The sequence below is a fragment of the Pseudomonas sp. NFX15 genome (genome assembly GCF_049132105.1).
Taxonomy (GTDB): domain Bacteria; phylum Pseudomonadota; class Gammaproteobacteria; order Pseudomonadales; family Pseudomonadaceae; genus Aquipseudomonas.
Genome location: NZ_JAFMPV010000005.1, coordinates 230,433 through 287,153 on the forward strand (window position 1 = coordinate 230,433; position 56,721 = coordinate 287,153).

59 protein-coding genes (2 of these 59 running past the window's edge) are annotated in these 56,721 nt (G+C 58.4%); 11 read left to right on the forward strand and 48 right to left on the reverse strand.

Features of this window, described 5'->3' with window-relative positions:
- The 4 genes from J1D76_RS08085 to J1D76_RS08100 all read left to right on the forward strand — a co-directional run.
- Positions 1–166 carry the end of an ABC transporter ATP-binding protein gene (locus tag J1D76_RS08085; protein ID WP_223499976.1) on the forward strand. 545 nt of this gene lie to the left of the window's left edge, so the window shows 166 of its 711 coding nt (coding positions 546–711); the start codon falls outside the window, past its left edge; the stop codon is at positions 164–166.
- Position 167: 1 nt separating this feature from the next.
- Positions 168–1,433 (forward strand): ABC transporter permease, encoded by a 1,266-nt coding sequence (locus tag J1D76_RS08090; RefSeq protein ID WP_421137826.1) that lies wholly within the window; start codon positions 168–170, stop codon positions 1,431–1,433.
- An 11-nt stretch (positions 1,434–1,444) separates the two neighbouring features.
- Positions 1,445–1,963: a DUF3299 domain-containing protein gene (locus tag J1D76_RS08095; protein WP_421137827.1), complete on the forward strand. Its 519-nt coding sequence runs from the start codon at positions 1,445–1,447 to the stop codon at positions 1,961–1,963.
- Between the two features lie 221 nt (positions 1,964–2,184).
- Positions 2,185–2,883 (forward strand): OmpW/AlkL family protein, encoded by a 699-nt coding sequence (locus J1D76_RS08100; protein ID WP_421137828.1) that lies wholly within the window; start codon positions 2,185–2,187, stop codon positions 2,881–2,883.
- Positions 2,884–3,009: 126 nt separating this feature from the next.
- On the opposite strand, the gene J1D76_RS08105 is transcribed toward J1D76_RS08100, so the two are convergent.
- Both J1D76_RS08105 and J1D76_RS08110 read right to left on the reverse strand, forming a co-directional pair.
- Positions 3,010–3,939, reverse strand: a complete 930-nt coding sequence (locus J1D76_RS08105; RefSeq protein WP_421137829.1) for an NAD-dependent epimerase/dehydratase family protein — start codon at positions 3,937–3,939, stop codon at positions 3,010–3,012.
- On the reverse strand, positions 3,932–4,816 hold the full coding sequence (locus J1D76_RS08110; RefSeq protein ID WP_421137830.1) for a sugar nucleotide-binding protein: 885 nt from the start codon (positions 4,814–4,816) through the stop codon (positions 3,932–3,934). The genes J1D76_RS08105 and J1D76_RS08110 overlap by 8 nt, the downstream gene beginning before the upstream one ends.
- A 323-nt stretch (positions 4,817–5,139) precedes the next feature.
- On the opposite strand from J1D76_RS08110, the gene J1D76_RS08115 reads away from it, so the two are divergent.
- Positions 5,140–9,456 (forward strand): Lhr family helicase, encoded by a 4,317-nt coding sequence (locus J1D76_RS08115; protein ID WP_421137831.1) that lies wholly within the window; start codon positions 5,140–5,142, stop codon positions 9,454–9,456.
- Between the two features lie 315 nt (positions 9,457–9,771).
- Here the strand turns inward: J1D76_RS08115 and J1D76_RS08120 are convergent, their stop codons facing one another.
- A complete protein-coding gene (locus J1D76_RS08120) occupies positions 9,772–11,895 on the reverse strand; it encodes a mechanosensitive ion channel family protein (RefSeq protein ID WP_421137832.1) in 2,124 nt (707 codons plus the stop codon).
- Positions 11,896–12,465: 570 nt separating this feature from the next.
- Between J1D76_RS08120 and J1D76_RS08125 the strand changes: the two genes are divergently transcribed.
- From J1D76_RS08125 to J1D76_RS08140, 4 genes are read left to right on the forward strand one after another with little or no spacing between them, the layout of a single operon-like run.
- Positions 12,466–13,392 carry a DUF72 domain-containing protein gene (locus tag J1D76_RS08125; RefSeq protein WP_421137833.1) on the forward strand — a complete coding sequence of 309 codons (927 nt, stop codon included), beginning with the start codon at positions 12,466–12,468 and terminating at the stop codon, positions 13,390–13,392.
- Positions 13,389–14,186 carry an endonuclease/exonuclease/phosphatase family protein gene (locus J1D76_RS08130; RefSeq protein ID WP_421137834.1) on the forward strand — a complete coding sequence of 266 codons (798 nt, stop codon included), beginning with the start codon at positions 13,389–13,391 and terminating at the stop codon, positions 14,184–14,186. Before J1D76_RS08125 ends, J1D76_RS08130 begins: the two co-directional genes overlap by 4 nt.
- Complete coding sequence (clsB, locus tag J1D76_RS08135) at positions 14,183–15,475, forward strand: cardiolipin synthase ClsB (protein ID WP_421137835.1); 1,293 nt, start codon at positions 14,183–14,185, stop codon at positions 15,473–15,475. Before J1D76_RS08130 ends, clsB begins: the two co-directional genes overlap by 4 nt.
- Entirely contained in the window at positions 15,462–16,448 is a 987-nt protein-coding gene (locus J1D76_RS08140) for a lysylphosphatidylglycerol synthase domain-containing protein (RefSeq protein WP_421137836.1), read from the forward strand. Before clsB ends, J1D76_RS08140 begins: the two co-directional genes overlap by 14 nt.
- A gap of 45 nt (positions 16,449–16,493) precedes the next feature.
- Here J1D76_RS08140 and J1D76_RS08145 read toward each other — a convergent pair whose 3' ends face one another.
- From J1D76_RS08145 to J1D76_RS08155, 3 genes are all read right to left on the reverse strand, one after another.
- On the reverse strand, positions 16,494–17,249 hold the full coding sequence (locus J1D76_RS08145; RefSeq protein ID WP_421137837.1) for an alpha/beta hydrolase family protein: 756 nt from the start codon (positions 17,247–17,249) through the stop codon (positions 16,494–16,496).
- On the reverse strand, positions 17,239–18,348 hold the full coding sequence (locus J1D76_RS08150) for a DUF3182 family protein (protein ID WP_421137838.1): 1,110 nt from the start codon (positions 18,346–18,348) through the stop codon (positions 17,239–17,241). Before J1D76_RS08150 ends, J1D76_RS08145 begins: the two co-directional genes overlap by 11 nt.
- A gap of 280 nt (positions 18,349–18,628) precedes the next feature.
- Positions 18,629–19,621, reverse strand: a complete 993-nt coding sequence (locus tag J1D76_RS08155; RefSeq protein WP_421137839.1) for a GlxA family transcriptional regulator — start codon at positions 19,619–19,621, stop codon at positions 18,629–18,631.
- Positions 19,622–19,724: 103 nt separating this feature from the next.
- Between J1D76_RS08155 and J1D76_RS08160 the strand changes: the two genes are divergently transcribed.
- A complete protein-coding gene (locus tag J1D76_RS08160) occupies positions 19,725–20,273 on the forward strand; it encodes a cysteine hydrolase family protein (RefSeq protein ID WP_421137840.1) in 549 nt (182 codons plus the stop codon).
- A gap of 91 nt (positions 20,274–20,364) precedes the next feature.
- On the opposite strand, the gene J1D76_RS08165 is transcribed toward J1D76_RS08160, so the two are convergent.
- Complete coding sequence (locus tag J1D76_RS08165) at positions 20,365–20,883, reverse strand: single-stranded DNA-binding protein (RefSeq protein ID WP_007984430.1); 519 nt, start codon at positions 20,881–20,883, stop codon at positions 20,365–20,367.
- A gap of 9 nt (positions 20,884–20,892) precedes the next feature.
- Positions 20,893–22,290, reverse strand: coding sequence for an MFS transporter (locus J1D76_RS08170; protein ID WP_421137841.1), 1,398 nt, complete (start codon positions 22,288–22,290; stop codon positions 20,893–20,895).
- 191 nt (positions 22,291–22,481) lie between these two features.
- Between J1D76_RS08170 and uvrA the strand changes: the two genes are divergently transcribed.
- Positions 22,482–25,316, forward strand: coding sequence for an excinuclease ABC subunit UvrA (uvrA, locus tag J1D76_RS08175; protein WP_421137842.1), 2,835 nt, complete (start codon positions 22,482–22,484; stop codon positions 25,314–25,316).
- Positions 25,317–25,486: 170 nt separating this feature from the next.
- Here the strand turns inward: uvrA and bfr are convergent, their stop codons facing one another.
- From bfr to rplK, 40 genes are all read right to left on the reverse strand, one after another.
- Positions 25,487–25,951 (reverse strand): bacterioferritin, encoded by a 465-nt coding sequence (gene bfr / locus J1D76_RS08180; protein WP_150726869.1) that lies wholly within the window; start codon positions 25,949–25,951, stop codon positions 25,487–25,489.
- A gap of 148 nt (positions 25,952–26,099) precedes the next feature.
- A complete protein-coding gene (locus J1D76_RS08185; protein WP_421137843.1) occupies positions 26,100–27,554 on the reverse strand; it encodes a catalase in 1,455 nt (484 codons plus the stop codon).
- A gap of 239 nt (positions 27,555–27,793) precedes the next feature.
- Positions 27,794–28,180: a 50S ribosomal protein L17 gene (rplQ, locus tag J1D76_RS08190; protein WP_007970429.1), complete on the reverse strand. Its 387-nt coding sequence runs from the start codon at positions 28,178–28,180 to the stop codon at positions 27,794–27,796.
- A 42-nt stretch (positions 28,181–28,222) separates the two neighbouring features.
- The gene (locus tag J1D76_RS08195; protein ID WP_007970428.1) at positions 28,223–29,224 is read right to left on the reverse strand and encodes a DNA-directed RNA polymerase subunit alpha; all 1,002 of its coding nucleotides are present in this window, start codon (positions 29,222–29,224) and stop codon (positions 28,223–28,225) included.
- Between the two features lie 22 nt (positions 29,225–29,246).
- Entirely contained in the window at positions 29,247–29,867 is a 621-nt protein-coding gene (gene rpsD / locus J1D76_RS08200) for a 30S ribosomal protein S4 (RefSeq protein ID WP_003176404.1), read from the reverse strand.
- 18 nt (positions 29,868–29,885) lie between these two features.
- Positions 29,886–30,275, reverse strand: coding sequence for a 30S ribosomal protein S11 (gene rpsK, locus J1D76_RS08205; protein WP_002555466.1), 390 nt, complete (start codon positions 30,273–30,275; stop codon positions 29,886–29,888).
- 30 nt (positions 30,276–30,305) lie between these two features.
- Positions 30,306–30,662 carry a 30S ribosomal protein S13 gene (gene rpsM, locus J1D76_RS08210; RefSeq protein WP_009045849.1) on the reverse strand — a complete coding sequence of 119 codons (357 nt, stop codon included), beginning with the start codon at positions 30,660–30,662 and terminating at the stop codon, positions 30,306–30,308.
- 130 nt (positions 30,663–30,792) lie between these two features.
- Positions 30,793–30,909, reverse strand: coding sequence for a 50S ribosomal protein L36 (rpmJ, locus tag J1D76_RS08215; protein WP_002555468.1), 117 nt, complete (start codon positions 30,907–30,909; stop codon positions 30,793–30,795).
- Between the two features lie 24 nt (positions 30,910–30,933).
- Entirely contained in the window at positions 30,934–32,262 is a 1,329-nt protein-coding gene (gene secY, locus J1D76_RS08220; RefSeq protein WP_003228718.1) for a preprotein translocase subunit SecY, read from the reverse strand.
- A complete protein-coding gene (gene rplO, locus J1D76_RS08225; RefSeq protein ID WP_003228720.1) occupies positions 32,263–32,700 on the reverse strand; it encodes a 50S ribosomal protein L15 in 438 nt (145 codons plus the stop codon).
- Positions 32,701–32,703: 3 nt separating this feature from the next.
- Positions 32,704–32,880 carry a 50S ribosomal protein L30 gene (rpmD, locus tag J1D76_RS08230; RefSeq protein ID WP_003176408.1) on the reverse strand — a complete coding sequence of 59 codons (177 nt, stop codon included), beginning with the start codon at positions 32,878–32,880 and terminating at the stop codon, positions 32,704–32,706.
- Positions 32,881–32,882: 2 nt separating this feature from the next.
- On the reverse strand, positions 32,883–33,383 hold the full coding sequence (gene rpsE / locus J1D76_RS08235) for a 30S ribosomal protein S5 (protein ID WP_003186035.1): 501 nt from the start codon (positions 33,381–33,383) through the stop codon (positions 32,883–32,885).
- Positions 33,384–33,386: 3 nt separating this feature from the next.
- Positions 33,387–33,737, reverse strand: a complete 351-nt coding sequence (gene rplR / locus J1D76_RS08240; RefSeq protein WP_003186037.1) for a 50S ribosomal protein L18 — start codon at positions 33,735–33,737, stop codon at positions 33,387–33,389.
- A gap of 10 nt (positions 33,738–33,747) precedes the next feature.
- Positions 33,748–34,281, reverse strand: coding sequence for a 50S ribosomal protein L6 (rplF, locus tag J1D76_RS08245; RefSeq protein WP_003176412.1), 534 nt, complete (start codon positions 34,279–34,281; stop codon positions 33,748–33,750).
- Positions 34,282–34,293: 12 nt separating this feature from the next.
- The gene (gene rpsH / locus J1D76_RS08250) at positions 34,294–34,686 is read right to left on the reverse strand and encodes a 30S ribosomal protein S8 (protein ID WP_003186040.1); all 393 of its coding nucleotides are present in this window, start codon (positions 34,684–34,686) and stop codon (positions 34,294–34,296) included.
- A gap of 208 nt (positions 34,687–34,894) precedes the next feature.
- Complete coding sequence (rpsN, locus tag J1D76_RS08255) at positions 34,895–35,200, reverse strand: 30S ribosomal protein S14 (RefSeq protein WP_003176414.1); 306 nt, start codon at positions 35,198–35,200, stop codon at positions 34,895–34,897.
- Between the two features lie 13 nt (positions 35,201–35,213).
- Positions 35,214–35,753: a 50S ribosomal protein L5 gene (rplE, locus tag J1D76_RS08260; protein WP_003210069.1), complete on the reverse strand. Its 540-nt coding sequence runs from the start codon at positions 35,751–35,753 to the stop codon at positions 35,214–35,216.
- A gap of 22 nt (positions 35,754–35,775) precedes the next feature.
- Positions 35,776–36,090, reverse strand: a complete 315-nt coding sequence (rplX, locus tag J1D76_RS08265) for a 50S ribosomal protein L24 (protein WP_095059509.1) — start codon at positions 36,088–36,090, stop codon at positions 35,776–35,778.
- Positions 36,091–36,101: 11 nt separating this feature from the next.
- Entirely contained in the window at positions 36,102–36,470 is a 369-nt protein-coding gene (gene rplN / locus J1D76_RS08270; protein WP_002555479.1) for a 50S ribosomal protein L14, read from the reverse strand.
- A gap of 23 nt (positions 36,471–36,493) precedes the next feature.
- Positions 36,494–36,760, reverse strand: coding sequence for a 30S ribosomal protein S17 (rpsQ, locus tag J1D76_RS08275; RefSeq protein WP_003176419.1), 267 nt, complete (start codon positions 36,758–36,760; stop codon positions 36,494–36,496).
- Between the two features lie 2 nt (positions 36,761–36,762).
- Positions 36,763–36,954: a 50S ribosomal protein L29 gene (gene rpmC / locus J1D76_RS08280; protein WP_002555481.1), complete on the reverse strand. Its 192-nt coding sequence runs from the start codon at positions 36,952–36,954 to the stop codon at positions 36,763–36,765.
- Complete coding sequence (rplP, locus tag J1D76_RS08285; RefSeq protein WP_003176421.1) at positions 36,954–37,367, reverse strand: 50S ribosomal protein L16; 414 nt, start codon at positions 37,365–37,367, stop codon at positions 36,954–36,956. Before rplP ends, rpmC begins: the two co-directional genes overlap by 1 nt.
- A 12-nt stretch (positions 37,368–37,379) precedes the next feature.
- On the reverse strand, positions 37,380–38,066 hold the full coding sequence (gene rpsC, locus J1D76_RS08290; RefSeq protein ID WP_007970424.1) for a 30S ribosomal protein S3: 687 nt from the start codon (positions 38,064–38,066) through the stop codon (positions 37,380–37,382).
- A gap of 13 nt (positions 38,067–38,079) precedes the next feature.
- Positions 38,080–38,412: a 50S ribosomal protein L22 gene (gene rplV, locus J1D76_RS08295; protein ID WP_003103908.1), complete on the reverse strand. Its 333-nt coding sequence runs from the start codon at positions 38,410–38,412 to the stop codon at positions 38,080–38,082.
- An 11-nt stretch (positions 38,413–38,423) separates the two neighbouring features.
- Entirely contained in the window at positions 38,424–38,699 is a 276-nt protein-coding gene (rpsS, locus tag J1D76_RS08300) for a 30S ribosomal protein S19 (RefSeq protein ID WP_002555486.1), read from the reverse strand.
- A 16-nt stretch (positions 38,700–38,715) separates the two neighbouring features.
- On the reverse strand, positions 38,716–39,540 hold the full coding sequence (gene rplB, locus J1D76_RS08305; protein WP_008018194.1) for a 50S ribosomal protein L2: 825 nt from the start codon (positions 39,538–39,540) through the stop codon (positions 38,716–38,718).
- 14 nt (positions 39,541–39,554) lie between these two features.
- Positions 39,555–39,854, reverse strand: coding sequence for a 50S ribosomal protein L23 (gene rplW / locus J1D76_RS08310; protein ID WP_002555488.1), 300 nt, complete (start codon positions 39,852–39,854; stop codon positions 39,555–39,557).
- On the reverse strand, positions 39,851–40,453 hold the full coding sequence (rplD, locus tag J1D76_RS08315; protein WP_003228735.1) for a 50S ribosomal protein L4: 603 nt from the start codon (positions 40,451–40,453) through the stop codon (positions 39,851–39,853). The genes rplW and rplD overlap by 4 nt, the downstream gene beginning before the upstream one ends.
- 12 nt (positions 40,454–40,465) lie before the next feature.
- Positions 40,466–41,101, reverse strand: a complete 636-nt coding sequence (rplC, locus tag J1D76_RS08320) for a 50S ribosomal protein L3 (protein WP_003186059.1) — start codon at positions 41,099–41,101, stop codon at positions 40,466–40,468.
- A gap of 80 nt (positions 41,102–41,181) precedes the next feature.
- Positions 41,182–41,493: a 30S ribosomal protein S10 gene (rpsJ, locus tag J1D76_RS08325; RefSeq protein ID WP_003186070.1), complete on the reverse strand. Its 312-nt coding sequence runs from the start codon at positions 41,491–41,493 to the stop codon at positions 41,182–41,184.
- A gap of 158 nt (positions 41,494–41,651) precedes the next feature.
- Positions 41,652–42,845: an elongation factor Tu gene (gene tuf / locus J1D76_RS08330; protein ID WP_008053875.1), complete on the reverse strand. Its 1,194-nt coding sequence runs from the start codon at positions 42,843–42,845 to the stop codon at positions 41,652–41,654.
- Between the two features lie 30 nt (positions 42,846–42,875).
- A complete protein-coding gene (gene fusA, locus J1D76_RS08335) occupies positions 42,876–44,981 on the reverse strand; it encodes an elongation factor G (RefSeq protein ID WP_421137844.1) in 2,106 nt (701 codons plus the stop codon).
- Between the two features lie 30 nt (positions 44,982–45,011).
- Positions 45,012–45,485, reverse strand: coding sequence for a 30S ribosomal protein S7 (gene rpsG / locus J1D76_RS08340; protein ID WP_007970418.1), 474 nt, complete (start codon positions 45,483–45,485; stop codon positions 45,012–45,014).
- 108 nt (positions 45,486–45,593) lie between these two features.
- Complete coding sequence (gene rpsL, locus J1D76_RS08345; protein ID WP_003186084.1) at positions 45,594–45,965, reverse strand: 30S ribosomal protein S12; 372 nt, start codon at positions 45,963–45,965, stop codon at positions 45,594–45,596.
- A gap of 215 nt (positions 45,966–46,180) precedes the next feature.
- Positions 46,181–50,380: a DNA-directed RNA polymerase subunit beta' gene (rpoC, locus tag J1D76_RS08350; protein ID WP_421137845.1), complete on the reverse strand. Its 4,200-nt coding sequence runs from the start codon at positions 50,378–50,380 to the stop codon at positions 46,181–46,183.
- A gap of 64 nt (positions 50,381–50,444) precedes the next feature.
- Positions 50,445–54,518 carry a DNA-directed RNA polymerase subunit beta gene (gene rpoB / locus J1D76_RS08355; protein ID WP_053162836.1) on the reverse strand — a complete coding sequence of 1,358 codons (4,074 nt, stop codon included), beginning with the start codon at positions 54,516–54,518 and terminating at the stop codon, positions 50,445–50,447.
- 220 nt (positions 54,519–54,738) lie between these two features.
- Positions 54,739–55,104 carry a 50S ribosomal protein L7/L12 gene (gene rplL, locus J1D76_RS08360; RefSeq protein WP_095147407.1) on the reverse strand — a complete coding sequence of 122 codons (366 nt, stop codon included), beginning with the start codon at positions 55,102–55,104 and terminating at the stop codon, positions 54,739–54,741.
- Between the two features lie 75 nt (positions 55,105–55,179).
- Positions 55,180–55,680 (reverse strand): 50S ribosomal protein L10, encoded by a 501-nt coding sequence (gene rplJ / locus J1D76_RS08365; RefSeq protein ID WP_421137846.1) that lies wholly within the window; start codon positions 55,678–55,680, stop codon positions 55,180–55,182.
- Between the two features lie 198 nt (positions 55,681–55,878).
- Positions 55,879–56,574, reverse strand: coding sequence for a 50S ribosomal protein L1 (gene rplA / locus J1D76_RS08370; protein WP_003186095.1), 696 nt, complete (start codon positions 56,572–56,574; stop codon positions 55,879–55,881).
- Positions 56,574–56,721 carry the 3' end of a 50S ribosomal protein L11 gene (gene rplK / locus J1D76_RS08375; protein ID WP_007933726.1) on the reverse strand. 284 nt of this gene lie beyond the right edge of the window, so only the last 148 of its 432 coding nucleotides appear in the window; its start codon lies beyond the right edge, outside the window; the stop codon is at positions 56,574–56,576. The genes rplA and rplK overlap by 1 nt, the downstream gene beginning before the upstream one ends.

The window sequence follows — 56,721 nt, forward strand, 5'->3', positions numbered from 1 at the left end:
CGATTACGACGCGCGCGAGAATTTCATTCGCCTGCTGTTCGCCGAATGTCGCGAAGCCGGCTCAAGCCTGCTGTTCGTCAGCCATGACCAGAGCCTGGCGCCGCTGTTCGACCACAACCTGTCGCTGGCCGAACTCAATCGCGCCGCCACCCCGTCCGAGGTCTGAGATGTATTTGTTTCGTCTAGCCATGGCCAGTCTGGCTAACCGCCGCTTCACCGCGATCCTCACCGCGTTCGCCATCGCCCTGTCGGTGTGCCTGCTGTTGGCAGTGGAGCGCGTACGCACCGAAGCCAAGGCCAGTTTCGCCAGCACCATCAGCGGCACCGACCTGATCGTCGGTGCCCGCTCCGGTTCGGTAAACCTGTTGCTGTACTCGGTGTTTCGCATCGGCAATGCCACCAACAACATCCGCTGGGACAGCTTCGAGCACTTCGCCAACAACCCGAAAGTGAAGTGGGCGATCCCGATGTCCCTCGGCGATTCCCACCGCGGCTACCGCGTCATGGGCACCACCGAAGCCTACTTCGAGCACTACCAGTACGGCCGCCAGCAGCACCTGGAACTGGCCGATGGCCGGGCGTTTGCCACCGACCCATTCGAAGTGGTGCTCGGCGCCGAAGTGGCCAATGCGTTGCATTACAAGCTCGGCGACAAACTGGTGCTGGCCCACGGCGTGGCGGCGATCAGCCTGGTCAAGCACGACGACAAGCCGTTCACCGTGGTTGGCATTCTCAAGCGCACCGGCACCCCGGTGGACCGCACGTTGCACATCAGCCTCGGTGGCATGGAAGCGATTCACATCGACTGGCACAACGGCGTACCGGCCCGCGGCGAGGGCCGCATCAGCGCCGATCAGGCGCGCAACATGGACCTCACGCCGCAGGCGATTACCGCGTTCATGCTGGGCCTCAACAACAAGATTTCGACCTTTGCCCTGCAACGGGAAATCAACGAGTTCCGCGGCGAGCCAATGCTGGCGATCCTGCCCGGCGTGGCGCTGCAAGAGCTATGGAGCCTGATGGGCACCGCGGAAAAAGCCCTGTTCGTTGTCTCGTTGTTTGTGGTGTTGACCGGGTTGATCGGCATGCTCACGGCGATTCTCACCAGCCTTAACGAGCGCCGCCGGGAGATGGCGATCCTGCGTTCGGTAGGCGCTCGACCGTGGCACATCGCGACGCTGTTGGTGCTCGAAGCCTTTGCCCTGGCGCTGTCGGGGGTGATCGCCGGCGTGGCGTTGCTGTATGTGTGCATCGCCGCGGCCCAGGGTTATGTGCAAGCCAATTACGGCCTGTTCCTGCCTCTGTCCTGGCCAAGCGAGTATGAATGGACGCTGCTCGGTGGCATCCTGATCGCCGCGCTGCTGATGGGCAGCGTCCCGGCCTGGCGTGCCTATCGCCAATCGTTGGCCGATGGCTTGTCGATCCGTTTATGAGGACGTTGAAAATGCCCCGCGCTGTACTTGCGCTGTTGATGCTGGTCGCCCTGCCCCTGTGGGCCGCGCAGCCGCGAGATTTGACCTGGTCGGAGATGATCCCGCCGGACGCGCCCAAAGAAGTGCCGAACATGACGCCGCTGCACGACCTGTCGCAGATGAGCAATGCGCTGTCGGCAGAGTCGGCCCCGGCGGCCAAGCAGGACCTGCCCAATGCGCCAGTGGTGAACGCCCTCGATGGCCAGAACATTCGCCTGCCGGGTTACATCGTGCCGCTGGAAGTGAGCGAGGAAGGACGCACCACGGAGTTCCTGCTGGTGCCGTATTTCGGCGCCTGCATCCACGTGCCGCCACCGCCGTCGAACCAGATCGTGCACGTCAAGAGCGCGGTCGGCGTGAAGCTCGACGAACTGTACCAACCGTACTGGATCGAGGGCGCGTTGCAGGTCAAGGCGTCGACCAGCGAGTTGGCGGATGCCGGGTACCAGATGGAGGCGGAAAAGATTTACCTGTATGAATTGCCGGAGTGAACCCGGTAGTCATGTGTTGCTTGATAGTCAGTCATCGCGAGCAGGCTCGCTCCTACAGTTGAAATGCATTCCCCTGTGGGCGCGAGCCTGCTCGCGATGAGGTCACCAACGACATCGCAAAAACCATCACCTGCCACTTTCATTGAGCTGCATCAAAAGACCGAGCCGTTAGGCGCCTTACCATTGGACATCAAAAACTTTTAACGTCCTTTGGAGCCCCCATGAACAAGTCCTTGCTCAGCGCTTCGCTGGTTGCCCTCGCGCTCGCAGCCCCGCTCGCCCACGCCTACGAGGCCGGTGACATCATCCTTCGTGCGGGCGCCATCACCGTTAACCCGAAAGCCGACAGTTCCAGCGTTAAGGTCGACCAGGGTCCGCTGGCCGGTGCCGATCTGGGCGGCAAGGCGACCATGGACAGCGACACCCAACTGGGCCTGAACTTCGCCTACATGCTCAACAGCCACTGGGGGATCGAACTGCTTGCGGCCACCCCGTTCGAACATGATGTGAAGCTCAAGGGCACTGCGCTGCCAGCGGCAAACGGCAAACTCGGATCCCTGAAACACCTGCCGCCGACCCTGAGCGTGGTGTACTACCCGCTGGATTCGAAGTCCGCCTTCCAGCCGTACCTCGGCGCTGGCATCAACTACACCTGGATCTACGACGAAAACCTCAGCAGCGAGGCCAAGGCCGCCGGTTTCAGTAACTTCAAGGCACAGAACACCTGGGGTCTGGCGTGGCAGGTCGGTGCCGACTACATGCTGACCGAGCACGTCATGCTCAACGCCCAAGTGCGCTACATCGACATCGATACCCGTGCCACCGTTGAAAATAACTCGATCGCACCGGGCACTCGCGCCAAGGTCAACGTCGACGTCGATCCGTTTGTGTACATGGTAGGCCTGGGCTACAAGTTCTAAGGAACGTTCACGTGGTGGTGAATGAGGCTTGTGTAGCGAGGGGGGCTTGTCCGCTTTAACGAAAATTCCGGCCGTGAAAAAGGCGCCTGTAAAAAGGCGCCTTTTTCATGTCCGCAGAGCAGGCAACTAACGACCCAACAACCGCGCCAGTCCCACCCGCATCGGCGTTTGCGTGGAGGTGCTGAAGCGCTCCAACAACCGCTGGTTGTTCGCCCGCGAATGCCGGATGTCACCGGAGCGCGCCGGGCCGTAGCTCACCGGTGGCAGCTCGCCGACCACGGCTTCGAGGGCTTCGAGCATTTGCTTGAGGGTCGTCGCCTGATTCCAGCCCACGTTGACCGCACCGACTTCGACTTGCGGTTTCTCGATGGCCTGAACCAAGAGATCAACCAGGTCTTCGACGTAGACGAAATCCCGCGTCTGCTCGCCGTCACCGAACACGGTGATCGGCAGCCCTTTCTGCGCGCGTTCGCTGAAAATGCTGATGACCCCGGAGTACGGCGACGACGGATCCTGGCGCGGACCGAAGATGTTGAAGAAACGGAAAACCACCGGCTCCAGCCCATGCTGGCGGCGATAGAAATCAAAGTAGTGCTCGCCGGCCAGCTTGTCCGCCGCGTACGGCGTCAGTGGCGCCTTGGGCGTGTCTTCGTCGATCGACTCCCCTTCGCCATTGTTGCCGTACACCGCCGCGCTGGAGGCAAACAGCACACGCTTGACCCCGGCCTGGCGCATGGCTTCGCAGACGTTCAGCGTGCCGATGAAATTGCTCTGGTGAGTCTTCACCGGATCGTCCACCGAGGCCTGCACCGATGCGACGGCGGCCAGGTGCGCCACGGCGCTGCAACCGACCATCGCCCGGGCAACCAGCGCCGCATCGGCGACATCGCCGACAATCAGTTCGACCTTGGGGTTGTCCAGCGGCAGATTGCTGCGTTTGCCGGTGGACATATCATCGAGGATCCGCACCGCATGCCCCTTGGCAAGCAGCGCGTCGGTCAGGTGCGAACCAATGAAACCGGCACCACCGGTGATTAAAACGGGGCCGTCAGCCATGGCGGTAGAACCTGTCCAGTAAGCCGGGAAGTGCCGCACGCCAGGCGCGGGGTTTGATCCCGAAGGTGTGGAGAATTTTTTTGCAGGCCAGGACCGCGTGTTGCGGTTCTTCGCCCGCGTCCGGGCGCGCGGCGTGCGCCTGGGCGGTCGGGGCGTCGATGGCCAGCGGATGCAGGCTGCGAGCCTCGGTCAGTATCGCCTGCCCCAGCGCCAGCGGCGTGGTCGCCTCATGCCCGGCGTAGTGATAGGTGCCCCACAGCGGCGCGGCGCAATCGAGTTGCTTGAGCACCGAAATGATCACCCGCGCGGCGTCGTCGACCGGGGTCGGATTGCCCCGACGGTCGTCGGCCATCAACAGCTCTTCGGGGTTTTCCGCACGGGCGAGAAAGCGCCCGAGGGCGCCGTCCGGGCTGTCATCGAGCAACCAGCCAAAACGCAGCAGCACGTGCTGCGGGCAGGTGGCGCGAACGCTTTGTTCGATGCGCCACAAGGCCTGGCCCCGCAATCCCAGAGGCACGGGTTCGTCTTTTTCGCTGTAGGCGGTGGCGCGGGAGCCGTCGAACACGCGATAACTGGAAGGTTGCAGCAGGACGATGTTGTGGTGCTGGCACAATTCTGCCAGGCGCTCGATTGCACGTTCCTGGCTGGCCAGGCGTTGTTCGCTCACGGCCTCGGCCTGGAACCAGTCGAAATAGTAGGCGAGGTTGATCAACGCATCGGGACGGGTGTCGTCGAGCAGTTGCGTCAGGCTCGCGGCATCCCAGCCGTCTGCGGGCGGGCGGGGGGCGAGGAAACCGATGTCTTCCTCAGCACCGAGGCGAATCAGCGCCTGCCCAAGGGCATTTCCGCCGCCCAGTAACATAAGGCGCATTCGCATAGAGTCAGCAGGCCCAGTCTGATTGGAACGATGGCAGTATCGACACCGCCCGGGGCGATGTCGTTGGTAATTGCCGGAATCGTTGCATTTTGCGGGTTTAGTGCGCAACCGTCACCCGTAAAGTGTCGATGTCCGGGTTTTGTGCTGCGGCCACTGCCGCCATCGCGGGCAAGCCCGCTCCCACAGGGATTTTCTGTGAACATGTAATGTGTGAATCACACGGACACTGTGGGAGCTGGCTTGCCAGCGAAGAGGCCCAGAAGACCACCAGAGATCCCGAGCGGTACTTGCATCTTCAGCGCCCCACCCGCATAACTGGCCCCATGAACCTGCCCATTCCCGCAGACAGTGCCCTGAACGGTTTTCACCCCGCCGTCAGCGCCTGGTTCAATCACACCTTCCCAGCGGTCACCGCCGCCCAGGCCCGGGCGTGGCCGTTGATCCGCCAGCGATGCTCGACCCTGATCGCCGCGCCCACCGGTTCCGGCAAGACCCTCACCGCGTTTCTCGCGGTCATCGACGACCTGGTGCAGCGCGGCCTGGAATCCGCCGACGGCCTGCCCGACGCCACCCTGGTGGTCTACGTCTCGCCCCTCAAGGCGCTGTCCAACGACATCCAGATCAACCTGCAAAACCCGCTGGCCGGGATCACCGAACAACTGCGCGTGATGGGCTTGCCGGAGTTGCAGATCACCACCGCCGTGCGCACCGGCGACACCCCGCAAAAAGATCGCTCGGCGATGCGCAAGACGGCGCCGCACATCCTGGTGACCACACCAGAATCGCTCTATGTGCTGCTCGGTTCCGACTCCGGTCGACAGATGCTCGGCACCACGCAAACAGTGATCATCGACGAGATTCATGCCATGGCCGCCAGCAAACGCGGCAGCCACCTGGCCCTGAGCCTCGAACGCCTGCAAGCACTCTGTCCGCAGGCGCTACTGCGCATCGGCCTGTCGGCCACGCAAAAACCCATCGAAGCCGTCTCACGCTTTCTGGTGGGTCGCGACCGCGCTTGCGAGATCGTCGACATCGGCCACGCCCGCCCCCGCGACCTCGACATCGAAGTACCGCCGGTGCCGCTCTCGGCGGTGATGGCGAATGATGTCTGGGAACGGGTCTACGACCGCCTCGCCGCCCTCGTCCGGGAACACCGGACCACGCTGATTTTCGTCAACACCCGACGCCTGGCCGAACGCCTGAGCCGTCACTTGAGCGAACGCCTCGGCAAGCACGCCGTCGCCGCCCATCACGGCAGCCTGGCCAAGGAGTTTCGCCTGGACGCCGAACAGCGCCTCAAGCGTGGCGACCTGCAAGTGCTGATCGCCACGGCATCACTCGAACTGGGGATCGACATTGGCGACGTCGACCTCGTGTGCCAGATCGCCTCGCCGCGTTCGATTGCCGGGTTCCTGCAACGGGTCGGTCGTTCCGGGCACCAGGTCGGCGGCACGCCCAAGGGCCGTTTGTTCGCCACCACCCGCGACGATCTGATCGAATGTGCGGCTCTTCTCGATAGCGTGCGCCGCGGCGAACTCGACACCTTGCTGATGCCGCAGGCGCCGCTCGACGTGCTGGCGCAGCAGATCATCGCCGAGGTCAGCTGCCAGGAATGGTCGGAACCAGCGCTGCTGGACATGCTGCGCCGCGCCTCGCCCTATGCCGACCTTGACGACAAGCACTACCAGGCGCTGCTGCACCTGCTCGCCGAGGGTTACAACGGGCGTCAGGGCATCCGCAGCGCCTACCTGCACCGCGACGCCGTGAACCGCTCCCTGCGCGGCCGCCGTGGCGCGAAACTGACGGCCGTGACCAGTGGCGGGACGATTCCGGACAACGCCGACTACAGCGTGCTGCTGGAGCCTCAAGGGCTGAACATCGGCACCATCAACGAAGACTTCGCGGTGGAAAGCATTGCCGGCGATATCTTCCAGTTAGGCAATACCTCCTATCGCATCCTGCGCGTGGAAACCGGCAAGGTCCGGGTCGAGGATGCCCAAGGCCAGCCGCCGACCATCCCCTTCTGGCTCGGTGAAGCACCGGGGCGCAGTGCCGAGTTGTCCAGCGCGGTGGCCCGTCTGCAAGCGCACCTGGACGACTTGCTGGGGGCTGCCCCCGGCAACCTGCAGCCCGCACTTGACTGGCTGACCGGGACCCTCGGCCTGAACCTGGCCAGCGCCGAACAACTGGTAGAATACCTGGCCCGTGCCCGGCAAACGCTCGGCGCCCTGCCCTCGCAAGACACGCTGTTGATGGAGCGTTTTTTCGACGAGTCCGGCGGCACACAACTGGTGATTCACACGCCATTCGGCAGCCGCATCAACCGCGCCTGGGGCCTGGCCTTGCGCAAGCGTTTTTGCCGCACCTTCAACTTCGAATTGCAGGCCGCTGCCAGCGAAGACGCCATCGTGCTGTCGCTGTCCACCAGCCACAGTTTTGAATTGGACGACGTCTGGCGTTACCTGCACAGCAACAGCGCCGAGCACATCCTGATCCAGGCCGTGCTCGACGCGCCGCTGTTTGGCGTGCGCTGGCGCTGGAATGCCGGTGTGGCGCTGGCGCTGCCGCGCTACAGCGGCGGGCGCAAAGTGCCGCCGCAGATCCAGCGGATGAAAAGCGAAGACCTGATTGCCAGCGTGTTTCCCGACCAGATTGCCTGCGTCGAAAACCTTGCCGGTGAACGGGAAATTCCCGACCACCCGCTGGTGGAGCAAACCCTCGACGATTGCCTGCACGACGCCATGGACACGCAAGGCTGGCTGGCCCTGTTGCGGCGCATGGAGCGCGGCGAGATCCGCCTGATCAGCCGCGACTTGCCGGCACCCTCACCGCTGGCGGCAGAGATTCTCAGTGCCCGGCCCTACACCTTTCTCGACGATGCGCCGCTGGAAGAACGCCGCACCCAAGCCGTGCTCAACCGGCGCTGGAGCGATCCGCAATCAACCGACGACCTCGGTGCGCTGGACCCCGAGGCAATTGCCGCAGTGCGCGAGCAAGCCTGGCCTGCGCCCTCCGGTGTCGATGAAATGCACGAAGCGTTGATGAGCCTGGCGTGCATCACCGATGCCGAGGCTGGCGCCAACCCGTCGTGGCTCGACTGGCTGACCACCCTGGCCGACAGCGGACGCGCAAGCCGCTTGCAGATCAATGCCGGGCAATCGCTGTGGTTGGCGCTGGAACGCCTGACGTGCCTGCGGGCGATTTATCCACAGGCCCAATTGTCGCCAGCGCTGCAACCGTTGCCGGGTTTTGATGACGCTTGGGAGGTCGACGAAGCCATTGTCGAATTGATCCGCGCACGGCTCAGCGCGTTCGGGCCGTTGGCGCTCGAACGGATCGCCGAACCGCTGGGTTTGCCCGCCGCGCAAGTGAATCAAGCCCTGGCCCAACTGGAACGCGAAGGCTACGTGCTGCGCGGTCGCTTCACGCCCGGCAGCGCAGAAGAAGAATGGTGCGAGCGGCATTTGCTGGCGCGGATTCACCGCTACACGGTCAAGCGCCTGCGCCGGGAAATCGAACCGGTGGCGATGCAGGATTTCATGCGGTTCCTGTTCGACTGGCAGCATGTGTCGAGCGCAAGCCAGGGCCAGGGCTCGGCGATACTGCCCGCCGTCGTCGCGCAATTGGAAGGCTACCCTGCCGCCGCGTCCGCCTGGGACAGCGACATTCTGCCGGCGCGAATCAAGGACTACTCGGCGACCTGGCTGGATGATTTGTGTCGCAGCGGCAAACTGGTATGGACGCGCCTGACCGCGCCCAACAAAAGCGCCAGCACGGCGCTGCGCAGCACACCGATTGTCTTGCTGCCGCGTAACCGGGTCGGGCTCTGGAGCGACTTGACCGAACAGACGCCGGTCAGCGAACTGTCGCCGAAAACACAAAAGGTCCATGCCGCGCTCAGCCAACAGGGCGCGCTGTTTTTCGATGAGTTGATCCATGAGGCACATTTGCTGCGTTCGGAGCTGGAAATCGCCTTGCAGGAACTGGTGGGCGCGGGGCTGGTAAACGCCGACAGTTTTGCCGGATTGCGCGCCCTGATCACCCCGGCCAGCAAGCGCCAGCCGCGCAATGGTCGACGTGGACGCGGGGCGTTTATCGGCGGCATGGACGACGCCGGGCGCTGGGCGTTGCTGCGACGCGCACCTGCCGCGCCGGTGGCGGAAAACCAACGGCCCGCGCCGACGCCGGCCGAGACTCTGGAACATGTCGCCATGGCCTTGTTGCGCCGCTACGGGGTGGTGTTCTGGCGCTTGCTGGAACGGGAGGCGGATTGGCTGCCGAGCTGGCGCGAACTGCTGCGCACGTTCCATAGACTGGAAGCACGGGGCGACATACGTGGCGGGCGATTTGTCAGTGGCCTGGCGGGCGAGCAATTCGCCCTGCCCGAGGCGATTCCGTTATTGCGCGAAGTTCGCCGTCGCCCCCCTGACGGCAGCCTGGTCGCGGTGTGCGGCGTCGACCCGCTGAACCTCGCCGGCACGCTGTTGCCCGGGGCGAAAGTCCCGGCGCTGGCGAGCAATCGCTTGGTGTACCGCGACGGGTTGCCGGTGGCTGCTGAGATTGCCGGCAAGCAGCAGTTCTGGGGGGAACAGGATCAGCAACTCAGTGCCGAGGTGCGCCACAAACTGATCCGGCACTGATATCGCCCGACCTGACGCCTTCGCTGGCAAGCCAGCGCCTACAGGTTTCGTCGCCAATACCATGTGTGTGAACAACCACAATCCTTGTAGGAGCTGGCTTGCCAGCGAAGAGGCCATCGGCTCCAACATCAATGTTGCCTGACCCTGCGCCTTCGCTGGCAAGCCAGCGCCTACAGGTTTCGTCGCCAATACCATGTGTGTGAACAACCACAATCCTTGTAGGAGCTGGCTTGCCAGCGAAGAGGCCATCGGCTCCAACATCAGGGTCGGCTGACCCGGCGCCTTCGCTGGCAAGCCAACGCCTACAAAGGGGGGTTATTGGGGGCGTGGCCGATCCGGCATCAATACCGCCGCATGCTCCGGTTCCGCTTCTGGTGGCGCTTCGACCGGTTGCCGCGGCACCAGCGCCTGCTGTGGATAAGTTTGCGCGAAGTGCACCCACGGGCAGTTATCCACAAGCTTTTTCAAACGCTGGTTGAAGGCCCGGCTCACCGCATACTGGCCACCGGAAACCGTGCGGAATTGCGCGGTCAGCACTACGCCGTTGAGGTCCATCTTGTCGACGCCAAACACATCCAGCGGCCCTTGCAGGTTGTAGCGCAGGAACGGATCACTGCTGATGGAATGCCCGGCTTCACGAATCAATTCGATGGCCTTGTCGACGTCAGTGTCGTAGGTGAACTGCACCGAGAAAAACGCATAGGCGAATTGCCGGGATTGGTTGGTTACCGCCTTGATCTGCCCGAACGGTACCGAGTGCACAAAGCCCTTGCCATCGCGCAAGCGCAAGGTGCGAATGGTCAGGCCTTCGACAGTACCGGCGTGGCCGGAGTCGAGCACCACCCAGTCGCCGATGGACAGGGTGTCTTCGATGATGATGAACAGCCCGGTGATCACGTCCTGCACCAGTTGCTGGGAACCGAAACCGATCGCCAGCCCGATCACTCCGGCACCGGCCAGGAACGGCGCCACGTTGATCCCAAGATTGGCCATGGTGGTGATCGCGCAAATCACCACCAGGATGATTTTGATCGCGTTGCGCAGCAGCGGCAGGATGGTTTTCACTCGCGTGCTCGGCTGGCGGGCCGAGCGTTTGTTGGTCGGTGGTTTCAGGGCTTCCTGGATCGCCGTGTCGAGCACCACCCAGCCCATCCAGGTCACCAGGAAGATCAAGCCGATGTGGCTCAGCGAATCACTGATCGCCCGGCCCACGGCATTGCCCACCGCGAACTCGAACAGCGACACGCCCCAGATCCGCCCGAGAATATCGATAAACACAATGGCCATGCCGATGCGTAGCAAGGCGTGGGACAGGTTGAGGAAACGCTCCTTGTAGGCGCTGCTGCGACGCAGGTCGGCTTCGCTGCGGGCCTTGAACAGATGGTGCAGCGTGGTGCTGAGAAACACTGTCGCAATCAGCAATACCGTGGTGAACAATGCGCTGCGCAGCACGCGCTGATTGTCCGCGCCAGCACCGATCAGATTGATGATCGACACCAGCACCATCAACAGGATCGGCCAATACCAGAGCCCGGAAAATATCCGCAGGGTTTCCCGCAACGCCGGCTGCTTGAGACGCTGGGCCAGCGGCAGGATACGAATCACGTGAGCCACGGGGCGGCGCATGCGGATCACCAACAGGCCGAAGGAAATCGACGCGGCCAGCCCTGTGAACACCGCGATGCTGCTGGTCAGGTTGTTGCCCAGTTGATGGGCGATCTGCGGGCTGGTCAGCGCATCGCTCAAGGCCACCAGAAAGCCGATACCGAACAACGGACGCGGCGTTTGCTGGCGGATAATCTGCACCGCCCGCCGCTTGTGCCCGGCATTGAACACGACCACCAGCGACAGCACCAACGAGGCGGCAAAAATCCCTGCGCTGGTGGCATAGGCAAGACATAACGCCAGCGCACGACCGGCGGAAAACGGCAGGAACTGGCTGGCGTAAATCGTCAGCGGCAGGCTGACCAGCGCCGGCAAGGTATAGGGCAACACGTAGCCGAGCAACGCTTGGCCGCGTTCACGGCTGAGCATCAACCGATGTTCACACAGGCGTTGGGCCAACAACCGCCCGAGCAGCCAGAGCACGCCGAACACCGTCGCCCATACGCAGGTCAGGATCAGGAAATCGCTGGCAACGCTCCACGGCGAGCGCGCCGATGGCTGGTTGACCAGTTGATCCACTTCATCGGCGGCACGGTCGGCTCGCAGGCGCCAGGCGTCGACGATATTCTGGTTGAGATCGAGCCTGCTCTGCACCTCATCGATGCTGGAACTGATGGCCCCCAGCAGACCGCCCTGTACCAGCGGTTCGGGATGGGCCGGTGGCGTCGCGGCGGTCGATGCGGCGGGCAGCCCCGGTATCGCGGCGGCCTCCAGTTGCTCGCTGCCCAGCAACAACAGTGCTCCGAGCAGTATCGCGGTCTTGAGCCTGATCAAAGCACCCGCTCCTTTGGCTGTGACGGTAAGGAACTGATCGAGAAATGCCGGGCAAGTTCGGATATTGCCTGCTGATAGTGGGACAGCGATAGCTCCTGTGGTGAGGGGGCTTGCCCCCGTTGAGGTAAGAAGCGCCCCCAAAACCTTACTGTCGGATTCATCGGATACACCGCGGTCGAAGAGCTTGCGACTGCTGCGCAGCCGAACGGGGGCAAGCCCCCTCGCCACAGCCTAACACTCGCTTTCGCGATCTTTGCGCCTGGAGCAAATATCAAACGTCCTTCCCTGTATTTTTTTCCAAACCCTCGCCACCAGTCTAGTGCCGAAGGAAAATGCCGCCAGCGCGCTTGCCATGATGTTCGCGACCGGCATCGGCCAGCATTTTGGCTGGCGTGAAACCTTGTAGGAGCCGGCTTGCCGGCGAAGACGGATGCACATTAAACAAGGATGAGACCGACATACCGCTTTCGCCGGCAAGCCGACTCCTACAGGTACCGTCCGTATCAACGGCGAAACTTTCGCCGTTGCGCCGCAGTCATCCCAAGACAGGGTAGTCAGACCGGAGGCGACATGGCGGCGATTCATATCGGTATTTCAGGCTGGCGCTATACGCCTTGGCGGGGGGATTTCTACCCCGAGGGCCTGACCCAGAAGCGCGAATTGCAATTCGCTTCGCGGGCGGTCAACAGCATCGAAATCAATGGATCGTTCTACGCCCTGCAACGGCCCGAACGTTACGCCCAGTGGTACGACGAAACGCCTTTGGGCTTCGTGTTCAGCGTCAAGGCCCCGCGCTTCATCACGCATATCAAGCGCTTGCGAGACATCCACAAGCCGCTGGCGAATTTCTTTGCGTCCGGGGTGCTGGAACTGAAGGAAAAACTCGGCCCGATCCTCTGGCAATTCCCGCCCAACTTCAAATTCGATGCCGAGTTGTTCGAAACCTTTCTCGACCAACTTCCTCACAACACCGAACAGGCTGCCGCCCTCGCCCGCCAGCACGACGCCCACGTCAACGGCCACGCCAGCCTCAAGGCGTACAAAAAACAGCCCGTGCGCCATGCCGTGGAAGTCCGTAACGAAAGCTTTGTCGACCCGCAGTTCGTGCGCTTGCTCAAGCGCTACAACACGGCGCTGGTGATTGCCGACACCGCCGGCAAATGGCCGTACCGCGAAGACATCACCAGCGATTTTGTCTACCTGCGCCTGCACGGTGCCGAAGCGCTCTATGCCAGCGGCTACACCCCGCAGGCACTGAAGCGCTGGGGCGAACGCATCGAAGCCTGGCACCGCGGCCAACAACCGGCGGACCCGCAGTTGATCGCGCCCCGATTGAAGCCAAAGGCGCGCAAATCCCGGGAAGTGTTCTGCTATTTCGATAACGACATCAAAGTCCGCGCGCCCTTCGATGCCCGCCATTTGCTGGAGCGTCTGCACCTGGACCAAAACCTCGCTACCGTCCCCGGTGAGCCTGCCGCCGAGGGCGTATTGCCATGAGCATTCCAGAGCCGGTCGGCGTGACCGACGAACAGACGCCCATCAACGCGACCGTGCGCCGCTTCAAGGTGCTGACGGTGAATACCCATAAAGGCTTCACCGCCTTCAACCGGCGTTTCATCCTGCCGGAGTTGCGCCAGGCCGTGCGCAATGTGTCCGCCGACGTGGTGTTCTTGCAGGAAGTCCACGGCACCCACGAACACCACCCCAAGCGCTACATCAATTGGCCGGAAGTGCCGCAGTACGAATTCCTCGCCGACACCCTGTGGCCGCAGTTCGCCTACGGACGCAACGCGGTGTACCCGGCGGGTGATCACGGCAATGCGCTGTTGTCGAAATTCCAGATCATCCGTCACGACAACCTCGACGTTTCGATCAGCGGCCACGAGAACCGCGGCCTCCTGCATTGCGTATTGCGCCTGCCCGGCGACGGCCTCGAAGTGCATGCGATTTGCGTGCACCTGGGGCTGCGCGAAGCCCACCGCACCGCCCAACTGAAACTGCTTGCCCAGCGCCTGGAAGCCCTGCCCGCCGATGCCCCGGTGATCGTGGCCGGCGACTTCAACGACTGGCGCCAGCGCGCCGATGCCCTGCTCAAGCCCAGCGGATTGCATGAAGTCTTCGCCGCGCATCACGGCAAACCGGCGCGCAGCTTCCCCGCACGCTTGCCGGCCTTGCGCCTGGACCGCATCTACGTACGCAACCTCAAGGCCAGCGAACCGCAAGTGCTGACCTCGCGGCCCTGGTCGCACCTGTCCGATCACGCTCCACTGTCGGTGGAGATCGAGCTATGAGCAGCCAGTCGATGGAAAAAACCACCCTGGAGCAGATCCCGGCGCCACCGGTCCGCGAGCCGGCGGCGGTCGATGTCGAATACGGTTGGCAAGGCAGCAATCGGGTCGAGTTGCTGGAAAACGGCGAAGCATATTTTCCGCGGGTATTTGAAGCCCTGCGCGGGGCGCAGAGTGAAATCCTGCTGGAAACCTTCATCCTGTTCGAGGACAAGGTCGGCCATGAGCTGCAACAGATCCTCATTGACGCCGCACAGCGTGGCGTGCGCACGACCGTCAGCCTCGACGGTTTTGGCTGCGGCGAACTGAGCACCGGGTTTCTCACGGCCCTGACCGCGGCCGGCGTGCACCTGCAAATATTCGACCCGGCACCGAAACACCTGGGCATCCGCACCAACTGGTTCCGGCGCCTGCACCGCAAGATTGTGGTGGTCGACGGCCGCGTGGCCTTTCTCGGCGGGATCAACTTTTCCGCCGATCACCTGGCGGACTTCGGGCCGGAAGCCAAGCAGGACTACTCCGTGGAAGTCCAAGGCCCGGCCGTGGCCGACATCCATCACTTCGCCCTGCTGCAATGCGGTCGTCCGGTGCACGCCAAATACTGGTGGCAACGCCGTCGTGAGCGGCGATCGGAGCTGGCCTTCAGTAATCACGATGGTCAGGTGCGGCTGGTGTACCGCGATAACGGCGAGCACCCGACCGACATCGAAGAGGTTTACCGCCAGGTGTTGCGCCAGGCGCAACGTCGGGTGGTGATCGCCAACGCTTATTTCTTTCCCGGTTTCCGCCTGCTGCGCGAGATTCGCAACGCAGCGCGTCGGGGCGTGGATGTGCGGCTGATTCTGCAGGGGCAACCGGACATGCTGGTGGCCAAGCTCGCTGCGCGCATGACCTACGACTACCTGCTCAAGTCCGGGGTGAAGATCTACGAATATTGCGACCGCCCACTGCACGGCAAGGTGGCGCTGGTGGATGAAGACTGGAGCACCGTTGGCTCGAGCAATCTCGACCCGTTGAGCCTGTCGATGAACCTGGAAGCCAACGTGCTGATTCGCGACCGGGCCTTCAATCGCCATTTGTTCAATCGACTGGAAGACCTCAGCGATCACCATTGCAACGTCATGTCACCCGAGAACGCCCCCCGCGGGCGGGTCTGGCACATGACTGTCGGCTTCCTGGTATTTCACTTCCTGCGGCATTTCCCGGCTTGGGCCGGTTGGTTGCCGGCGCATAAACCGCGTCTCAAACCCTTCCCCTCGCCGAACGGGAGCACTGACCATGAACCGCGCTGAGAACCCCGCGACGGCCCAGGCCAACAGTTCGGGCAAGTCCCATTGGAGCCGCTGGAAGCGACCGCTGACGATGCTGTTTTTCCTGATGCTGATCGTGTTGTTCACGCTGCTCGCCCAGCGCATCGAATGGAACGAAGTGTTCGACACCCTGGCCGACTTCAAGGTCCGCACGCTGGTCATCGCGTCGGGACTGACCCTGGTGAGTTTTCTGGTGTACGCCTGCTTCGATTTGATCGGTCGCACCTACATCCGCCAGGACCTGACGTGGAAACAGATCTTGCCGGTGGGGATCATCAGCTATGCCTTCAACCTCAACTTGAGTGCCTGGGTCGGCGGCATCGCCATGCGCTACCGCTTGTATTCGCGGCTCGGCGTCAGCAAGGGCAACATCGCGAAAATCCTTGGCCTGAGCCTGGCGACCAACTGGTTCGGCTACATGGTGATTGCCGGCGCGGTGTTCAGCAGCGGCCTGGTGCGCATGCCGCCGGGCTGGAAACTCAGCAGCAGCGCGCTGCAAGCGGTGGGGGTTTTGCTGTTGCTGGTGAGCGCCGGGTATCTGCTGGCCTGCCGGTTTGCCAAGCGTCGGGAATGGTCGATTCGCGGCATTGAAATCGACTTGCCGTCACTGCGCATGGCGGTGCTGCAACTGGCCCTTGGCGCACTGAACTGGTCGCTGATGGCGGCGGTGATATTCACGTTGTTGCCGAGCAAACTGGACTATCCACTGGTGCTGGGGGTGTTGTTGATCAGCGCCATCGCCGGGGTCATCACGCACATTCCCGCCGGCCTCGGCGTGCTGGAGGCGGTGTTTGTGGCGCTGCTGCAACACGAGGTTTCGCGGGGTAGCCTGGTGGCGGGATTGCTGGCCTATCGGGCGATTTATTTCATCCTGCCGTTGTTGATTACGCTGGTGATGTATTTGTTGGTGGAGACCAAGGCCAAGTCGTTGCGGATTGCGAAGAAGCCCAAGTGATTATGTGCGGGTTGTGAGGACGCATTCGCCCAAACACCACCCCCCCTAAGACTGAATAATGCTCAACCGTTCCCCGACCACCATCTCGGTAATCCAGTCCACCAATATCGAGGTATACGCCTGCTGCGAGACCGGATCACTCAGCGCATGGTCGGCCCCGTCGATAATGCGGTGGGTCAGCGAATGCGTCTGCTGGCAGGCCGCCCGATAACTCATGATCGTCGCGTGGGGCACGTAGTCGTCGGTCTCGGATTGCACCAGCAGCACATCGCCCTTGAACGCTGAACAGGCATGCAACGCCCGATTGCTGTCGGCACGCACCAGGGTGCTGCGGTAATCGCGCAGATCGAGCTTGTCCAGTTCGCGTTTGGGCGTATGCCACTGTTCGTCGCGATACAGCGCCGGCACCCGCAGCGCCAGCCAGCGCACCGGCCGCAGCGAGGTCAGGATCGCGGCCAGGTAGCCGCCGTAACTGGTGCCGACCACGGCAATCGCCGAGGTATCGAGCGCCGGGTGCGCGAGCAAGCGGTCATAGGCCGCCAGCAGGTCGCGCAGGTTGTCTTCGCGGGTCACTCGGGACAAGGGAATGCCGGTACCGCCGGTGTGCCCGCGCAGGTCGAACGTCAGGCACACACAGCCCAAACCGGCGATACCTTTGGCGCGCTCCAGGTCCCGCTCCTGGCTACCGCCCCAGCCGTGCACGAAGAGCACGCCGGGGACTTTCGATTTGGGGCTGAGAAAGGTCCCGCTCATCTGTTCGTTGTCGATGTCGATCTGGATGGATTCGCTTCTAGCCGTCATAGGATTTAACCGTCACGTACTTGAGGAGAAATTCGCTGGCCTGCGCCGGTCCGCGGTACACCTCAATGGCGTCCGCCGGCAGCGGCTGGCCAATGTAGGTTTCTACCGAAGATACGCGAATCGCGCGCATCTGCGGGTCGTTGACAAAGCTCTGCAAGGCCGCCACTTCGGCGCTGCTGGCACCGCCTATGCGCCACGATTGCTCGAGCACGCCGCTGCGTGGCCGGCCGTCGCTGCCAACGCCTTGGGCGATATCGTAATTACGCCGCGAAGCATAAAAACCCGGATAGGCCTCATCTGCCGCGCTATCGAATACCTGGGCTTGATGGATCGCCAGACGTACATCATCCGGTAGATCCAGCTTCAACAATTCGTCATACCTTCCTGGCACCACCAACAGGTTGGAGCCGCCATAAACCGCTTCACCCTGAGGGTCTTCGGTCAGGTATTGATCACCGCAGTAACTGAGCCATTGGCCGCCGATAAAACTCTGGCCGACGCTGTGGGTGATGACCTGCCCCAGATCCTGTTCGAGCACCACGCCTTCGCTGAACATCGCCTCGGCCTCTGGCCGGGCCAGCACTTCGTCGAACGCATCGAGGCTGTCGATCACTTCCTGGCCACGTCCGGCACAGGCATGGATCGGCTTCAAGCGAATCGGCCCGGTGTACAACAGGTGCTCCGCCGCCGGGCGGGCATCCTTGAGCGCAAACACACTGAGGCCGTCGAGCACAACGCTGCGCACCCGTTCGGAGAACAGCGGCGACCAGCCTCGCGGGGCATGGGCCTGCCAGTTGAGCAATCCGTGGCTGATGGCTTTGGTGCAGATGAAATCGTGCTCGACGTAACCGCCCCACAAATCCTCCGGCCCCTTGACACCCAATTGCCGGGCAGCCGAAGCGCCCACCAGTGTCTGGGTCGGTAGCAGGTAGAGGTCGCGTCCGTCGTGAATCGGTGGGTCGTAGCTGCCGCCGTACTTGAGCCCCAATATCTGCGCCAGCCAGCGAGCCAGTGCGCGGTTGGTTTCGATTTCATGTAACGGCGCATCAGGAAGCACCGAATGGGCGACTACCAGTTTCTTGCGGTTTGTTGGGGTCATGCATCCCCCTTCAATCAACGCTTAATGAATGTGGAAGTACGGGTGCAGAGATCAAGCCAAGGCTTTATAGGTCGAAAGGCGTTTTAAATCAGTCAATTGAGCAAAAAGTGATGGCATGCGGCCTGTTTTATTCTGCACGACACCCTTTGATATTCCGGTATTTTGCACGATGCCCCTGTAGGAGTGAGCCCGCTCGCGATGACTGTTTCACATTCAAAACAATCTGTCGGACACACCGCTATCGCGAGCAGGCTCACTCCTACAAGGGAATACCGTAGATTTATCGTGCGGTGGCAATCGGGCCCACCCCAAACCGCGCCCGATAATCACTCGGCACCAGCCCGGTGATTTTCTTGAACGTCGCACGAAACGCCCCGGGGTCCTGATAACCCACGGTCCAGGCAATATGGTCGATGGTGCCGTTGGTGAATTCGAGCATTTCCCGAGCCTTGCCAACCCGCAGATGCTGGCAGTACTCGGTGGGCTTGAGCCCGCTGGCCGCGCGAAAGCGGCGCAGGAAGGTACGTTCTTCCAGCCCGGCCTTTTCGGCCATGGCCGCCAGCGAGACATCGGTCGCGCCCGTGCTTTGCAACCAGTGCTGCACCTTAAGGATCGCCGCGTCGCCATGACTGAGGATCGGCGCAAAGTTGCTGCCACACTCACTGGCACTGTCGCTGTGTTCCACCACCAGAAAGCGCGCCGTGTTGGTCGCAATACTCGGCCCCAGCAGACGATTGACCAGGCGCAACCCAAGCTCGGACCACGCCATCAACCCGGCCGTGGTAATCAGGTCGCCATCATCGACAATCGGCGTATCGGCCTTGAGCCTGATCGCCGGATAACGCTCGGCAAACGCTTTGGCCGAGGTCCAGTGGGTGGTGGCGCTACGACCGTCGAGCAGTCCGCTTTCAGCCAGCAGGATAGAGCCCACGCACACCCCGCCAAGCGTCGCGCCGCCGGCATGTTGCTCGCGTAACCAGTGGATCAATCCCTTGGGCGCCTGGCCCTCGGAAAAACCGGCAATCGACGGCGGAATCAACACCGCCACCAGGGCGCGCTCTTGGCCTGGATGACTGTCAAAGATCCGCACTGGCAACTGATCGCCTTCGACCTGCCAGTGGCTGACCCGCAGTATCGGCAATTGCGCACTCTGCTGCTCGGCGGCGATCCGGTTGGCCACCCCGAACAAATCCGTCAAGCCGTGCACTGCCGCCATCTGCGCGCCAGGATAAATCAGCACACCGATTTCGGCGATTGCCATTTCTGCGTTCATTGTCAGTTTTCCCCCTCTTATTGTCGGTGCGGCCAATCCCCGGATCGCCAGCCAACGCCAATACTGGATTCCACCCCCCAACACACATTTCGAGGAATCAGTCATGGCCAAGCAAGCGCTCATCGTAGTCGATATCCAGAACGACTACTTCCCCCAGGGCAAGTGGCCACTGGTCGGGGCCGACACCGCTGCCGACAACGCCGTCAGCCTGATCAAGGCCTTCCGCGACGCTGGCGATCCGGTGGTGCATATCCGCCACGAATTCACCTCCGAGAACGCGCCGTTTTTCGCCCCGAACTCCGAAGGCGCCAAGCTGCACCCTAAAGTGCTCAATCGCGCCGATGAACCGGTAGTGCTCAAACACTTCGTCAACTCGTTCCGCGAAACCGACCTGAAATCGATCCTCGACGAGCAAGGCATCAAGGAGCTGGTAGTCGTGGGCAGCATGAGCCATATGTGCGTCGATGGCATCGCCCGTGCGGCGGCGGATTTTGGCTACACGGTCACCGTCATCCACGACGCCTGCGCCACCCGCGACCTGGAATTCAATGGCGTAACGGTTCCGGCAGCGCATGTGCATGCGGCGTTCATGGCAGCCCTGGCATTCGCCTATGCCAACGTGGTGTCGGCCGGCGACTTCCTCGCGGCCTGAGTTCGTCGCCCATAAAAAAACCCGCACGTCCTGGCGAAGTGCGGGTTTTTTATTTCAGCTTGCCGTGTGTAGCTTCAGGCTTGCCGCTGTTTTAGAACGGAATATCGTCATCGAAGCTGTCGAAATCCGGAGCCGGCTGAGGAGCGGCCTGCTGTGGAGCCGGGCGCGACTGTTGCGGTGCGGACTGCTGTGGACGTGGAGCCTGCTGGCGCGGAGCGGATTGCTGGTAGTTGTTACCGCCGCCCTGGCCCTGCTGGTCGCCCTGTGGACGGCCGCCCAGCAGTTGCATGGTGCCTTGCATGTCGACCACGATTTCGGTGGTGTAACGCTTGATACCGTCTTTTTCCCACTCGCGGGTCTGCAGCTTGCCTTCGATGTACACCTGCGAGCCTTTACGCAGGTATTCGCCGGCGATTTCTGCAACCTTGCCGAACATCGACACACGGTGCCATTCGGTCTTTTCGACTTTCTGACCGGTTTGCTTGTCGGTCCACTGTTCGCTGGTCGCCAGGCTCAGGTTGGTCACGGCATTACCGTTAGGCAAGTAGCGTACTTCGGGATCCTGGCCGCAAGTGCCGACCAATATGACTTTGTTAACCCCACGGGCCATAACGTTCTCCTAGGCTACGCACGCTGTCCCGGCCGGGTTGTTCACCAGGCGCTCAAGGGTGGTGCGATCCAATAATTCGGTATCCAGTTTGATGTAAATCGCCGCTTCATCCGCGATGATCACTGCATCTGTTACCCCTACAACCGCCTTCAGGCGCTCAACCAGACCGGCTTCGCGGATCGCTTCGGGCGACAACGGCAAGCGCAGGCTTGTGACGTAGGGAGGTTCGCGCATGGTAACAGCAAAGGCCAGCCAGAGGGCAGCCAGACCGGCGCATCCGAGGAACACAACCGACAGACCGCCATGCTGGAACAGCCAGCCACCGAGGATTCCCCCCAGTGCCGAGCCAAGGAACTGGCTGGTGGAATACACCCCCATCGCCGTGCCCTTGCCGCCTGCCGGTGAAACCTTGCTGATCAGCGACGGCAACGAAGCTTCCAGCAGATTGAACGCGGTGAAGAACACCACCGTACCAATCACCAGGGCCCGCAAGCTGTCACCGAACTGCCAGAAGAATAGCTCAGTGAGCATCAACGTCACGACGGCGCCGAGTAAAACTCGTTTCATTTTGCGTTTTTTCTCGCCGTAGATAATGAACGGGATCATGGCGAAGAAAGAAATCAGCAACGCAGTCAGGTACACCCACCAGTGCTGCTCCTTCGGCAGCCCGGCTTTCTCGACCAGCGCCAGCGGCAAGGCAACGAAGCTGGACATCAACATCGCGTGCAACACAAAAATGCCCAGGTCCAGGCGCAGCAGGTCCGGATGCTTGAGAGTCGGGAGCAAGGCCTGGCGCGCGACACCGGACTCGCGGTGCTGCAACGGGCCCGTGGAGCGCGGCACCATGAACATCACGATCGCAATGCCAAACAACGCCATGCCACCGGTGGCCAGGAACAGGCCGGACAGGCCAAAGGCGCGGGTCAGCAACGGGCCGACCACCATGGCCACGGCAAACGACAGGCCGATGGTCATGCCGATCATGGCCATCGCCTTGGTGCGGTGTTGCTCGCGGGTCAGGTCGGACAGCAAGGCCATGACCGCCGCGGAGATCGCACCAGCGCCCTGCAGGATCCGGCCGGCGATCACGCCCCAGATCGAATCGGCCCGGGACGCCAATACACTGCCAAGGGCGAAGACGATCAGCCCCAGGTAAATCACCGGGCGGCGGCCAATGCGGTCGGAAATGATCCCGAACGGAATCTGGAAAATCGCCTGGGTCAGGCCATAAGCGCCAATCGCCAGGCCAATCAGGGCCGGCGTCGCTCCAGCCAAGTCCATCCCATAGGTCGCCAGTACCGGCAACACCATGAACATGCCAAGCATACGGAAGGCGAACACCAGGGCCAGACCGCTTGCTGCGCGGGTCTCGCTACCACTCATGCGCTCGCTGTGGGGATCGTGCATGGAAAAACCTCATGTGAACCGGCGGCGATTCTACCAGTCCCATCGATTGGCGGGATATATCGCGACGCTTTGCCGCGCATTGCTGACACACTCTTCATGTAAGACACAAATCCAGTCGTTCGATAGTGTGCATCCATCCAGTATTTGGCCGTATACTCCTACGTTTTCGACGCCCGCCAAGCGAGGCCACCTTGGACAAGATCCTGATTCGTGGGGCTCGAACCCACAACCTGAAGAACATCGACCTGACCCTGCCGCGGGACAAGCTGATCGTCATCACCGGCCTGTCCGGCTCCGGCAAGTCGTCCCTGGCGTTCGATACGTTGTACGCCGAAGGTCAGCGCCGCTATGTCGAGTCGCTGTCGGCCTACGCCCGGCAGTTCCTGTCGATGATGGAAAAACCGGACGTCGACACCATCGAAGGCCTGTCGCCAGCGATTTCCATCGAACAGAAGTCCACCTCGCACAACCCGCGCTCGACGGTCGGCACCATTACCGAAATCTACGACTACCTGCGCCTGCTTTATGCTCGCGTGGGTATTCCGCGTTGCCCGGATCACGACATTCCACTGGAAGCGCAGACCGTCAGCCAGATGGTCGACCTGGTCCTCGCCCAGCCGGAAGGCAGCAAGCTGATGTTGCTGGCCCCGGTGATTCGCGAGCGCAAAGGCGAACACCTGTCGGTGTTCGAAGAGTTGCGCGCCCAAGGCTTCGTGCGTGCCCGAATCAACGGCAAGCTCTATGAGCTGGATGAAGCGCCCAAGCTCGACAAGCAGAAAAAACACACCATTGATGTTGTGGTCGACCGTTTCAAGGTTCGCGCCGACCTGCAACAACGCCTGGCGGAATCCTTCGAGACCGCGCTGAAACTGGCGGACGGCATTGCCCTGGTCGCACCGATGGACGACGAGCCGGGTGAAGAGATGATTTTCTCCGCACGCTTCGCCTGCCCGATCTGCGGCCACGCCATCAGCGAACTCGAGCCAAAACTGTTTTCCTTCAACAACCCGGCCGGCGCCTGCCCGACCTGTGATGGCCTGGGCGTGAAGCAGTTCTTCGATATCAAGCGCCTGGTCAACGGCGAACTGACCCTGGCCGAAGGGGCGATTCGCGGCTGGGATCGGCGCAACGTCTATTACTTCCAGATGCTCGGATCACTGGCCTCGCACTACAAGTTCAGTCTGGAGGTGCCGTTCAATGAACTGGGCGCCGATCAGCAGAAAAACATCCTGCACGGCAGCGGCTCGCAAAACGTCGACTTCAAATACCTGAACGACCGTGGCGATATCGTCAAACGCTCGCACCCGTTCGAAGGCATCGTGCCGAACCTGGAGCGCCGCTATCGCGAAACCGAGTCCGCGTCGGTACGCGAAGAACTGGCCAAATTCCTCAGCACCCAGTCGTGCCCGGATTGCCGCGGCACCCGTCTGCGTCGCGAAGCGCGGCACGTCTGGGTGGGCGAAAAAACCCTGCCGGCGGTGACCAACCTGCCGATTGGCGATGCCTGCGATTACTTTGCTGAACTGAAACTGACTGGCCGTCGCGGGGAAATTGCCGACAAGATCCTCAAGGAAATCCGCGAGCGCCTGCAATTTCTGGTCAACGTCGGTCTCGACTATTTGTCGCTGGACCGCAGTGCGGACACCCTGTCCGGTGGCGAAGCGCAGCGGATTCGCCTGGCGAGCCAGATTGGCGCGGGCCTGGTAGGCGTTCTGTACATTCTCGACGAGCCCTCCATCGGCCTGCATCAGCGTGATAACGACCGGTTGCTGGGCACCCTCAAGCACCTGCGCGATATCGGTAACACGGTGATCGTGGTCGAGCACGACGAAGACGCCATTCGCCTGGCCGACTACGTGGTCGACATCGGCCCGGGGGCGGGCGTGCACGGCGGGCACATCGTCGCCGAAGGCACGCCGGCCGAGGTCATGGCGCATCCGGACTCGCTGACTGGCAAATACCTGTCGGGCCGGGTGAAGATCGAAGTCCCGGCCAAGCGCACGCCGCGCAACAAGAAGCTGACGCTGGCGCTCAAGGGCGCTCGCGGCAACAACTTGCGCAACGTTGACCTGGAGATCCCGATTGGCTTGCTGACCTGTGTGACTGGCGTATCCGGCTCGGGCAAATCAACACTGATCAACAACACCCTGTTCCCGCTGAGTGCCACGGCGCTCAACGGCGCGACGACCCTTGAAGCGGCCGCCCACGACAGCATCAAGGGCCTCGAGCACCTGGACAAGGTGGTCGACATCGACCAGAGCCCGATTGGCCGTACGCCACGCTCCAACCCGGCGACCTACACCGGGCTGTTCACGCCGATCCGTGAGTTGTTTGCCGGCGTGCCGGAGTCCCGCTCGCGTGGCTACGGGCCGGGGCGCTTCTCGTTCAACGTCAAGGGCGGTCGCTGCGAAGCCTGCCAGGGCGATGGCCTGATCAAGGTGGAGATGCACTTCCTGCCCGACATCTACGTGCCGTGCGACGTGTGCAAGAGCAAGCGCTACAACCGCGAAACCCTGGAGATCAAGTACAAGGGCAAGAGCATCCACGAAACCCTCGAGATGACCATCGAGGAGGCGCGGGAGTTCTTCGACGCGGTGCCGGCCCTGGCGCGCAAGCTGCAAACATTGATGGATGTCGGCCTGTCGTACATCAAGCTCGGCCAATCGGCCACCACGCTATCCGGCGGTGAAGCCCAGCGGGTGAAACTGTCTCGCGAACTGTCCAAGCGCGATACCGGCAAGACCCTGTATATCCTCGATGAACCGACCACCGGTCTGCACTTTGCGGATATCCAGCAACTGCTCGACGTGTTGCACCGCCTGCGCGACCACGGCAACACCGTGGTCGTCATCGAGCACAACCTTGACGTAATCAAGACTGCCGACTGGCTGGTGGACCTGGGGCCTGAAGGGGGTTCCAAGGGTGGGCAGATCATTGCCGTCGGCACACCCGAGGAAGTCGCCGAGATGAAGCAGTCTCATACCGGCTACTACCTCAAGCCGCTGTTGGAACGTGACCGTGCTTAAATCCCAGCCATGAAAAAGCCCCTGTCACTTCTTCAGTGACAGGGGCTTTTTTGTATCTGTGTGGGAGCGAGCTTGCTCGCGAAGGACGTAAACGATAACGCAGCGCCATCCGATGTTCCGCAAGCAAGTTCGCCCTCACAAAAGACGTCCGGGTTCTTCCCCCTATGCAATCAGGTATGAGATTGCAGGTAGTTCTCAAGCCCGATCAACTTGATCAGACCCAACTGCTTTTCGAGCCAGTAGGTGTGATCTTCTTCGGTGTCATGCAACTGAACCCGCAGCATTTCGCGGCTGACATAGTCCTTGTGCTGCTCACAGAGCTTGATGCCTTTGCACAGTGCGGCCCGAACCTTGTACTCCAGGCGCAAATCCGCTTCGAGCATCTCGGTCACCGTGGTGCCGACATCGAGATCATCCGCACGCATGCGCGGCGTGCCCTCGAGCATCAGAATCCGGCGCATCAAGGCATCAGCGTGCCCTGCTTCCTCTTCCATCTCGTGGTTGATTCGTTCGTAGAGCTTGGTGAAACCCCAGTCCTCATACATCCGCGAGTGGACGAAATATTGATCACGCGCGGCCAGTTCGCCGGTCAGCAACGTGTTGAGGTAATCGATCACATCCGGGTGGCCTTGCATCGCCCTACATCTCCCTGCTTGAAAGGTGCAGTTTGAACCAACATGCCCGTATCGTCACTCGCAAGACGCAACAAAAGCGAAGATATTCTGAGAAAAGTAGTTTAAATAACGCAAAAACCGCCCAAACAAGGGCGGTTCTGCTTCTCATTTAGACTTCGTTAAGCTGTACGTTGAGCAGCTTTGCGATTGCTTCTCCATACGCCGGATCAGCCTTGTAGAAATGCTGCAACTGGCGGTCGACCACATCACTCGATACGCCTGCCATAGCACCGGCGATGTTGTTGACCAGCAGGGATTTCTGCTCAACAGACATCAAACGAAACAGCGCGCCGGCTTGGCTGTAGTAATCGGTGTCTTCACGATGATCGTAGCGATCAGCGGCACCACTCAAGGCCAGCGCAGGCTCAGCGTAACGAGGCGCCTGTTTTGGCGACTCTATGTAGCTGTTTGGCTCGTAGTTCGGCGCCGAACCGCCGTTGCTGCCAAAAGCCATTGAACCATCGCGCTGGTAAGTATTGACCGGGCTACGAGGCGCATTGACCGGCAATTGCTGATGGTTGGTACCGATGCGGTAGCGGTGAGCATCGGCGTAGGCAAACACTCGGCCTTGCAGCATGCGATCTGGCGAGAGACCGACGCCTGGCACCATATTGCTCGGGCCAAACGCTGCCTGCTCAACTTCGGCGAAGTAGTTCTGTGGATTACGGTTGAGCTCCAGTTCGCCAACTTCGATCAACGGGTACTCTTTCTGCGACCAGGTCTTGGTCACGTCAAACGGGTTCTCGTAGTGCGCTGCTGCCTGAGCCTCGGTCATGATCTGGATGCACACACGCCATTTCGGGAAGTCAGCCTGCTCAATGGCATTGAACAGGTCGCGCTGGGCGTAATCCGGGTCGGTACCCGCCAGGCGCGCAGCTTCTGCCGGCGCAAGGTTCTTGATCCCCTGTTTGGTCTTGTAGTGCCACTTCACCCAATGACGCTCGCCCTGGGCGTTAATCAGGCTGTAGGTGTGGCTGCCGAAACCGTGCATGTGGCGGTAGCCGTCAGGGATGCCCCGGTCTGAAAACAGGATAGTGACCTGATGCAGCGCCTCGGGCGAATGCGACCAGAAGTCCCACATCATCTGCGCACTTTTGAGATTACTTTGCGGCAAGCGCTTCTGGGTGTGGATAAAATCCGGAAACTTCAGTGGGTCGCGAATGAAGAACACGGGGGTGTTATTGCCGACGATGTCCCAGTTGCCTTCCTCGGTGTAGAACTTCAAGGCAAACCCGCGCGGATCGCGCTCGGTGTCCGCCGAACCACGCTCACCACCCACGGTGGAAAACCGCAGGAACGTTGGCGTTTGCTTGCCAACTGCGGCAAACAGCTTGGCGCTGGTGTACTGGGTAATATCACGCGTTACGGTGAACGTACCATAGGCACCCGAGCCTTTGGCGTGTACACGGCGTTCTGGGATGTTTTCGCGGTTGAAGTGGGCAAGCTTCTCGATCAGGTGGAAGTCGTCGAGCAGCAGCGGACCACGAGGGCCAGCGGAACGGGAATTCTGGTTATCGGCGACAGGCGCGCCACTGGCGGTTGTAAGCGTTGTGCTTTGACTCATGAGATCTTCCTTCCTCTGTCGGTCTTGAACTGCCGGCTAATCGGCTGAGAAGGAGTATTGATCATCAATATGACACCTACAAATTCATTAATTTGCAGATATCGATAGAAAATTACTAATGACCATCCCCCAACCCAGCATGACGCCTGGAGGAAAGAGCACGCTTGTACGAATAGCGCTTTTCTTGCGCGCACAAAAAACCGGGCGCTAGGCCCGGTTCTTTGTTTCAGACTGACGTCTTACTCGGCAGATACAGCTTCGCCGGCAGTAGCACGATCAACCAACTCGACGTACGCCATAGGCGCGTTGTCGCCAGCGCGGAAACCGCACTTGAGGATGCGCAGGTAGCCACCCTCACGGGTAGCGTAACGCTTGCCCAGGTCGTTGAAGAGCTTACCAACGATAGCTTTCGAACGAGTACGGTCGAAAGCCAGACGGCGGTTAGCAACGCTATCTGTCTTGGCCAGAGTGATCAGCGGCTCGGCAACGCGGCGCAGTTCTTTGGCTTTTGGCAGAGTCGTTTTGATCAGCTCGTGCTCGAACAGCGACACTGCCATGTTTTGGAACATGGCCTTGCGGTGCGAGCTGGTGCGGCTCAGGTGACGACCACTTTTACGATGACGCATGGTTCATTCCTTACCAAACACTACGTTCGGTGATTACGACGATCAGGCAGTCGCCTTGTCGTCCTTCTTAAGACTTGCAGGCGGCCAGTTGTCGAGGCGCATGCCGAGGGACAGACCGCGGGAGGCCAGAACGTCCTTGATTTCAGTCAAGGATTTCTTGCCCAGGTTCGGAGTCTTCAACAGCTCTACTTCGGTACGCTGAATCAGGTCACCGATGTAGTAGATGTTTTCCGCCTTAAGGCAGTTAGCCGAACGTACAGTCAGTTCCAGATCGTCAACCGGGCGAAGCAGGATCGGATCGATCTCGTCTTCCTGCTCGACAACCACTGGCTCACTGTCACCCTTGAGGTCGACGAACGCAGCCAACTGCTGTTGCAGGATGGTTGCAGCGCGGCGAATTGCCTCTTCAGGATCCAGAGTACCGTTGGTTTCCAGATCAATAACCAGCTTGTCCAGGTTAGTACGCTGCTCGACACGGGCGTTTTCCACCACGTATGCGATACGGCGAACCGGGCTGAACGAAGAGTCAAGCTGCAAGCGACCGATGCTGCGGCTTTCGTCTTCATCGCTCTGACGCGAGTCTGCCGGTTCATAACCACGACCACGAGCTACTACGAGCTTCATGTTCAGGGCGCCGTTAGACGCCAGGTTAGCGATTACGTGATCGGGATTAACGATCTCGACATCATGATCCAGCTGAATATCGGCAGCGGTAACCACCCCCGAACCCTTCTTCGACAAGGTCAGCGTAACTTCGTCACGACCGTGCAGCTTGATAGCCAGACCTTTAAGGTTCAACAGGATTTCAATGACGTCTTCCTGTACACCTTCGATTGCGCTGTACTCGTGGAGCACACCGTCAATCTCGGCCTCGACTACTGCACAGCCGGGCATTGAGGACAACAGGATGCGGCGCAGCGCGTTGCCCAGGGTATGGCCGAAACCACGCTCGAGAGGCTCGAGAGTGATTTTGGCGCGGGTTGGACTGACAACCTGCACATCAATGTGGCGGGGTGTCAGGAACTCATTTACCGAAATCTGCATGGATGCACCTATTTTCTAGCCCTTACTTGGAGTAGAGCTCGACAATCAGGCTTTCGTTGATGTCGGCGGACAGATCACTGCGAGCTGGAACGTTCTTGAAAACGCCCGACTTCTTCTCAGTGTCTACTTCTACCCATTCTACGCGGCCACGTTGGGCACACAGATCGAGAGCTTGGACAATGCGAAGTTGATTTTTTGCTTTCTCGCGAACAGCAACCACGTCGCCAGCACGAACCTGGTACGACGGAACGTTAACGGTCTGACCGTTTACGCTGATCGACTTGTGCGATACCAGCTGACGGGATTCGGCACGAGTCGAACCGAAGCCCATACGGTATACCACGTTGTCCAGACGGCATTCGAGCAGTTGCAGCAGGTTTTCACCGGTTGCACCTTTTTTGCCAGCTGCTTCTTTGTAGTAGCCGCTGAATTGACGCTCGAGAACGCCGTAGATACGACGGACCTTCTGCTTTTCACGCAGTTGGGTGCCGTAGTCGGACTGGCGACCGCGGCGTTGGCCGTGGATACCAGGTGCTGCTTCAATGTTGCACTTCGATTCGATCGCGCGCACGCCGCTCTTCAGGAAGAGATCGGTGCCTTCGCGACGAGCGAGTTTGCATTTTGGACCAATGTAACGAGCCATTCTTTACAATCTCCTGGATTACACGCGGCGCTTCTTCGGCGGACGGCACCCGTTGTGCGGGATTGGCGTCACGTCGGTGATGCTGGCGATCTTGTAGCCACAGCCGTTCAAAGCGCGGACTGCGGATTCACGACCTGGACCTGGACCTTTGACGTTGACGTCGAGGTTTTTCAGGCCGTATTCCAGCGCAGCTTGACCAGCACGTTCAGCAGCTACTTGAGCAGCAAACGGGGTGGACTTGCGGGAACCGCGGAAACCCGAACCACCGGAGGTAGCCCAGGAAAGAGCGTTACCTTGACGGTCGGTAATGGTCACGATGGTGTTGTTAAAAGATGCATGGATGTGGGCGATGCCATCAACCACTGTCTTTTTAACTTTTTTACGAGGACGAGCAGCAGGTTTTGCCATGATTAAATTCCTGTCGATTCGCTGGGGCGATTACTTGCGGATCGGCTTACGCGGACCTTTACGGGTACGCGCGTTGGTCTTGGTACGCTGACCGCGTACTGGAAGACCGCGACGATGACGCAGACCGCGATAGCAACCGAGGTCCATCAAGCGCTTGATTTTCATGTTGATTTCGCGACGCAGGTCACCTTCAGTGGTGAACTTCGCCACTTCGCCACGCAGCTGTTCAATTTGCTCGTCGCTCAGATCTTTGATCTTTGCTGCTGGGTTTACCCCAGTCTCTGCACAAATTTTCTGTGCAGTAGTGCGACCAACACCATAGATGTAGGTCAGCGAGATAACAGTATGCTTGTTATCTGGAATGTTAACGCCTGCAATACGGGCCATTCAGTGGGACTCCAATTGACAGCTACCTACGCCCCGGAAGCCAAGAAATAGGGCGCGAGATAATATCGCTGTAATAACAAATAATCAACCCGGCAGCGCACTAGCTGCCGGGCTTGAAGCACAATCACACTCAGCCTTGGCGCTGTTTGTGACGCGGTTCCGCGCTGCAAATTACTCGAACAACACCTTCGCGGCGAATAATCTTGCAGTTACGGCACAGCTTTTTCACCGATGCACGAACTTTCATCACCAACTCCTCGAACCTTATGGGTCAGCGCAGCATGCCGCTGCCGTAACCCTTCAGGTTGGCTTTCTTCATCAGGGATTCGTACTGGTGCGAAACGAGGTGCGATTGTACTTGGGACATGAAGTCCATCACAACCACGACGACGATCAGCAACGAGGTCCCGCCAAGGTAGAACGGTACGTTGGCTGCAACCACCAGGAACTGGGGCAACAGGCAGACGGCCGTCATGTAAAGAGCACCGAACATGGTCAAGCGAGTCAGAACGCCATCAATGTAGCGCGCAGACTGCTCACCTGGACGGATGCCCGGAATAAAGGCACCGGACTTCTTCAGGTTTTCCGCTACGTCTTTCGGATTGAACATCAACGCCGTATAGAAGAAGCAGAAGAAAATAATCCCTGCACTAAACAGCAGAATATTCAACGGCTGACCAGGAGCGATCGACTGCGAGATGTCCTGCAACCAGCCCATACCTTCAGACTGACCGAACCAGGCACCCAACGAAGCCGGGAACAGCAAAATGCTGCTCGCGAAAATAGCCGGAATAACACCGGCCATGTTCACCTTCAGCGGCAAGTGGCTAGTCTGCGCAGCGAAGACCTTGCGGCCCTGCTGACGCTTGGCGTAGTGAACAGCGATACGACGCTGACCACGCTCAATGAACACCACGAAACCGATAATCGCTACTGCCAGCAAACCGATGGCAACCAGGGCAAAGATGTTGATATCGCCCTGACGCGCAGACTCGAAAGACTGCCCGATCGCTCTCGGAAGACCGGCGACGATACCCGAAAAAATCAACATCGAGATACCGTTGCCAACACCACGCTCAGTAATCTGCTCACCCAGCCACATCATGAACATCGCACCAGCCACAAACGTGGATACTGCGACGAAATGGAAGCCAAAGTCACCAGTGAACGCAACGCCCTGCCCCGCCAGACCAATGGACATGCCAATAGCCTGGACGAGAGCGAGGACGACAGTGCCGTAGCGGGTGTACTGGCTGATCTTGCGACGGCCAGCTTCACCTTCCTTCTTCAACTGTTCCAGCTGCGGGCTGACGGCGGTCATCAGTTGCATGATGATCGATGCCGAGATGTACGGCATGATCCCCAATGCAAAGATGCTCATCCGTTCCAGCGCGCCGCCGGAAAACATGTTGAACAAGCTAAGAATGGTCCCCTCATTCTGTCGAAACAGGTCCGCGAGTCGGTCCGGGTTGATACCTGGAACCGGGATGTGTGCGCCTATTCGGTAGACGATAATCGCCAGGAACAGAAAACGCAGACGAGCCCAGAGTTCAGACATACCGCCTTTGCCGAGCGCAGAGAGAGCACCTTGCTTAGCCATTTATTCCTCGAACTTGCCGCCAGCTGCTTCGATAGCCGCACGCGCACCTTTGGTGGCGCCGATTCCCTTGCCGATAGTGACAGCGCGAGTCACTTCACCGGACAGCATGATTTTCACACGCTGTACGTTGACGTTGATCACGTTGGCATCTTTCAGGGACTGCACGGTGACGATGTCGCCTTCCACTTTGGCCAGCTCGGACAGACGCACTTCTGCGCGGTCCATGGCTTTCAGGGAAACGAAACCGAACTTCGGCAGGCGACGATGCAGCGGCTGTTGACCGCCTTCAAAGCCTGGAGCAATGGTGCCACCGGAGCGGGAGGTCTGACCTTTGTGACCACGGCCACCAGTCTTACCCAAACCGCTACCGATACCACGGCCCGGACGATGCTTTTCGCGACGGGAACCCGGCGCTGGACTCAGATCATTGAGTTTCATCGATTAACCCTCGACACGCAGCATGTAGTAAGCCTTGTTGATCATCCCGCGATTCTCGGGAGTATCCTGGACTTCTACAGTGTGACCGATGCGACGCAGACCCAGACCCTTAACGCACAGTTTGTGGTTAGGGATGCGGCCGGTCATGCTTTTGATCAGCGTTACTTTTACGGTAGCCATGATCAGAAGATCTCCTTGACGCTTTTGCCACGCTTGGCGGCAATGGATTCAGGAGACTGCATTGCTTTCAAACCCTTGAAAGTGGCGTGAACCACGTTTACCGGGTTAGTCGAGCCGTAGCACTTGGCCAGAACGTTCTGAACGCCAGCAACTTCGAGGACGGCACGCATAGCGCCGCCAGCGATGATACCGGTACCTTCAGAAGCAGGCTGCATGTACACCTTCGAAGCGCCGTGAGCAGACTTCATTGCGTACTGCAGAGTGGTGCCGTTCAGATCAACCTGGATCATGTTGCGGCGAGCAGCTTCCATTGCCTTCTGGATCGCAGCAGGCACTTCACGCGACTTGCCACGGCCGAAGCCAACACGGCCTTTACCATCACCCACCACGGTCAACGCGGTGAAAGTGAAGATACGGCCGCCTTTAACGGTTTTGGCTACGCGGTTAACTTGAACCAGCTTCTCGATGTAGCCTTCGTCGCGCTTTTGGTCGTTATTTGACATAACTTAGAACTCCAGCCCAGCTTCACGAGCAGCATCAGCCAGCGCTTTAACGCGGCCGTGGTACTTGAAGCCAGAGCGGTCGAAAGCCACTTGCGAGACGCCAGCGGCCTTAGCACGCGTAGCGACCAGCTGGCCAACCTTAGTGGCCGCGTCGATGTTGCCGGTGGCACCATCACGCAGTTCTTTATCCAAAGTCGAGGCGCTTGCCAGGACTTTGTTGCCGTCGGCCGAAATGACCTGGGCGTAGATGTGCTGCGAAGAGCGGAACACGCAGAGACGCACGACTTCGAGTTCGTGCATTTTCAGGCGTGCTTTGCGAGCGCGACGCAGTCGAGTAACTTTTTTGTCGGTCATTTGCTATGCCCTACTTCTTCTTGGCTTCTTTACGACGGACGACTTCGTCCGCGTAGCGCACACCTTTGCCTTTGTACGGCTCTGGTGGACGGAAGTCGCGGATCTCGGCGGCCACTTGACCTACCAGCTGCTTGTCGATGCCCTTGATCAGGATATCGGTCTGGCTAGGAGTCTCAGCGGTGATGCCTTCCGGCAGTTCGTAATCCACTGGGTGCGAGAAGCCAAGAGCCAGGTTCAGCACTGTGCCTTTTGCTTGCGCTTTGTAACCAACACCGACCAGCTGGAGCTTGCGCTCGAAGCCTTGGCTTACGCCTTGGACCATGTTGTTTACCAACGCACGAGTGGTACCAGCCATTGCGCGAGTCTGTTGATCGCCATTGCGAGCAGCGAAACGCAACTCACCGGCTTCTTCAACGATCTCAACGGACGAATGGATGTTCAGTTCGAGAGTGCCCTTGGCACCCTTCACCGAAAGCTGTTGGCCTGCGAATTTTACTTCGACACCGGCTGGCAGCTTAACGGGGTTCTTAGCGACGCGAGACATGCTTATCCCCCCTTAGAACACAGTGCAAAGAACTTCGCCGCCGACACCGGCAGCGCGCGCAGCACGATCAGTCATCACACCCTTGTTGGTGGAGACGATAGACACACCGAGACCGCCACGAACTTTTGGCAGATCATCGACGGACTTGTACTGACGCAGGCCTGGACGGCTAACGCGCTTCACTTCTTCGATAACCGGACGGCCTTCGAAGTACTTCAGCTCGATGGACAGCAGTGGCTTGATTTCGCTGCTGATCTGATAACCCGCAATGTAACCTTCGTCCTTCAGGACTTTGGCAACAGCTACCTTCAACGTGGAAGATGGCATGCTTACGACGGACTTTTCAGCCATCTGGGCATTACGGATACGAGTTAGCATGTCCGCTAACGGGTCCTGCATACTCATGGGCTAGACGCTCCTAAATACAAAAAATTAGCCTTGCGGCTATTACGTGTCGCCGAGAATCTCCGGGTATAAAAAACACGGGCTCAGGCGAGCCGGGTATTCTAGACACACTCCGGAAATGAAACAAGCCCCAAAAGGGGCTTGTTCCAGATTCAAGGTACCGGCGGTCAGCTTCTTGCGATTCTGACCGCCTGGACTTTGAAAGTACTTACCAGCTGGCTTTAACCAGACCCGGTACGTCACCACGCATTGCAGCTTCACGCAGCTTGTTACGGCCGAGGCCGAACTTGCGGTAAACGCCGTGTGGACGACCGGTCAGGCGGCAGCGGTTACGCATGCGCGAAGCGCTTGCGTCACGTGGCTGCTTCTGCAGGGCTACTGTAGCTTCCCAACGCGCTTCTGGACTTGCGTTCAGATCGACGATGATAGCTTTCAGTGCTGCACGCTTCTTGGCGTACTTGGCAACCGTGAGCTGACGCTTCAGCTCGCGGTTTTTCATGCTCATCTTGGCCATGGTCCTACTCCAATCAGTTGCGGAACGGGAATTTGAACGCACGCAGCAGAGCGCGGCCTTCATCATCGTTCTTGGCAGTGGTGGTCAGGGTGATGTCCAGACCGCGGAGAGCATCGATCTTGTCGTAGTCGATTTCCGGGAAGATGATCTGCTCTTTCACGCCCATGCTGTAGTTGCCACGACCATCGAAGGACTTGGCATTCAGGCCGCGGAAGTCGCGAACCCGAGGCAGGGAGATCGACAGCAGACGATCCAGGAACTCGTACATACGCTCACGGCGCAGGGTCACTTTGACGCCGATCGGCCAACCTTCACGGACTTTAAAGCCAGCGATGGATTTGCGAGCGTAGGTCACAACGACTTTCTGGCCGGTGATCTTTTCCAGGTCAGCAACAGCGTGCTCGATGACTTTCTTGTCGCCGATCGCTTCGCCCAGACCCATGTTCAGGGTGATTTTTGTAACGCGCGGAACCTCCATCACGTTCGAAAGCTTAAGTTCTTCCTTAAGTTTCGGAGCAATTTCCTTCCGGTAAATCTCTTTTAGTCGTGCCATGGTCTCATCTACCTAGCAGTGTTCAAGCATCAACCGCTTTTTGGGTCGACTTGAAGACACGAATTTTCTTGCCGTCTTCTACTTTAAAACCAACGCGGTCAGCCTTGTTGGTTTCGCTGTTGAAAATGGCGACGTTAGAAGCATCCAGTGGAGCTTCTTTTTCGACGATACCGCCCTGCACGCCCGACATCGGGTTAGGCTTGGTATGACGCTTGACCAGGTTCAGACCACCAATAACCAGACGGTTGTTAGCGAGAACCTTAAGCACCTTACCGCGCTTACCTTTGTCTTTGCCGGCGATCACGATGATCTCGTCGTCACGACGAATCTTTTGCATGTCGGATCTCCTTACAGCACTTCTGGGGCGAGCGAGACGATCTTCATGAACTTCTCAGTACGAAGTTCACGGGTCACTGGCCCAAAGATACGGGTGCCGATCGGCTCTTGCTTGTTGTTCAACAGAACAGCAGCGTTGCCATCAAAGCGGATAATGGAGCCATCAGCACGACGTACGCCGTGACGAGTGCGGACTACAACAGCAGTCATCACTTGGCCTTTTTTCACTTTACCGCGAGGAATTGCTTCCTTCACGGTAACTTTGATGATGTCACCGATACCAGCGTAACGACGATGGGAGCCACCCAGCACCTTGATGCACATAACGCGGCGAGCGCCGCTGTTATCGGCCACATCGAGCATGGATTGAGTCTGAATCATATAATTTCTCCGACCCCTAGTCCTTAGACTTCCACAGCGCGTTCGAGAACATCAACCAGCGCCCAAGACTTGGTCTTGGCCAAAGGACGAGTTTCACGAATAGTGACTTTGTCGCCGATGTGGCACTGATTGGTTTCGTCGTGCGCGTGCAGCTTAGTCGAACGCTTAACGTATTTACCGTAGATCGGGTGCTTAACGCGACGCTCGATCAGAACGGTGATGGTTTTGTCCATCTTGTCGCTGACAACACGGCCAGTCAGCGTACGGACAGTTTTTTCGGCTTCAGCCATGATTACTTACCTGCCTGCTGGTTGAGCACAGTCTTCACGCGAGCGATGTCACGCTTAACTTGCGAGAGCAGATGAGACTGCCCCAACTGGCCAGTTGCTTTCTGCATACGCAGATTGAACTGGTCGCGCAGCAGGCCGAGCAGTTGCTCGTTCAGCTGCTGTGCGGATTTTTCACGAAGTTCATTCGCTTTCATCACATCACCGTCCGTTTAACAAAGGAGGTGGCGAGCGGCAGCTTTGCAGCAGCCAGGGCGAAAGCCTCACGCGCCAGCTCTTCAGAAACACCCTCGATTTCATACAGGACTTTACCTGGCTGAATCTGGGCAACCCAGTATTCCACGTTACCCTTACCTTTACCCATACGAACCTCGAGAGGCTTCTTGGAGATCGGCTTGTCCGGGAATACACGGATCCAGATCTTGCCGCCACGTTTTACGTGACGGGTCAGAGCACGACGCGCTGACTCGATCTGACGAGCGGTGAGACGACCACGAGCTACAGACTTCAGCGCGAACTCGCCGAAGCTGACTTTGCTACCGCGCTGAGCCAGACCACGGTTGTGGCCTGTCATCTGCTTGCGGAACTTCGTACGCTTAGGTTGCAACATTTGGCGTACCCCTTACTTAGCAGCTTTTTTACGAGGCGCTGGTGCTTGTGGTTTCAGTTCTTCTTGGCGACCACCAATTACTTCGCCTTTGAAGATCCAAACCTTTACACCGATCACACCGTAAGTGGTGTGAGCTTCGTAGTTGGCATAGTCGATGTCGGCACGCAGGGTGTGCAATGGCACACGACCTTCGCGATACCATTCAGTACGTGCGATTTCAGCACCGCCGAGACGACCGCTCACTTGGATTTTGATGCCTTTGGCACCAATGCGCATGGCGTTCTGTACAGCGCGCTTCATAGCGCGACGGAACATTACGCGACGCTCCAGCTGCTGAGCTACGCTCTGCGCAACCAGCATACCGTCGAGTTCCGGCTTGCGGATCTCTTCGATATTGATGTGCACAGGCACACCCATTTGCTTGGTCAGGTCCTGACGCAGTTTCTCAACATCTTCACCTTTCTTCCCGATAACGATACCTGGACGAGCGGTGTGGATGGTGATGCGTGCAGTTTGGGCCGGACGATGGATATCGATACGGCTTACGGACGCGCTTTTTAGTTTGTCTTGGAGGTACTCACGCACATTCAGATCTGCGAGCAAATAGTCCGCATAAGTCCGACCGTCTGCGTACCAGACGGAGGTGTGCTCCTTGACGATTCCCAGGCGAATGCCAATGGGATGTACTTTCTGACCCATCTCTTCGACTCCGTTACTTGTCAGCAACCTTGACAGTGATATGGCAAGACCGCTTGACGATGCGATCAGCACGGCCTTTGGCACGTGGCATGATGCGCTTCAGCGAACGCCCTTCGTTGACGAAAACGGTGCTGACCTTCAGGTCATCAACGTCTGCGCCTTCGTTATGCTCGGCGTTGGCTACGGCCGACTCCAGCACTTTCTTCATGATCTCGGCGGCTTTCTTACTGCTGAAAGCCAACAGGTTGAGCGCTTCGCCCACCTTCTTCCCGCGGATCTGGTCGGCGACCAAGCGGGCTTTCTGGGCGGAGATTCGAGCGCCCGACAACTTAGCGGCTACTTCCATTTCCTAACCCCTTAACGCTTGGCTTTCTTGTCTGCCACGTGCCCGCGATAAGTGCGGGTACCGGCGAACTCGCCCAGTTTGTGGCCGACCATGTCTTCGTTCACGAGAACGGGGACGTGCTGACGACCGTTGTGTACTGCGATGGTCAGACCGACCATTTGTGGCAGGATCATCGAACGACGCGACCAGGTTTTCACCGGTTTGCGATCGTTCTTTTCCGCCGCCACTTCGATCTTCTTCAGTAGGTGAAGATCGATAAAAGGACCTTTTTTCAGAGAACGTGGCACTGTCGTATCCCTCTATTTACTTGCGACGACGGACGATCATTTTGTCGGTACGCTTATTACCACGAGTCTTCGCGCCCTTAGTCGGGAAGCCCCATGGCGATACCGGATGACGACCACCAGAGGTACGACCTTCACCACCACCATGTGGGTGGTCAACCGGGTTCATGGCAACACCACGAACGGTTGGGCGAACGCCACGCCAGCGTTTGGCACCGGCTTTACCCAGCGAACGCAGGCTGTGCTCGGAGTTCGAGACTTCGCCCAGGGTCGCACGGCATTCAGCCAGGACTTTACGCATTTCACCGGAACGCAGACGCAGGGTAACGTAAACGCCTTCACGAGCGATCAGCTGAGCCGAAGCACCAGCGGAGCGAGCGATCTGTGCGCCTTTACCTGGCTTCAGTTCGATGCCGTGTACGGTAGAACCGACTGGAATGTTGCGCAGTTGCAGAGCGTTACCTGGCTTGATTGGAGCCAGAGCGCCTGCGATCAGCGTGTCGCCAGCACTCACGCCTTTAGGGGCGATGATGTAGCGGCGCTCGCCGTCTGCGTAGCAGAGCAGTGCGATGTGAGCAGTACGGTTTGGATCGTATTCGATACGCTCGACAGTGGCGACGATGCCATCCTTGTCGTTGCGACGGAAATCGACCATACGGTAATGCTGCTTATGACCACCACCGATGTGACGAGTGGTAATACGGCCATTGTTGTTACGACCACCAGTCTTCGATTTCTTCTCGAGCAGCGGTGCGTGAGGAGCGCCTTTATGCAGCTCCTGGTTGACCACCTTGACCACAAAACGGCGGCCAGGGGAAGTCGGTTTGCATTTAACGATTGCCATGATGCACCCCTTCCTTACTCAGCACTGCTGCTGAAATCGAGATCTTGGCCTGGCTGAAGGGAGATAACTGCCTTCTTCCAGTCATTACGCTTGCCCAGACCGCGAGCAGTGCGCTTGCTCTTACCCAGAACATTCAGGGTAGTAACACGCTCTACTTTCACGCTGAACAGGCTTTCGACGGCCTTCTTGATTTCCAGCTTGGTTGCGTCAGTCGCAACCTTGAAAACGAACTGGCCTTTCTTGTCTGCCAGAACCGTAGCCTTCTCGGAAACGTGCGGGCCAAGCAGAACTTTAAATACGCGTTCCTGGTTCATCCCAGCAGCTCCTCGAATTTCTTCACGGCCGACACGGTGATCAACACCTTGTCGTATGCGATCAGACTAACTGGATCGGAACCTTGCACGTCACGTACATCAACGTGTGGCAGGTTACGAGCAGCCAGGTACAGGTTCTGATCAACAGCGTCCGACACGATCAAAACATCGGTCAGGCTCATGTTGTTCAGCTTGCCCAGCAGGTCTTTGGTTTTCGGCGTTTCAACGGCGAAATCCTGAACCACGACCAGACGATCAGTACGCACCAGCTCAGCAAGGATGGAACGCATTGCTGCGCGATACATCTTCTTGTTCAGCTTCTGGGAGTGATCCTGAGGACGAGCTGCGAAAGTGGTACCGCCGCCACGCCAGATTGGGCTACGGATAGTACCGGCACGAGCACGGCCAGTACCTTTCTGACGCCATGGGCGCTTACCGCCACCACGAACGTCGGAACGGGTCTTTTGCTGCTTGGAACCCTGACGACCGCCAGCCATGTAGGCTACGACTGCCTGGTGAACCAGCGTCTCGTTGAATTCGCCGCCAAATGTCAGTTCGGAAACTTCGATCGCTTGAGCGTCATTTACATTTAATTGCATGTCAGCTTCCCCTTAACCGCGAGCCTTGGCTGCTGGACGTACAACCAGGTTGCCGCCAGTAGCGCCAGGAACAGCACCCTTGACCAACAACAGATTGCGTTCAGCGTCCACGCGCACTACTTCGAGGGACTGCACGGTCACGCGCTCAGCGCCCATATGACCGGACATTTTTTTGCCCTTGAATACACGACCAGGAGTCTGGCACTGGCCGATAGAGCCTGGAACGCGGTGGGATACGGAGTTACCGTGGGTGTTATCTTGCCCGCGGAAATTCCAACGCTTGATCGTACCCTGGAAGCCTTTACCCTTGGACTGACCGGTTACATCAACCAGTTGACCAGCGGCGAAGATTTCAGCGTTGATCAGATCGCCGGCCTGGTACTCGCCTTCTTCAAGGCGGAATTCCATTACGGTACGACCAGCGGCAACGTTCGCCTTAGCGAAGTGGCCAGCCTGAGCTGCTGTTACACGCGAAGCACGACGCTCGCCGACAGTGACTTGCACTGCACGATAGCCATCGGTCTCTTCAGTTTTGAACTGGGTGACGCGATTCGGCTCGATCTCAATGACCGTGACCGGAATGGAGACACCTTCTTCGGTGAAAATACGGGTCATACCGCATTTACGACCGACTACACCAATAGTCATGTTGTAAACCTCATGAGTGTACGGGGCTTTCACCCGCTATGGCCGCCCATTTCAGAGCGTTACACGACTAAGACCGAGTCTTAGCCGAGGCTGATCTGCACTTCCACACCGGCCGCAAGATCAAGCTTCATAAGAGCATCAACGGTTTTATCCGTTGGCTGGACGATGTCCAGAACGCGCTTATGAGTACGGATCTCGTACTGGTCACGCGCGTCTTTGTTGACGTGCGGGGAGACCAGAACGGTGAACCGCTCTTTACGGGTAGGCAGTGGAATTGGACCACGCACTTGAGCACCAGTACGTTTCGCGGTTTCCACGATTTCCTGGGTTGATTGGTCGATCAGGCGATGGTCGAAAGCCTTCAACCTGATACGGATTTGCTGATTTTGCATTGGATTTCAGACTCCGGCTGCTATTCCCACCGGGCGCAATACGCCCGTTAAAAGGAGGCGCAATTCTATAGACGCTCCAGATAGGTGTCAACCCAATAAAAAAGCCCCCGCTGAGCGGGGGCTTTTTCAAAGCATCGAAGCTATCTCAAAAGAGATGCTTACTCGATGATTTTGGCTACGACGCCAGCGCCGACGGTACGACCGCCTTCACGGATAGCGAAACGCAGACCGTCTTCCATCGCGATGGTTTTGATCAGGGTAACTTCCATCTGGATGTTATCACCTGGCATTACCATTTCAACGCCTTCTGGCAGCTGGCAGTTACCAGTCACGTCAGTAGTACGGAAGTAGAACTGTGGACGGTAGCCTTTGAAGAACGGAGTGTGACGACCGCCTTCTTCCTTGCTCAGAACGTAAACTTCTGCGGTGAACTTGGTGTGCGGCTTAACCGAACCCGGCTTAACCAGAACCTGGCCACGCTCAACGTCGTCACGCTTGGTACCACGCAGCAGAACGCCGCAGTTCTCGCCAGCACGACCTTCGTCGAGCAGCTTGCGGAACATTTCAACACCGGTGCAGGTGGTGGTGGTGGTGTCACGCAGACCAACGATTTCCAGTGCATCTTGAACGCGAACGATACCGCGCTCGATACGACCAGTCACAACGGTACCACGACCGGAGATCGAGAATACGTCTTCGATTGGCATCAGGAATGGCTTGTCGATAGCGCGCTCTGGTTCTGGGATGTAGCTGTCCAGAGTCTCGACCAGTTTACGAACGGCAGTGGTGCCCATTTCGTTGTCGTCTTTGCCTTCCAGCGCCATACGAGCCGAACCGATGATGATTGGAGTGTCATCGCCCGGGAAGTCGTAGGTGGACAGCAGGTCGCGAACTTCCATCTCAACCAGTTCCAGCAGCTCAGCGTCGTCTACCAGGTCAGCCTTGTTCAGGAAAACCACGATGTACGGAACGCCTACCTGGCGGGACAGCAGGATGTGCTCACGGGTTTGCGGCATCGGACCATCAGCGGCCGAGCAAACCAGGATCGCGCCGTCCATCTGGGCAGCACCGGTGATCATGTTCTTCACATAGTCAGCGTGACCTGGGCAGTCAACGTGAGCGTAGTGACGGATCTTCGAGTTGTACTCGACGTGCGCGGTGTTGATGGTGATACCACGAGCTTTTTCTTCTGGAGCGCTGTCGATTTTATCGAAATCAACGATTGCGGAACCGAAAACTTCGGAGCAAACGCGAGTCAGAGCTGCGGTCAGAGTGGTTTTACCGTGGTCAACGTGACCGATGGTGCCAACGTTGACGTGCGGTAGGGAACGATCAAATTTTTCTTTAGCCACGACAATTAACTCCTTGCCTAAAGGACTGAATCAGCCTTGTTTTTTGGTTACAGTTTCGACGATGTGCGACGGAGCTGTATTGTATTTTTTGAATTCCATAGAGTAGCTTGCGCGACCCTGGGACATCGAACGAACGTCGGTCGCATAACCGAACATCTCGCCCAACGGCACTTCAGCACGGATCACCTTGCCGGAGACCGTATCTTCCATACCCAGAATCATGCCGCGACGACGGTTAAGGTCGCCCATCACGTCACCCATATAGTCTTCAGGCGTAACAACCTCTACCGCCATGATCGGCTCGAGCAACTCACCACCGCCCTTCTGGGCCAGTTGCTTGGTCGCCATGGAAGCAGCCACCTTAAACGCCATCTCGTTCGAGTCGACGTCGTGGTAAGAACCATCAAACACGGTAGCCTTCAGGCCGATCAGCGGATAGCCGGCAACAACGCCGTTCTTCATCTGCTCTTCGATACCCTTCTGGATAGCCGGGATGTATTCCTTAGGAACCACACCACCCACTACTTCGTTCACGAATTGCAGACCTTCCTGACCTTCGTCAGCAGGAGCAAAACGGATCCAGCAATGGCCGAACTGGCCACGACCGCCGGACTGACGAACGAACTTGCCTTCGATTTCGCAATTCTTCGTGATTCGCTCACGATACGAAACCTGAGGCTTGCCGATGTTGGCTTCGACGTTGAACTCACGGCGCATCCGGTCAACCAGGATGTCCAGGTGCAGCTCGCCCATGCCAGAGATGATCGTTTGACCGGTCTCTTCATCAGTCTTGACGCGGAAAGACGGGTCTTCCTGAGCAAGTTTGCCCAGAGCGATACCCATTTTTTCCTGGTCATCCTTGGTCTTAGGCTCAACGGCAACCGAAATAACCGGCTCCGGGAAGTCCATGCGAACGAGGATGATTGGCTTGTCAGCGTTGCACAAGGTTTCACCAGTGGTGACGTCCTTCATGCCGATCAGGGCCGCGATGTCGCCAGCGCGTACTTCCTTGATCTCTTCACGGGCGTTTGCGTGCATTTGCACCATACGACCCACGCGCTCTTTCTTGCCTTTAACCGAGTTGATCACGCCGTCGCCGGAGGCCAACACGCCCGAGTAAACGCGGACGAAGGTCAAGGTACCCACGAATGGGTCGGTAGCGATCTTGAACGCCAGAGCCGAGAACGGCTCGTTGTCGTCTGCGTGACGCTCCATTTGCTTTTCCTCGTCATCCGGGTCAGTACCCTTGATGGCAGGAATGTCGGTTGGAGCCGGCAGGTAGTCGATAACGGCGTCGAGAACCAGGGGAACACCCTTGTTCTTGAAGGAAGAACCGCAAACAGCCAGAACGATCTCACCAGCGATAGTACGCTGACGCAGAGCGGCCTTGATTTCCTCGATGGTGAGCTCTTCGCCCTCGAGGTACTTGTTCATCAGCTCTTCGCTGGCTTCAGCCGCAGCCTCAACCATGTTGTTGCGCCACTCTTCAGCCAGTTCCTGCAGTTCAGCAGGGATAGCTTCGCGACGTGGAGTCATGCCCTTGTCAGCATCGTTCCAATAAACGGCTTCCATGGTCATCAGATCGATCTGACCCTGGAAGTTGTCTTCGGAACCGATTGCCAACTGGATCGGCACCGGAGTGTGACCCAGACGCTGCTTGATCTGAGCGATCACGCGCAGGAAGTTCGCGCCGGCACGGTCCATCTTGTTCACGTAAACGATACGTGGAACACCGTACTTGTTGGCTTGACGCCATACGGTTTCGGACTGAGGCTCAACGCCGGACGTGCCGCAGAACACAACGACAGCGCCGTCGAGTACACGCAGGGAACGTTCAACTTCAATGGTGAAGTCTACGTGACCCGGGGTATCGATGACGTTGAAGCGGTACTGGTCTTTGTGCTGCTTGGCCGAACCCTGCCAGAAGGCGGTAATGGCAGCAGAAGTAATGGTAATACCACGCTCCTGCTCCTGAACCATCCAGTCAGTGGTCGCAGCGCCGTCATGCACTTCGCCCATCTTGTGACTTTTGCCAGTGTAAAAAAGGACGCGCTCGGTGGTGGTGGTTTTACCAGCATCCACGTGAGCAACGATACCAATGTTACGGTAGCGATTAATCGGTGTAGTACGAGCCATAAAGCCCTCGCAAATTGAGTGACGCTAAAATTAGAAGCGGTAGTGCGAGAAAGCTTTGTTAGCTTCAGCCATACGGTGCACGTCTTCACGCTTCTTAACAGCAGCACCTTTACCTTCGGCGGCATCCAGCAGTTCGCCAGCCAAACGCAGAGCCATAGACTTCTCGCCACGCTTGCGGGCGAAGTCTACCAACCAGCGCATTGCCAGGGCGTTACGACGGGAAGGACGAACCTCGACCGGAACCTGGTAAGTAGCACCACCAACGCGGCGCGACTTCACTTCGACCAGCGGAGCGATGGCGTCGAGTGCTTTTTCGAAGAGTTCCAGGGGATCGGTGCCGGCCTTACGAGCCTTCACGGTATCCAGGGCACCATAAACGATACGCTCGGCAACGGCTTTCTTGCCGCTTTCCATTACGTGGTTCATGAATTTGGCGAGGATTTGGCTTCCGTATTTCGGATCGTCCAGAATCTCACGCTTGGCTGCTACGCGACGTCTTGGCATTGATAAGCCCTCAAACGGTCTTCAGGTTAGCCCGGGACAGCTCCAATGGATGCGTGCCCGACCTTACTCTTATCGACTCAATAAAATGAATAACTGCAAAACGGCCGATTACTTCGGACGCTTGGTACCGTACTTCGAACGACCCTGGTTACGACCTTTAACACCGGAAGTATCCAACGAACCGCGGACGGTGTGGTAACGAACACCTGGCAAGTCTTTTACACGACCGCCGCGGATCAGTACCACGCTGTGCTCTTGCAGGTTGTGGCCTTCACCGCCGATGTACGAGGAAACCTCGAAACCGTTGGTCAGACGCACACGGCATACTTTACGCAGTGCCGAGTTAGGTTTTTTCGGCGTGGTGGTGTACACACGGGTGCACACGCCACGACGTTGCGGGCAGTTCTGCAGCGCAGGTACGTCGGATTTCTCGACGATACGCTTACGCGGCTGACGTACCAGCTGGTTGATAGTTGCCATCTACTAGCTCCACTGTTGTCTTGCGACGCTATTGTCTTGCAAGAAAAGCAAAATGGCAGGAACGAATTCCCGCCAAATTTAGGGGATCAAGAGTCTAAAGAGGATCTTGCCCCCAGTCAAGGCAAGGCCCCGACCTCTCCGCCCATCGAACCTTGACAATATGTCTCGATTCGACGAACGGAGCGATCAGGGCCTCAGCTCATTTACCGCAGAACTCAGTTACCGCTCGAGTTCAGCGCTTCGGTCAGTGCAGCTTCCACTTCACTGGCGCTTACGCGCAACGGTTTGTCAGCATCACGGCGACGCTTGCGCTCGCTGTGATAAGCCAGACCGGTACCAGCCGGGATCAGACGACCCACGACCACGTTTTCTTTCAGGCCGCGCAGGTAATCGCGCTTGCCGGTTACCGCCGCTTCGGTCAGTACGCGAGTGGTTTCCTGGAAGGAAGCCGCCGAGATGAACGATTCGGTGGACAACGACGCCTTGGTGATACCCAGCAGAACGCGAGTGAACTTGGAGACAAATTTGTCTTCGCCGCTCAAACGCTCGTTCTCTACCAATACGTGAGTCAATTCCATCTGGTCGCCCTTGATGAAACTGGAATCGCCGGATTCAGCGATTTCAACTTTACGCAGCATCTGACGCAGGATGGTCTCGATGTGCTTGTCGTTGATCTTCACGCCTTGCAGACGGTAAACGTCCTGGATCTCGTTAACGATGTACTTGGCCAGCGCACTCACACCCAGCAGACGCAGGATGTCGTGTGGATCGCTTGGACCGTCGGAGATAACTTCGCCGCGGTTTACCTGTTCGCCTTCGAACACGTTCAGGTGACGCCACTTCGGAATCAGCTCTTCATACGGATCGCTACCGTCGTTCGGGGTGATAACCAGACGGCGCTTGCCCTTGGTCTCTTTACCGAACGCGATGGTGCCGCTGACTTCAGCCAGAATCGACGCTTCTTTCGGACGACGGGCTTCGAACAAGTCGGCAACACGCGGCAGACCACCGGTGATGTCACGGGTCTTCGAAGTTTCTTGCGGGATACGAGCGATAACATCACCGATCGCAATCTTCGCGCCGTCCGCTACACCGACCAGGGCGTTGGCTGGCAGGAAGTACTGAGCGATAACGTCAGTGCCTGGCAGCAACAGATCCTTGCCGTTGTCGTCGACCATCTTAACGGCAGGACGAATGTCCTTACCGGCAGCTGGACGATCTTTGGCGTCGAGTACTTCAATGTTGGTCATACCGGTCAATTCGTCAGTCTGACGCTTGATCGTGATGCCTTCTTCCATGCCCACGTAGGTCACGGTACCTTTCATTTCGGTAACGATCGGGTGAGTGTGCGGATCCCACTTGGCCACGATTGCGCCAGCGTCGACCTTGTCACCCTCTTTAACCGAAATCACGGCACCGTACGGCAGCTTGTAACGCTCACGCTCACGACCGAAGTCATCAGCGATGGCCAGCTCACCGGAACGGGACACGGCCACCAGGCAACCATCCACTCGCTCAACGTGCTTCAGGTTATGCAGACGGACGGTACCGCCATTCTTCACCTGAACGCTGTCGGCCGCGGAGGTCCGGCTTGCCGCACCACCGATGTGGAACGTACGCATCGTCAGCTGGGTACCCGGCTCACCGATGGACTGGGCAGCGATAACGCCGACCGCTTCACCGATGTTCACCTGGTGACCACGAGCCAGGTCACGGCCGTAGCACTTGGCGCAAATGCCGAAGCGGGTTTCGCAGCTGATCGGCGAACGCACGATCACTTCGTCGATGCTGTTGAGCTCGATAAACTCGACCCACTTCTCGTCTACCAGGGTGCCGGCAGGAACGATGACGTCCTCGGTACCTGGCTTGAATACGTCACGGGCGATAACACGACCCAATACGCGCTCACCCAACGGTTCTACAACGTCACCGCCTTCAATGTGCGGAGTCATCAGCAGACCGTGTTCGGTGCCGCAATCGATCTCGGTTACAACCAGATCTTGTGCAACGTCTACCAGACGACGAGTCAGGTAACCGGAGTTAGCCGTTTTCAACGCGGTATCCGCAAGACCCTTACGAGCACCGTGAGTGGAGATGAAGTACTGAAGTACGCTCAAACCTTCACGGAAGTTCGCAGTAATCGGCGTTTCAATGATGGAACCGTCCGGCTTGGCCATCAGGCCACGCATACCGGCCAGCTGACGAATCTGTGCTGCGGAACCCCGCGCACCCGAGTCAGCCATCATGTACATCGAGTTGAAGGATTCCTGGTCGACTTCGACGCCATGACGGTCGATGACTTTCTCTTTCGAGAGGTTGGCCATCATCGCCTTGGAAACTTCGTCGTTCGCCTTGGACCAAAGGTCGATCACTTTGTTGTACTTCTCGCCCTGGGTTACCAGGCCGGAGGCGTACTGGCTCTCGATCTCTTTCACTTCATCAGTAGCAGCATTGATGATGCGGGCTTTTTCATCCGGGATAACGAAGTCGTTAACACCAATGGAAACGCCGGAAATGGTCGAATAAGCAAAACCGGTGTACATCAACTGGTCAGCGAAGATCACAGTCTCTTTCAAACCAACCACGCGATAGCACTGGTTGATCAGCTTGGAGATCGCCTTTTTCTTCATCGGCAGGTTGACGACGTCGTACGACAGACCTTTTGGCACAACCTGGAACAACAGAGCACGGCCGACAGTTGTGTCGACAATACGAGTGTTGCTCACGCTGCCGCCATCACGGTCGTTGACGGTTTCGTTGATCCGCACCTTGACCTTGGCGTGCAGTGCGGCTTCGCCGGCACGGAACACACGGTCAACTTCCTGCAGATCCGCGAACACACGACCTTCGCCCTTGGCGTTGATCGCTTCGCGAGTCATGTAGTACAGACCCAATACAACGTCCTGCGACGGAACGATGATTGGCTCACCGTTGGCTGGCGACAGAATGTTGTTGGTCGACATCATCAACGCACGCGCTTCGAGCTGGGCTTCCAGCGTCAGCGGTACGTGCACGGCCATTTGGTCGCCGTCGAAGTCGGCGTTGTACGCGGCGCAGACCAGAGGGTGCAGCTGGATAGCCTTACCTTCGATCAATACCGGTTCAAACGCCTGGATACCCAGACGGTGAAGGGTCGGTGCACGGTTGAGAAGTACCGGGTGTTCGCGAATCACTTCAGCGAGAACGTCCCAAACTTCCGGCAGTTCGCGCTCGACCATCTTTTTGGCAGCTTTGATGGTGGTAGCAAGACCACGCATTTCCAGCTTGCCGAAAATGAACGGCTTGAACAGCTCGAGAGCCATTTTCTTCGGCAGACCGCACTGGTGCAGACGCAGGGTCGGACCTACGGTAATTACCGAACGGCCAGAGTAGTCAACACGCTTACCGAGCAAGTTCTGACGGAAACGACCCTGCTTACCCTTGATCATGTCAGCCAGGGATTTCAGAGGACGCTTGTTCGAACCGGTGATAGCGCGGCCACGACGACCGTTGTCGAGCAGTGCATCGACAGCTTCCTGCAACATACGTTTTTCGTTGCGCACGATGATGTCCGGAGCGGACAGATCCAGCAGGCGCTTCAAACGGTTGTTACGGTTGATCACTCGACGATACAGATCGTTGAGGTCGGAAGTCGCGAAGCGACCGCCATCCAGCGGGACCAGTGGACGCAGATCTGGCGGCAGAACCGGCAGAACGGTCAGCACCATCCACTCTGGCAGGTTGCCGGAACCCTGGAAGGCTTCCATCAACTTCAGACGCTTGGACAGCTTCTTGATCTTGGTTTCGGAGTTGGTTTGCGGAATTTCTTCACGCAGACGGCCAATCTCGTGTTCCAGGTCGATAGCGTGCAGCAGTTCGCGGACAGCTTCGGCACCCATGCGGGCATCGAAATCATCGCCGAACTCTTCCAGCGCTTCGAAATACTGCTCGTCGTTGAGCAGCTGACCTTTTTCAAGGGTGGTCATGCCTGGATCGATAACGACGTAGCTCTCGAAGTAGAGAACGCGTTCGATATCACGCAGGGTCATGTCCATCAGCAAGCCGATACGGGACGGCAGCGATTTCAGGAACCAGATGTGGGCAACTGGCGAGGCCAGTTCGATGTGCGCCATGCGCTCACGACGAACTTTTGCCAGCGCGACTTCAACGCCGCACTTCTCGCAGATCACACCACGGTGCTTCAAGCGCTTGTACTTACCGCACAGGCACTCGTAATCCTTTACCGGGCCAAAGATCTTGGCGCAGAACAGGCCGTCACGCTCAGGTTTGAACGTACGGTAGTTGATGGTTTCCGGCTTTTTAACTTCACCGAACGACCACGAACGGATCATCTCAGGCGATGCCAATCCGATACGGATGGCGTCGAACTCTTCGACTTGACCCTGGTTTTTCAGCAAATTCAGTAGGTCTTTCAAGGCCTTTCCTCCTGGCGGAGCAGAGAGCGGGCAATCCTGCCCCGCTCTCGATTCGCGTCACGTGTTATTCGGTTTCCAGATCGATATCGATGCCGAGGGAACGAATTTCCTTGATCAACACGTTGAAGGACTCGGGCATGCCCGGCTCCATACGGTGATCGCCATCCACGATGTTTTTGTACATCTTGGTACGGCCGTTCACATCGTCCGACTTCACTGTGAGCATTTCTTGCAGAGTGTAAGCGGCACCGTATGCTTCCAGTGCCCAGACCTCCATCTCCCCGAAACGCTGACCACCGAACTGCGCCTTACCACCCAGCGGCTGCTGGGTAACCAGGCTGTACGAACCGGTAGAACGAGCGTGCATCTTGTCGTCTACCAAGTGGTTCAGCTTCAGCATGTACATGTAGCCAACGGTAACCGGGCGCTCGAACTTGTTGCCGGTACGACCGTCAGTCAGCTGCATCTGGCCGCTTTCTGGCAGGTCTGCCAGTTTCAGCATGGCCTTGATTTCGCTTTCCTTGGCACCGTCGAACACTGGAGTGGCCATTGGAACGCCGCCACGCAGGTTTTGAGCCAGGTCCAGGATTTCCTGGTCCGAGAAGTCATCGAGGCTTTCCTGACGACCGCCGATCTCGTTGTAGATCTCGTGCAGGAATTTACGCAGCTCGGCAACCTTGCGCTGCTCTTCAATCATGCGGTTGATCTTCTCGCCCAGACCTTTGGCCGCGAGGCCCAGGTGGGTTTCAAGGATCTGACCGACGTTCATACGCGAAGGTACGCCCAACGGGTTGAGGACGACGTCGACCGGGGTGCCATTGGCATCGTGCGGCATGTCTTCAACCGGCATGATCACCGAGACCACACCCTTGTTACCGTGACGACCGGCCATCTTGTCGCCCGGCTGGATGCGACGACGGATTGCCAGGTAAACCTTGACGATTTTCAGCACGCCTGGAGCCAGGTCATCGCCCTGCTGCAGTTTGCGCTTCTTGTCTTCGAACTTGTCGTCCAGCAGACGGCGACGATCAACGATGTAGGCCTGAGCCTTCTCGAGCTGCTCGTTCAGAGCATCTTCAGCCATGCGCAGTTTGAACCACTGGCCGTGCTCAAGACCGTCGAGTACTTCGTCGGTGATGTCCTGGCCTTTCTTCAGACCGGCGCCGCCTTCGGCTTTGTGGCCGACCAGTGCGGAGCGCAGACGTTCGAAAGTAGCGCCTTCGACGATGCGGAACTCTTCGTTCAGATCCTTGCGGATCTCGTCCAGCTGGGACTTCTCGATCGACAGTGCACGAGCGTCACGCTCTACGCCGTCGCGGGTGAAGACCTGTACGTCGATGACAGTACCTTTGGTTCCGGTCGGTACACGCAAGGAAGTGTCTTTAACGTCGCTGGCTTTTTCACCGAAGATTGCACGCAGCAGTTTTTCTTCCGGAGTCAGTTGGGTCTCGCCTTTCGGAGTGACCTTACCGACCAGGATGTCGCCTGCGCCAACTTCAGCACCTACGTAAACGATACCGGCTTCGTCCAGCTTGTTCAGTGCAGCTTCACCCACGTTCGGGATGTCCGCAGTGATTTCCTCTGGGCCAAGCTTGGTGTCACGGGCCACACAGGTCAGTTCCTGGATGTGGATCGTGGTGAAGCGGTCTTCCTGAACCACACGCTCGGACAGGCAGATGGAGTCTTCGAAGTTGAAGCCGTTCCATGCCATGAACGCGATGCGCATGTTCTGACCCAGAGCCAGTTCACCCATGTCGGTGGACGGACCGTCGGCCATGATGTCGCTACGCTGAACCCGATCACCTTTTCGCACCAGCGGACGCTGGTTGATGCAGGTGTTCTGGTTGGAGCGGGTGTATTTGGTCAGGTTGTAGATGTCGACACCGGCTTCACCGGTTTCAACTTCGTCATCGGCAACACGAACCACGATACGGCTGGCGTCGACAGAGTCGATCACGCCGCCACGACGAGCCACGACGCAAACGCCGGAGTCACGGGCTACGTTACGCTCCATGCCGGTACCTACCAGCGGCTTGTCAGCGCGCAGGGTCGGTACAGCTTGACGCTGCATGTTCGAACCCATCAACGCACGGTTGGCGTCGTCGTGCTCGAGGAACGGAATCAGCGACGCAGCAACCGAAACTACCTGCTTCGGCGATACGTCCATCAAGGTGACGTCTTCCGGCGCCTTGACGGTGAATTCGTTCAAGTGACGAACAGCTACCAGCTCGTCGATCAGGACTTTCTTGTCGTTCATCGTGGCCGAAGCCTGAGCGATCACATGATCGGCCTCTTCGATGGCGGACAGGAACACGATCTCGTCGGTGACCAGAGCGTCTTTCACCACACGGTACGGGCTCTCGAGGAAGCCGTACTGGTTGGTGCGCGCATAGGCAGCCAGGGAGTTGATCAGACCGATGTTCGGACCTTCCGGCGTTTCGATCGGGCAAACACGACCGTAGTGCGTCGGGTGTACGTCACGAACTTCAAAGCCGGCACGCTCACGAGTCAAACCACCAGGGCCGAGTGCAGAGACACGACGCTTGTGGGTGATCTCGGACAGCGGGTTGTTCTGGTCCATGAACTGCGACAGCTGGCTGGAACCGAAGAACTCTTTCACCGCCGCAGCCACTGGCTTGGCGTTGATCAGGTCTTGCGGCATCAGGCCTTCGCTTTCTGCCATCGACAGACGCTCTTTGACCGCACGTTCAACACGTACCAGGCCAACGCGGAACTGGTTCTCGGCCATTTCGCCTACGCAGCGAACACGACGGTTACCCAGGTGGTCGATGTCATCGACGATGCCTTTACCGTTACGGATGTCGACCAGGGTCTTCAGTACCGCGACGATGTCTTCCTTGCACAGCACGCCCGAACCTTCGATCTCGGTGCGACCGATACGACGGTTGAACTTCATCCGGCCGACCGCAGACAGGTCATAGCGCTCAGGGCTGAAGAACAGGTTATTGAACAGGGTCTCGGCAGCGTCTTTGGTTGGCGGCTCGCCAGGACGCATCATGCGATAGATCTCGACCAGCGCTTCCAATTGGTTGCTGGTGGAGTCGATCTTCAGAGTGTCGGAGACGAACGGACCGCAGTCGATATCGTTGGTGTACAGAGTTTCGATGCGAACAACCTGAGCCTTGGCGATTTTGGCCAGGATCTCGGTGTTCAGCTCGGTGTTGCACTCTGCCAGGATTTCGCCGGTTGCCGGGTGCACGATGACCTTGGCGGTTGTGCGACCCAGGACGTAGTCCAGTGGCACATCCAGCTCTTTGATCCCGGCTTTTTCCAGCTGGTTGATGTGGCGAGCGGTGATACGACGACCCTGCTCGACAATAACCTTGCCTTTGTCATCCTGGATATCCAGGACTGCAATTTCACCACGCAGGCGCTGAGGCACCAGCTCCAGGCTCAGGGTCTCGCCCTTCACATGGAATACGTTGGTGGTATAGAACGCGTCCAGCACTTCTTCAGTGGTATAGCCCAGCGCGCGCAGCAGTACCGATGCAGGCAGCTTGCGACGACGGTCGATACGCACGAATACGCAGTCTTTCGGGTCGAACTCGAAGTCCAGCCACGAACCGCGGTAAGGAATGATGCGTGCGGAGTACAGCAGTTTACCGGAGCTGTGCGTCTTGCCACGGTCGTGGTCGAAGAACACGCCCGGGGAACGGTGCAGCTGGGAAACGATTACACGCTCGGTACCGTTGATTACGAAGGTACCGTTTTCAGTCATCAGGGGAATTTCGCCCATGTAGACTTCTTGCTCTTTGATGTCCTTGATCGCTTTGTTCGACGATTCTTTGTCGAAAATGATCAGGCGCACTTTTACCCGCAAAGGTACGGCGTAAGTTACACCGCGCAATACGCATTCTTTGACATCAAATGCCGGTTCGCCCAGACGATATCCGACGTACTCCAGCGCAGCATTGCCGGAGTAGCTGATGATCGGGAAAACGGATTTGAAGGCCGCATGCAGGCCCACGTCGCGGAACTGATCTTTAGTCGCTCCCGCTTGCAAGAATTCACGATACGAATCCAGCTGGATGGCCAGGAGGTACGGCACATCCATGACGTCCGGCAACTTGCTAAAGTCCTTGCGGATACGTTTTTTCTCAGTATATGAGTAAGCCATCAGCGTTCCCCAGCTTGGTCACCTGCTTGTTTGGCCCCTCCCGACGGGAGCAGCCAGAAAATCGTGCAAACCCCATGGTTTGCGCCACCGCATCGGGTGGTTACAGCACGTTATCGGCGCCGACCGAGTCGGCTGCCAATAACGGAAAAAGGCCGGTGGCAAGAGCCACCAGCCATCAGCCTGTCGCTTAACGCTCGGGCTGGAGGAGCAAAGTCGATGCTTACTTCAGCTCGACTTTAGCGCCTGCTTCTTCCAGAGCTGCCTTGGCTTTGTCAGCTGCGTCTTTGGCAACAGCTTCCAGAACCATGGCAGGTGCGCCGTCAACTACAGCCTTGGCTTCTTTCAAGCCCAGACCGGTCAGTTCACGTACAGCCTTGATCACGTTAACTTTCTTCTCGCCAGCTTCGGTCAGCATGACGTTGAATTCGGTTTGCTCTTCAACAACAGCGGCAGCAGCAGCTGGACCAGCCGATGCAGCAGCAGCGGTAACGCCGAATTTTTCTTCGAAAGCTTTGATCAGCTCAACAACCTGAATAACCGACATTTCAGCTACGGCGTTGAGGATATCGTCTTGAGAGATAGACATGAATCTAATTCCTGATATTGGGGACGGCCTACGCGACCATCGAAAAAAACAAAAAACGCGAGAAGTTGACGAGCCTTAGGCTGCGACAGCTTCTTTCTGGTCGCGAATTGCCGCCAGGGTACGAGCCAATTTGCTGGTAGCGCCTTGAATCACGCTCATCAGCTGAGAAATTGCTTCGTCACGGGTCGGCAGAGTTGCCAGTACGTCGATTTGGTTAGCTGCGAGGAACTTGCCCTCGAACGCAGCTGCCTTGATCTCGAACTTGTCCTGACCCTTTGCGAATTCCTTGAAGATCCGGGCAGCAGCGCCTGGATGTTCTTTGGAGAACGCAATCAGGGTAGGGCCAGTGAACACGTCGTTGAGGACACTGAATTCAGTGTCAGCAACTGCGCGCTTGAGCAGGGTGTTACGTACAACACGTACGTAAACGCCAGCTTCACGAGCCTCTTTACGGAGTCCGGTCATCGCGCCTACTGTTACGCCACGGGCATCAGCCACGACAGCGGACAGAGCGACTTTGGCAGCCTCGTTGACTTCAGCGACGATGGCCTTCTTGTCTTCGAGTTTAATTGCCACGGGTTTAACTCCTGCTTGTTACCGTTTCATCTGGTCGAAACCGGATGTCGTTTTGGTGTCTGATTCGGTAAGGAACCGGGAGCACCATCTGCGTAGGCTTGTGGTTTAAGACTTGCGTCGCCTACGGTCTTGGATAGCCCCCGCCAGGCAGGGACCCCAATTTTTCAATTGGCGCAATCGCTTGCGCCAATCGGTGTCTTACGCGTCGAGCGAGCTTTGGTCGATGACCAGACCTGGGCCCATAGTGGTGCTCAGGGTAACGCGCTTGACGTAAATGCCTTTCGAGGAAGCTGGTTTGATACGCTTCAGGTCAGCGATCAGGGCTTCAACGTTTTCCTTCAGCTTGACGGCGTCGAAACCGATCTTGCCAACGGAAGTGTGGATGATGCCGTTTTTGTCGGTGCGATAACGAACCTGACCAGCCTTGGCGTTTTTAACCGCGGTAGCTACGTCTGGCGTTACGGTGCCGACTTTAGGGTTAGGCATCAGGCCACGTGGACCGAGGATCTGACCCAACTGACCTACAACGCGCATTGCATCCGGGGATGCGATCACTACGTCATAGTTCAAATCGCCGCCTTTCATTTCGGCAGCCAGGTCGTCCATACCTACGCGGTCAGCGCCGGCAGCCAGAGCGGCCTCAGCAGCTGGACCCTGGGTGAACACAGCAACGCGAACGGTCTTGCCAGTGCCGTGTGGCAGCACAGTAGCGCTACGAACGACCTGGTCGGATTTACGCGGGTCAACACCCAGGTTTACAGCTACGTCGAACGACTCGCTGAACTTGACAGTCGACAGCTCGGCCAGCAGGGCAGCGGCGTCTACAAAATTGTAGGCCTTGCCTGCTTCGATTTTGCCGGCGATAGCCTTTTGACGCTTGGTCAGCTTAGCCATTACACACCCTCCACGTTAAGGCCCATGCTACGAGCAGAACCGGCGATGGTACGCACGGCTGCTTCCATATCAGCTGCAGTCAGATCCGCGTTTTTGGTTTTCGCGATTTCTTCCAGCTGAGCACGAGTTACGGTGCCAACCTTAACG

What these genes read in the sequence shown, in the direction of transcription:
- J1D76_RS08090 (WP_421137826.1), top strand. Translation starts at nt 168, where the DNA reads ATGTATTTGTTTCGTCTAGCCATGGCCAGTCTGGCTAACCGCCGCTTC.
- J1D76_RS08095 (WP_421137827.1), top strand. Translation starts at nt 1,445, where the DNA reads ATGCCCCGCGCTGTACTTGCGCTGTTGATGCTGGTCGCCCTGCCCCTG.
- J1D76_RS08100 (WP_421137828.1), top strand. Translation starts at nt 2,185, where the DNA reads ATGAACAAGTCCTTGCTCAGCGCTTCGCTGGTTGCCCTCGCGCTCGCA.
- J1D76_RS08105 (WP_421137829.1), bottom strand. Translation starts at nt 3,939, where the DNA reads ATGGCTGACGGCCCCGTTTTAATCACCGGTGGTGCCGGTTTCATTGGT.
- J1D76_RS08110 (WP_421137830.1), bottom strand. Translation starts at nt 4,816, where the DNA reads ATGCGAATGCGCCTTATGTTACTGGGCGGCGGAAATGCCCTTGGGCAG.
- J1D76_RS08115 (WP_421137831.1), top strand. Translation starts at nt 5,140, where the DNA reads ATGAACCTGCCCATTCCCGCAGACAGTGCCCTGAACGGTTTTCACCCC.
- J1D76_RS08125 (WP_421137833.1), top strand. Translation starts at nt 12,466, where the DNA reads ATGGCGGCGATTCATATCGGTATTTCAGGCTGGCGCTATACGCCTTGG.
- J1D76_RS08130 (WP_421137834.1), top strand. Translation starts at nt 13,389, where the DNA reads ATGAGCATTCCAGAGCCGGTCGGCGTGACCGACGAACAGACGCCCATC.
- clsB (WP_421137835.1), top strand. Translation starts at nt 14,183, where the DNA reads ATGAGCAGCCAGTCGATGGAAAAAACCACCCTGGAGCAGATCCCGGCG.
- J1D76_RS08140 (WP_421137836.1), top strand. Translation starts at nt 15,462, where the DNA reads ATGAACCGCGCTGAGAACCCCGCGACGGCCCAGGCCAACAGTTCGGGC.
- J1D76_RS08145 (WP_421137837.1), bottom strand. Translation starts at nt 17,249, where the DNA reads ATGACGGCTAGAAGCGAATCCATCCAGATCGACATCGACAACGAACAG.
- J1D76_RS08150 (WP_421137838.1), bottom strand. Translation starts at nt 18,348, where the DNA reads ATGACCCCAACAAACCGCAAGAAACTGGTAGTCGCCCATTCGGTGCTT.
- J1D76_RS08155 (WP_421137839.1), bottom strand. Translation starts at nt 19,621, where the DNA reads ATGAACGCAGAAATGGCAATCGCCGAAATCGGTGTGCTGATTTATCCT.
- J1D76_RS08160 (WP_421137840.1), top strand. Translation starts at nt 19,725, where the DNA reads ATGGCCAAGCAAGCGCTCATCGTAGTCGATATCCAGAACGACTACTTC.
- J1D76_RS08165 (WP_007984430.1), bottom strand. Translation starts at nt 20,883, where the DNA reads ATGGCCCGTGGGGTTAACAAAGTCATATTGGTCGGCACTTGCGGCCAG.
- J1D76_RS08170 (WP_421137841.1), bottom strand. Translation starts at nt 22,290, where the DNA reads ATGCACGATCCCCACAGCGAGCGCATGAGTGGTAGCGAGACCCGCGCA.
- bfr (WP_150726869.1), bottom strand. Translation starts at nt 25,951, where the DNA reads ATGCAAGGCCACCCGGATGTGATCGATTACCTCAACACGTTGCTGACC.
- J1D76_RS08185 (WP_421137843.1), bottom strand. Translation starts at nt 27,554, where the DNA reads ATGAGTCAAAGCACAACGCTTACAACCGCCAGTGGCGCGCCTGTCGCC.
- rplQ (WP_007970429.1), bottom strand. Translation starts at nt 28,180, where the DNA reads ATGCGTCATCGTAAAAGTGGTCGTCACCTGAGCCGCACCAGCTCGCAC.
- J1D76_RS08195 (WP_007970428.1), bottom strand. Translation starts at nt 29,224, where the DNA reads ATGCAGATTTCGGTAAATGAGTTCCTGACACCCCGCCACATTGATGTG.
- rpsD (WP_003176404.1), bottom strand. Translation starts at nt 29,867, where the DNA reads ATGGCTCGTTACATTGGTCCAAAATGCAAACTCGCTCGTCGCGAAGGC.
- rpsK (WP_002555466.1), bottom strand. Translation starts at nt 30,275, where the DNA reads ATGGCAAAACCTGCTGCTCGTCCTCGTAAAAAAGTTAAAAAGACAGTG.
- rpsM (WP_009045849.1), bottom strand. Translation starts at nt 30,662, where the DNA reads ATGGCCCGTATTGCAGGCGTTAACATTCCAGATAACAAGCATACTGTT.
- rpmJ (WP_002555468.1), bottom strand. Translation starts at nt 30,909, where the DNA reads ATGAAAGTTCGTGCATCGGTGAAAAAGCTGTGCCGTAACTGCAAGATT.
- secY (WP_003228718.1), bottom strand. Translation starts at nt 32,262, where the DNA reads ATGGCTAAGCAAGGTGCTCTCTCTGCGCTCGGCAAAGGCGGTATGTCT.
- rplO (WP_003228720.1), bottom strand. Translation starts at nt 32,700, where the DNA reads ATGAAACTCAATGATCTGAGTCCAGCGCCGGGTTCCCGTCGCGAAAAG.
- rpmD (WP_003176408.1), bottom strand. Translation starts at nt 32,880, where the DNA reads ATGGCTACCGTAAAAGTAACGCTGATCAAAAGCATGACCGGCCGCATC.
- rpsE (WP_003186035.1), bottom strand. Translation starts at nt 33,383, where the DNA reads ATGTCAAATAACGACCAAAAGCGCGACGAAGGCTACATCGAGAAGCTG.
- rplR (WP_003186037.1), bottom strand. Translation starts at nt 33,737, where the DNA reads ATGACCGACAAAAAAGTTACTCGACTGCGTCGCGCTCGCAAAGCACGC.
- rplF (WP_003176412.1), bottom strand. Translation starts at nt 34,281, where the DNA reads ATGTCTCGCGTCGCTAAGAACCCCGTTAAGCTGCCAGCCGGTGTCGAA.
- rpsH (WP_003186040.1), bottom strand. Translation starts at nt 34,686, where the DNA reads ATGAGTATGCAGGACCCGTTAGCGGACATGCTAACTCGTATCCGTAAT.
- rpsN (WP_003176414.1), bottom strand. Translation starts at nt 35,200, where the DNA reads ATGGCCAAGATGAGCATGAAAAACCGCGAGCTGAAGCGTCAGCTCACG.
- rplE (WP_003210069.1), bottom strand. Translation starts at nt 35,753, where the DNA reads ATGGCACGACTAAAAGAGATTTACCGGAAGGAAATTGCTCCGAAACTT.
- rplX (WP_095059509.1), bottom strand. Translation starts at nt 36,090, where the DNA reads ATGCAAAAGATTCGTCGTGACGACGAGATCATCGTGATCGCCGGCAAA.
- rplN (WP_002555479.1), bottom strand. Translation starts at nt 36,470, where the DNA reads ATGATTCAGACTCAATCCATGCTCGATGTGGCCGATAACAGCGGCGCT.
- rpsQ (WP_003176419.1), bottom strand. Translation starts at nt 36,760, where the DNA reads ATGGCTGAAGCCGAAAAAACTGTCCGTACGCTGACTGGCCGTGTTGTC.
- rpmC (WP_002555481.1), bottom strand. Translation starts at nt 36,954, where the DNA reads ATGAAAGCGAATGAACTTCGTGAAAAATCCGCACAGCAGCTGAACGAG.
- rplP (WP_003176421.1), bottom strand. Translation starts at nt 37,367, where the DNA reads ATGTTGCAACCTAAGCGTACGAAGTTCCGCAAGCAGATGACAGGCCAC.
- rpsC (WP_007970424.1), bottom strand. Translation starts at nt 38,066, where the DNA reads ATGGGTCAGAAAGTACATCCCATTGGCATTCGCCTGGGAATCGTCAAG.
- rplV (WP_003103908.1), bottom strand. Translation starts at nt 38,412, where the DNA reads ATGGAAGTAGCCGCTAAGTTGTCGGGCGCTCGAATCTCCGCCCAGAAA.
- rplB (WP_008018194.1), bottom strand. Translation starts at nt 39,540, where the DNA reads ATGGCAATCGTTAAATGCAAACCGACTTCCCCTGGCCGCCGTTTTGTG.
- rplW (WP_002555488.1), bottom strand. Translation starts at nt 39,854, where the DNA reads ATGAACCAGGAACGCGTATTTAAAGTTCTGCTTGGCCCGCACGTTTCC.
- rplD (WP_003228735.1), bottom strand. Translation starts at nt 40,453, where the DNA reads ATGCAATTAAATGTAAATGACGCTCAAGCGATCGAAGTTTCCGAACTG.
- rplC (WP_003186059.1), bottom strand. Translation starts at nt 41,101, where the DNA reads ATGACTATTGGTGTAGTCGGTCGTAAATGCGGTATGACCCGTATTTTC.
- rpsJ (WP_003186070.1), bottom strand. Translation starts at nt 41,493, where the DNA reads ATGCAAAATCAGCAAATCCGTATCAGGTTGAAGGCTTTCGACCATCGC.
- fusA (WP_421137844.1), bottom strand. Translation starts at nt 44,981, where the DNA reads ATGGCTCGTACTACACCGATTAATCGCTACCGTAACATTGGTATCGTT.
- rpsG (WP_007970418.1), bottom strand. Translation starts at nt 45,485, where the DNA reads ATGCCAAGACGTCGCGTAGCAGCCAAGCGTGAGATTCTGGACGATCCG.
- rpsL (WP_003186084.1), bottom strand. Translation starts at nt 45,965, where the DNA reads ATGGCAACTATCAACCAGCTGGTACGTCAGCCGCGTAAGCGTATCGTC.
- rpoB (WP_053162836.1), bottom strand. Translation starts at nt 54,518, where the DNA reads ATGGCTTACTCATATACTGAGAAAAAACGTATCCGCAAGGACTTTAGC.
- rplL (WP_095147407.1), bottom strand. Translation starts at nt 55,104, where the DNA reads ATGTCTATCTCTCAAGACGATATCCTCAACGCCGTAGCTGAAATGTCG.
- rplA (WP_003186095.1), bottom strand. Translation starts at nt 56,574, where the DNA reads ATGGCTAAGCTGACCAAGCGTCAAAAGGCTATCGCCGGCAAAATCGAA.